54 protein-coding genes, 1 tRNA gene and 1 other RNA gene (1 of these 56 cut by a window edge) are annotated in these 55,948 nt (G+C 66.7%); 28 read left to right on the top strand and 28 right to left on the bottom strand.

Features of this window, described 5'->3' with window-relative positions; genetic code table 11:
* A protein-coding gene (gene aceB, locus J2X42_RS17420) for a malate synthase A (protein ID WP_310167092.1) crosses the window boundary here: on the top strand, positions 1-775 show its final stretch. The gene continues 878 nt to the left of window position 1, outside the view; 775 of the gene's 1,653 nt are visible here — the last part of the coding sequence; its start codon lies beyond the left edge, outside the window; it ends in the stop codon at positions 773-775.
* 275 nt (positions 776-1,050) lie between these two features.
* Here aceB and J2X42_RS17415 read toward each other — a convergent pair whose 3' ends face one another.
* On the bottom strand, positions 1,051-2,247 hold the full coding sequence (locus J2X42_RS17415) for an MFS transporter (RefSeq protein ID WP_310167091.1): 1,197 nt from the start codon (positions 2,245-2,247) through the stop codon (positions 1,051-1,053).
* A gap of 148 nt (positions 2,248-2,395) precedes the next feature.
* On the opposite strand from J2X42_RS17415, the gene J2X42_RS17410 reads away from it, so the two are divergent.
* Complete coding sequence (locus tag J2X42_RS17410; RefSeq protein WP_310167090.1) at positions 2,396-3,355, top strand: D-2-hydroxyacid dehydrogenase family protein; 960 nt, start codon at positions 2,396-2,398, stop codon at positions 3,353-3,355.
* Between the two features lie 78 nt (positions 3,356-3,433).
* On the opposite strand, the gene J2X42_RS17405 is transcribed toward J2X42_RS17410, so the two are convergent.
* Both J2X42_RS17405 and J2X42_RS17400 read right to left on the bottom strand, forming a co-directional pair.
* A complete protein-coding gene (locus J2X42_RS17405) occupies positions 3,434-5,932 on the bottom strand; it encodes a glycoside hydrolase family 3 C-terminal domain-containing protein (protein WP_310167089.1) in 2,499 nt (832 codons plus the stop codon).
* Entirely contained in the window at positions 5,933-7,240 is a 1,308-nt protein-coding gene (locus J2X42_RS17400; RefSeq protein WP_310167088.1) for an MFS transporter, read from the bottom strand. It abuts the gene before it with no gap.
* Between the two features lie 109 nt (positions 7,241-7,349).
* Here J2X42_RS17400 and J2X42_RS17395 point away from each other — a divergent pair, with 109 nt between their 5' ends.
* The gene (locus tag J2X42_RS17395; RefSeq protein WP_310167087.1) at positions 7,350-7,928 is read left to right on the top strand and encodes a TetR/AcrR family transcriptional regulator; all 579 of its coding nucleotides are present in this window, start codon (positions 7,350-7,352) and stop codon (positions 7,926-7,928) included.
* A gap of 7 nt (positions 7,929-7,935) precedes the next feature.
* Here J2X42_RS17395 and J2X42_RS17390 read toward each other — a convergent pair whose 3' ends face one another.
* Positions 7,936-9,156, bottom strand: a complete 1,221-nt coding sequence (locus J2X42_RS17390) for an ROK family transcriptional regulator (RefSeq protein WP_310167086.1) — start codon at positions 9,154-9,156, stop codon at positions 7,936-7,938.
* Positions 9,157-9,290: 134 nt separating this feature from the next.
* Here J2X42_RS17390 and J2X42_RS17385 point away from each other — a divergent pair, with 134 nt between their 5' ends.
* From J2X42_RS17385 to J2X42_RS17355, 7 genes are all read left to right on the top strand, one after another.
* Positions 9,291-10,052, top strand: coding sequence for a sugar phosphate isomerase/epimerase (locus J2X42_RS17385; RefSeq protein ID WP_310167085.1), 762 nt, complete (start codon positions 9,291-9,293; stop codon positions 10,050-10,052).
* A complete protein-coding gene (locus J2X42_RS17380; protein ID WP_310167084.1) occupies positions 10,049-11,170 on the top strand; it encodes a Gfo/Idh/MocA family oxidoreductase in 1,122 nt (373 codons plus the stop codon). Before J2X42_RS17385 ends, J2X42_RS17380 begins: the two co-directional genes overlap by 4 nt.
* Positions 11,171-11,180: 10 nt before the next feature.
* On the top strand, positions 11,181-12,380 hold the full coding sequence (locus J2X42_RS17375) for a Gfo/Idh/MocA family oxidoreductase (RefSeq protein ID WP_310167083.1): 1,200 nt from the start codon (positions 11,181-11,183) through the stop codon (positions 12,378-12,380).
* A gap of 1 nt (position 12,381) precedes the next feature.
* The gene (locus J2X42_RS17370) at positions 12,382-13,377 is read left to right on the top strand and encodes a sugar phosphate isomerase/epimerase family protein (protein WP_310167082.1); all 996 of its coding nucleotides are present in this window, start codon (positions 12,382-12,384) and stop codon (positions 13,375-13,377) included.
* A gap of 16 nt (positions 13,378-13,393) precedes the next feature.
* On the top strand, positions 13,394-13,924 hold the full coding sequence (locus tag J2X42_RS17365; protein WP_310167081.1) for a GNAT family N-acetyltransferase: 531 nt from the start codon (positions 13,394-13,396) through the stop codon (positions 13,922-13,924).
* Between the two features lie 46 nt (positions 13,925-13,970).
* On the top strand, positions 13,971-14,732 hold the full coding sequence (locus J2X42_RS17360) for a DsbA family oxidoreductase (protein WP_396134106.1): 762 nt from the start codon (positions 13,971-13,973) through the stop codon (positions 14,730-14,732).
* 62 nt (positions 14,733-14,794) lie between these two features.
* Positions 14,795-15,445, top strand: a complete 651-nt coding sequence (locus tag J2X42_RS17355) for a TetR/AcrR family transcriptional regulator (protein WP_310167079.1) — start codon at positions 14,795-14,797, stop codon at positions 15,443-15,445.
* A gap of 32 nt (positions 15,446-15,477) precedes the next feature.
* Here J2X42_RS17355 and J2X42_RS17350 read toward each other — a convergent pair whose 3' ends face one another.
* Positions 15,478-16,149, bottom strand: coding sequence for a LytR C-terminal domain-containing protein (locus J2X42_RS17350; RefSeq protein ID WP_310167078.1), 672 nt, complete (start codon positions 16,147-16,149; stop codon positions 15,478-15,480).
* Positions 16,142-16,441: a type II toxin-antitoxin system VapB family antitoxin gene (locus J2X42_RS17345; protein ID WP_207307761.1), complete on the bottom strand. Its 300-nt coding sequence runs from the start codon at positions 16,439-16,441 to the stop codon at positions 16,142-16,144. The genes J2X42_RS17350 and J2X42_RS17345 overlap by 8 nt, the downstream gene beginning before the upstream one ends.
* Positions 16,442-16,589: 148 nt before the next feature.
* Here J2X42_RS17345 and J2X42_RS17340 point away from each other — a divergent pair, with 148 nt between their 5' ends.
* Together J2X42_RS17340 and J2X42_RS17335 are read left to right on the top strand one after the other, a co-directional pair.
* Entirely contained in the window at positions 16,590-17,519 is a 930-nt protein-coding gene (locus J2X42_RS17340; RefSeq protein ID WP_310167077.1) for a hypothetical protein, read from the top strand.
* A gap of 289 nt (positions 17,520-17,808) precedes the next feature.
* Positions 17,809-19,224 carry a stealth family protein gene (locus J2X42_RS17335; protein ID WP_396134105.1) on the top strand — a complete coding sequence of 472 codons (1,416 nt, stop codon included), beginning with the start codon at positions 17,809-17,811 and terminating at the stop codon, positions 19,222-19,224.
* Positions 19,225-19,272: 48 nt separating this feature from the next.
* Here the strand turns inward: J2X42_RS17335 and J2X42_RS17330 are convergent, their stop codons facing one another.
* The 3 genes from J2X42_RS17330 to J2X42_RS17320 all read right to left on the bottom strand — a co-directional run bounded on the left by J2X42_RS17330 (position 19,273) and on the right by J2X42_RS17320 (position 22,228).
* Positions 19,273-20,202, bottom strand: coding sequence for a phosphodiesterase (locus J2X42_RS17330; RefSeq protein ID WP_310167076.1), 930 nt, complete (start codon positions 20,200-20,202; stop codon positions 19,273-19,275).
* 126 nt (positions 20,203-20,328) lie between these two features.
* The gene (locus tag J2X42_RS17325) at positions 20,329-20,856 is read right to left on the bottom strand and encodes a glutathione peroxidase (RefSeq protein WP_310167075.1); all 528 of its coding nucleotides are present in this window, start codon (positions 20,854-20,856) and stop codon (positions 20,329-20,331) included.
* Positions 20,857-20,878: 22 nt separating this feature from the next.
* A complete protein-coding gene (locus J2X42_RS17320) occupies positions 20,879-22,228 on the bottom strand; it encodes a M23 family metallopeptidase (RefSeq protein WP_310167074.1) in 1,350 nt (449 codons plus the stop codon).
* A gap of 169 nt (positions 22,229-22,397) precedes the next feature.
* Between J2X42_RS17320 and J2X42_RS17315 the strand changes: the two genes are divergently transcribed.
* Entirely contained in the window at positions 22,398-23,315 is a 918-nt protein-coding gene (locus tag J2X42_RS17315; RefSeq protein ID WP_310167073.1) for an oxygenase MpaB family protein, read from the top strand.
* Between the two features lie 53 nt (positions 23,316-23,368).
* On the opposite strand, the gene J2X42_RS17310 is transcribed toward J2X42_RS17315, so the two are convergent.
* A tRNA-Ser gene (locus tag J2X42_RS17310) sits at positions 23,369-23,456 on the bottom strand.
* Between the two features lie 290 nt (positions 23,457-23,746).
* Here J2X42_RS17310 and J2X42_RS17305 point away from each other — a divergent pair.
* The 5 genes from J2X42_RS17305 to J2X42_RS17285 all read left to right on the top strand — a co-directional run bounded on the left by J2X42_RS17305 (position 23,747) and on the right by J2X42_RS17285 (position 28,877).
* Positions 23,747-24,073 (top strand): hypothetical protein, encoded by a 327-nt coding sequence (locus J2X42_RS17305; RefSeq protein WP_310167072.1) that lies wholly within the window; start codon positions 23,747-23,749, stop codon positions 24,071-24,073.
* A gap of 67 nt (positions 24,074-24,140) precedes the next feature.
* Positions 24,141-24,237, top strand: an RNA gene (gene ffs, locus J2X42_RS17300) — signal recognition particle sRNA small type.
* Positions 24,238-24,288: 51 nt separating this feature from the next.
* Positions 24,289-27,585, top strand: a complete 3,297-nt coding sequence (locus J2X42_RS17295; protein WP_310167071.1) for a DNA polymerase III subunit gamma and tau — start codon at positions 24,289-24,291, stop codon at positions 27,583-27,585.
* A 78-nt stretch (positions 27,586-27,663) separates the two neighbouring features.
* A complete protein-coding gene (gene recR / locus J2X42_RS17290; protein WP_310167070.1) occupies positions 27,664-28,263 on the top strand; it encodes a recombination mediator RecR in 600 nt (199 codons plus the stop codon).
* Between the two features lie 14 nt (positions 28,264-28,277).
* Positions 28,278-28,877: a GNAT family N-acetyltransferase gene (locus J2X42_RS17285; protein ID WP_310167069.1), complete on the top strand. Its 600-nt coding sequence runs from the start codon at positions 28,278-28,280 to the stop codon at positions 28,875-28,877.
* Here J2X42_RS17285 and J2X42_RS17280 read toward each other — a convergent pair.
* The 3 genes from J2X42_RS17280 to J2X42_RS17270 all read right to left on the bottom strand — a co-directional run bounded on the left by J2X42_RS17280 (position 28,866) and on the right by J2X42_RS17270 (position 32,173).
* Entirely contained in the window at positions 28,866-29,969 is a 1,104-nt protein-coding gene (locus J2X42_RS17280; RefSeq protein ID WP_310167068.1) for a hypothetical protein, read from the bottom strand. The two genes, J2X42_RS17285 and J2X42_RS17280, sit on opposite strands and share 12 nt — an antisense overlap.
* Before the next feature lie 105 nt (positions 29,970-30,074).
* Positions 30,075-31,205, bottom strand: coding sequence for an ABC transporter permease subunit (locus tag J2X42_RS17275; RefSeq protein WP_310167067.1), 1,131 nt, complete (start codon positions 31,203-31,205; stop codon positions 30,075-30,077).
* A complete protein-coding gene (locus J2X42_RS17270; protein WP_310167066.1) occupies positions 31,202-32,173 on the bottom strand; it encodes an ABC transporter ATP-binding protein in 972 nt (323 codons plus the stop codon). Before J2X42_RS17270 ends, J2X42_RS17275 begins: the two co-directional genes overlap by 4 nt.
* A 215-nt stretch (positions 32,174-32,388) precedes the next feature.
* Between J2X42_RS17270 and J2X42_RS17265 the strand changes: the two genes are divergently transcribed.
* Positions 32,389-33,747: an aspartate kinase gene (locus J2X42_RS17265; RefSeq protein ID WP_310167065.1), complete on the top strand. Its 1,359-nt coding sequence runs from the start codon at positions 32,389-32,391 to the stop codon at positions 33,745-33,747.
* Positions 33,748-33,836: 89 nt separating this feature from the next.
* On the opposite strand, the gene J2X42_RS17260 is transcribed toward J2X42_RS17265, so the two are convergent.
* Both J2X42_RS17260 and J2X42_RS17255 read right to left on the bottom strand, forming a co-directional pair.
* Positions 33,837-34,046, bottom strand: coding sequence for a hypothetical protein (locus J2X42_RS17260; protein ID WP_310167064.1), 210 nt, complete (start codon positions 34,044-34,046; stop codon positions 33,837-33,839).
* A 119-nt stretch (positions 34,047-34,165) separates the two neighbouring features.
* Entirely contained in the window at positions 34,166-34,360 is a 195-nt protein-coding gene (locus J2X42_RS17255; protein ID WP_396134109.1) for a hypothetical protein, read from the bottom strand.
* Between the two features lie 111 nt (positions 34,361-34,471).
* Here J2X42_RS17255 and J2X42_RS17250 point away from each other — a divergent pair, with 111 nt between their 5' ends.
* From J2X42_RS17250 to J2X42_RS17235, 4 genes are read left to right on the top strand one after another with little or no spacing between them, the layout of a single operon-like run.
* Positions 34,472-34,969, top strand: a complete 498-nt coding sequence (locus tag J2X42_RS17250) for a MarR family transcriptional regulator (RefSeq protein ID WP_310167063.1) — start codon at positions 34,472-34,474, stop codon at positions 34,967-34,969.
* 59 nt (positions 34,970-35,028) lie between these two features.
* Complete coding sequence (locus J2X42_RS17245) at positions 35,029-35,559, top strand: SSI family serine proteinase inhibitor (protein WP_310167062.1); 531 nt, start codon at positions 35,029-35,031, stop codon at positions 35,557-35,559.
* Entirely contained in the window at positions 35,516-36,469 is a 954-nt protein-coding gene (locus J2X42_RS17240) for a 3-methyladenine DNA glycosylase (protein WP_310167061.1), read from the top strand. Before J2X42_RS17245 ends, J2X42_RS17240 begins: the two co-directional genes overlap by 44 nt.
* Positions 36,466-36,819 carry a serine protease inhibitor gene (locus tag J2X42_RS17235; protein WP_310167060.1) on the top strand — a complete coding sequence of 118 codons (354 nt, stop codon included), beginning with the start codon at positions 36,466-36,468 and terminating at the stop codon, positions 36,817-36,819. Before J2X42_RS17240 ends, J2X42_RS17235 begins: the two co-directional genes overlap by 4 nt.
* A 96-nt stretch (positions 36,820-36,915) precedes the next feature.
* Here J2X42_RS17235 and J2X42_RS17230 read toward each other — a convergent pair whose 3' ends face one another.
* The 3 genes from J2X42_RS17230 to J2X42_RS17220 form a co-directional block, all read right to left on the bottom strand.
* A complete protein-coding gene (locus J2X42_RS17230; protein WP_310167059.1) occupies positions 36,916-40,017 on the bottom strand; it encodes a S8 family serine peptidase in 3,102 nt (1,033 codons plus the stop codon).
* Between the two features lie 326 nt (positions 40,018-40,343).
* Entirely contained in the window at positions 40,344-43,217 is a 2,874-nt protein-coding gene (locus J2X42_RS17225) for an exo-alpha-sialidase (RefSeq protein WP_310167217.1), read from the bottom strand.
* Positions 43,218-43,524: 307 nt separating this feature from the next.
* On the bottom strand, positions 43,525-43,710 hold the full coding sequence (locus J2X42_RS17220) for a hypothetical protein (protein WP_131133476.1): 186 nt from the start codon (positions 43,708-43,710) through the stop codon (positions 43,525-43,527).
* Between the two features lie 213 nt (positions 43,711-43,923).
* Here J2X42_RS17220 and purS point away from each other — a divergent pair, with 213 nt between their 5' ends.
* From purS to purL, 3 genes are read left to right on the top strand one after another with little or no spacing between them, the layout of a single operon-like run.
* The gene (purS, locus tag J2X42_RS17215; RefSeq protein ID WP_056631212.1) at positions 43,924-44,175 is read left to right on the top strand and encodes a phosphoribosylformylglycinamidine synthase subunit PurS; all 252 of its coding nucleotides are present in this window, start codon (positions 43,924-43,926) and stop codon (positions 44,173-44,175) included.
* A gap of 1 nt (position 44,176) precedes the next feature.
* The gene (gene purQ / locus J2X42_RS17210) at positions 44,177-44,950 is read left to right on the top strand and encodes a phosphoribosylformylglycinamidine synthase subunit PurQ (protein ID WP_310167058.1); all 774 of its coding nucleotides are present in this window, start codon (positions 44,177-44,179) and stop codon (positions 44,948-44,950) included.
* On the top strand, positions 44,947-47,280 hold the full coding sequence (gene purL, locus J2X42_RS17205; RefSeq protein WP_131133474.1) for a phosphoribosylformylglycinamidine synthase subunit PurL: 2,334 nt from the start codon (positions 44,947-44,949) through the stop codon (positions 47,278-47,280). The genes purQ and purL overlap by 4 nt, the downstream gene beginning before the upstream one ends.
* Positions 47,281-47,360: 80 nt before the next feature.
* On the opposite strand, the gene J2X42_RS17200 is transcribed toward purL, so the two are convergent.
* From J2X42_RS17200 to J2X42_RS17180, 5 genes are read right to left on the bottom strand one after another with little or no spacing between them, the layout of a single operon-like run.
* Positions 47,361-47,654: a DUF503 domain-containing protein gene (locus J2X42_RS17200; RefSeq protein WP_310167057.1), complete on the bottom strand. Its 294-nt coding sequence runs from the start codon at positions 47,652-47,654 to the stop codon at positions 47,361-47,363.
* Complete coding sequence (locus tag J2X42_RS17195) at positions 47,654-47,971, bottom strand: putative quinol monooxygenase (protein ID WP_310167056.1); 318 nt, start codon at positions 47,969-47,971, stop codon at positions 47,654-47,656. Before J2X42_RS17195 ends, J2X42_RS17200 begins: the two co-directional genes overlap by 1 nt.
* 35 nt (positions 47,972-48,006) lie before the next feature.
* Positions 48,007-48,633 (bottom strand): hypothetical protein, encoded by a 627-nt coding sequence (locus J2X42_RS17190; RefSeq protein WP_310167055.1) that lies wholly within the window; start codon positions 48,631-48,633, stop codon positions 48,007-48,009.
* 14 nt (positions 48,634-48,647) lie between these two features.
* Positions 48,648-49,196 carry a DUF1990 domain-containing protein gene (locus tag J2X42_RS17185; RefSeq protein WP_310167054.1) on the bottom strand — a complete coding sequence of 183 codons (549 nt, stop codon included), beginning with the start codon at positions 49,194-49,196 and terminating at the stop codon, positions 48,648-48,650.
* A complete protein-coding gene (locus J2X42_RS17180; protein WP_310167053.1) occupies positions 49,189-49,608 on the bottom strand; it encodes an MmcQ/YjbR family DNA-binding protein in 420 nt (139 codons plus the stop codon). The genes J2X42_RS17185 and J2X42_RS17180 overlap by 8 nt, the downstream gene beginning before the upstream one ends.
* Before the next feature lie 45 nt (positions 49,609-49,653).
* Between J2X42_RS17180 and J2X42_RS17175 the strand changes: the two genes are divergently transcribed.
* Positions 49,654-50,682 (top strand): 2-oxoglutarate and iron-dependent oxygenase domain-containing protein, encoded by a 1,029-nt coding sequence (locus J2X42_RS17175; protein ID WP_310167052.1) that lies wholly within the window; start codon positions 49,654-49,656, stop codon positions 50,680-50,682.
* A 12-nt stretch (positions 50,683-50,694) separates the two neighbouring features.
* Here J2X42_RS17175 and J2X42_RS17170 read toward each other — a convergent pair whose 3' ends face one another.
* The 5 genes from J2X42_RS17170 to J2X42_RS17150 all read right to left on the bottom strand — a co-directional run bounded on the left by J2X42_RS17170 (position 50,695) and on the right by J2X42_RS17150 (position 54,742).
* Positions 50,695-51,120, bottom strand: coding sequence for a CoA-binding protein (locus J2X42_RS17170; RefSeq protein WP_310167051.1), 426 nt, complete (start codon positions 51,118-51,120; stop codon positions 50,695-50,697).
* 33 nt (positions 51,121-51,153) lie between these two features.
* On the bottom strand, positions 51,154-51,963 hold the full coding sequence (locus tag J2X42_RS17165) for a hypothetical protein (RefSeq protein ID WP_310167050.1): 810 nt from the start codon (positions 51,961-51,963) through the stop codon (positions 51,154-51,156).
* Entirely contained in the window at positions 51,960-52,511 is a 552-nt protein-coding gene (locus tag J2X42_RS17160; RefSeq protein ID WP_310167049.1) for a sigma-70 family RNA polymerase sigma factor, read from the bottom strand. The genes J2X42_RS17165 and J2X42_RS17160 overlap by 4 nt, the downstream gene beginning before the upstream one ends.
* 320 nt (positions 52,512-52,831) lie before the next feature.
* Complete coding sequence (locus J2X42_RS17155; protein ID WP_310167048.1) at positions 52,832-53,170, bottom strand: DUF1508 domain-containing protein; 339 nt, start codon at positions 53,168-53,170, stop codon at positions 52,832-52,834.
* Between the two features lie 282 nt (positions 53,171-53,452).
* Positions 53,453-54,742, bottom strand: a complete 1,290-nt coding sequence (locus J2X42_RS17150) for an adenylosuccinate synthase (RefSeq protein ID WP_131133463.1) — start codon at positions 54,740-54,742, stop codon at positions 53,453-53,455.
* A gap of 430 nt (positions 54,743-55,172) precedes the next feature.
* Here J2X42_RS17150 and J2X42_RS17145 point away from each other — a divergent pair, with 430 nt between their 5' ends.
* Positions 55,173-55,805, top strand: a complete 633-nt coding sequence (locus J2X42_RS17145) for a uracil-DNA glycosylase (RefSeq protein WP_310167047.1) — start codon at positions 55,173-55,175, stop codon at positions 55,803-55,805.
* The last annotated feature ends 143 nt before the right edge of the window (positions 55,806-55,948 follow it).

Below are 55,948 nucleotides of genomic sequence, written 5' to 3'. Positions count from 1 at the left end.
CACCCGCGGACCCCGGTTCGTCCTGCCCGACCGCGCCCAGGTGACCATGACCGCCCCGTTCATGCGCGCCTACACCGAACAGCTGGTCCGCGCCTGCCACAAGCGCGGCGCCATGGCCATCGGCGGCATGGCGGCAGCCGTCCCCAACCGCAAGGACGAAGCCGCCAACACCAACGCCTTCGAAAAGGTCCGTGCCGACAAGACCCGCGAAGCCAACGACGGCTTCGACGGCTCCTGGGTGGCCCACCCGGACCTGGTGCCGGTCTGCCGCGAAGTGTTCGACGCCGTCCTGGGCGACCGTCCCAACCAGCTCGAAAAGCTCCGCGAGGACGTCATCCCGGACGACCGGGCACTGATCAACGTTGCCGCCACGGAAGGGACCATCACCGAGCAGGGCATCCGGAACAACATCGAAGTCGGGATCCGCTACATCGAATCCTGGCTCCGCGGCAACGGTGCCGTCGCCATCCACAACCTCATGGAAGACGCCGCCACCGCCGAAATCTCCCGCTCCCAGATCTGGCAGTGGATGTTCGCATCCGCCATCACCGACCACGGCGAAATCATCACCCACCACTGGATCGAGGAACTCCTCGACGAAGAATTCGCACGCCTGGAACGCTTCGACGGCGACCGCTTCGAAGACGCCCGCGACATCTTCGAAGAAGTCACCCTGGCCCAGGACTTCCCGTCCTTCCTGACGCTCCCCGCGTACGCCAGGTACCTGACGGAGGCCCGCGAAAAGGCCACCGCGGAGGAACTCGCCGCGGCGTAACAGATTTCCGTCCGCCGGGCAGGCATGCCCTTCGCAACAGGAACCCCGAAATCCGGGGGCCGGCCCGGCGACGGAACACCCTTTGAGCGGGCGCTGCGCCGGACCGCCTCACCCGGCCACCCACCCCGGACGCTCTCTCACTTAATGCAATAAAACCAAGGACGCTCGCTCACTTTCCTCAAGAAAGTGAGCGAGCGTCCCTGTATTTGTCGCAGGATCTGAGAGAGCGTTTCGAAAGTAGGCCGGGAGAAGGGAACGGACGACGGCGGGACGCGTCAGCGGCCCTTCGGCACCAGCCGGACAGCGAGGGTTGTGCTGAGGAAGAACGTCAGGACTGATGCCAGGACCACCAGCAGCGCGGGAGTCCAGGAACCCGCCGTGTCGTGCACGAATCCCACCAGTGGCGGTGCCACCGCCGCGAAGCAGTAGCCGACGCCCTGGACGATGGCGGACATCCTGCCCGCGGACGCCTGGTCCCGGGCCAGCTTGATGATGGCGATGAAGATCAGCGTAATTCCGCCGCCCTGGGCGATGCCGCCGCATACGGACCACAGCCACCACAGGCCCGGCGCCAGCAGCAGCCCGGCCGGCACGGCCGTCCACAGCACGCCCAAGGTGACAGCCACCGTCGTCGTGCTGGAGTATTTGGCTGCGAACGGGACGCCCAGGCCGCCCACAATGGCGAGGATCTGGAAGATGGACGAACCGGCGCCGGCTGCCGAGGCGGACATGCCCAGTTCGTCGTTAAGGTAGCTCGGAAGCCAGGCGGTCACGGCGTAGTAGGAGAACGCCTGTCCCGCGAATCCGGCCGTGAGCCCCGCGGTGATCCAGCCGGAGCCCTTGACGGCGGGCCGCTCCTGGCCGCCCGCCACTTCCACGTTCGTCGGCACAAAAGCGCTTCGGACCCCGACGGCGGCGGTCCAGAAGGCGATCGCCGCCACTGCCAGAATTCCCACCGCCGCGAGCGCGGTCCGCCAGCCCGCCAGCTCGGCCAGCGGGGCGGTGACCACGGACGTCAGGAAGGAGCCGATATTCAGCGCAGCGGTGTACACGCCCATGGCGGTCCCCTGGCGCAGCGGTGAAAAGTCGCGCCGGATGATCAGCGGGACGGCAATGTTTCCCACGGTGATGGCGAGCCCGATCAGGACGGTGCCCGCAACGACAAGGGCAGGGCCGCCCGACGAGCGGACAACCACCCCGGCTAGAACACCAAGAATGGTGAGCGTGACGGCGAATTCCGCCCCGAGCCGGCGCGCAGCCAGCGATGCCAGCGGCGCGGACAGCGAGAAGCACAGCACAGGAATGCTGGTCAGGAGCCCCAGGACCACCGGGGAGAAACCCAGTTCGACCTGCATGATGTCCACAACCGGAGCGACCGCCACAAACGGACCCCGCAGGTTGAGCGCCAGCAGTCCGATGCAGGCGAGCAGGATCCAGGCGCCCGGGACCCTGGCCAAAAGCCGGCCGTTCATGGGGTGCCCGTTGGCATAAAAAGTGATTTCATCACTTCCATTGCTATCACGCCGCGCGCCCCCATCGTCCGCTGCCGGAAGCGCCAAAGCTACGATAGGCCCTAGCCCCCGAGGGGAACGCGCCAAGAATGGGACGAAGGTAACAGACATGCAGCACCGGCTTGCCATCCTGGACGACTACCAGGGTGTAGCCCACGGCTTCGCCGACTGGGCCGCGCTCGAGGACGACGGCGTCTCCGTCACGGTCTTCCGTGAACCTTTCACCGGCGAAGACGCCCTGGTGGCAGCCCTCGCCGGCGTCGGGATCGTCATCGCCATGCGGGAGCGGACTCCGTTTCCGCGTTCGGTGCTGGAAAGGCTGCCCGCGCTGAAACTGCTGGTCACCACCGGAATGGCCAACGCGTCCATCGACGTCGGTGCTACCGCCGAACTGGGCATCACCGTCTGCGGCACGGCCGGGTCCCCTGCCGCCGCACCGGAAATGACCTGGGCGCTGCTCCTGGCCGCCGCCCGCCACATCCCCGCCGAGGAAAACTCGCTGCGGGCAGGCACGTGGCAAACCACTGTGGGATTTGAACTCGCCGGCAAAACCCTCGGCATCGTGGGGCTGGGCAAGATCGGCCGCAGGATTGCCACGTACGGCCAGGCCTTTGGGATGGAGGTGCTCGCCTGGAGCCAGAACCTCACCGCTGAGGCCGCCGCCGAGGCTGGTGTCCGGCTCGTAAGCAAGGAGGACCTTTTCCGAAATTCCGACGTCGCCACCCTCCACCTGCGGTTGTCTCCCCGTTCCGAGGGAATAGTGGGCGAACCCGAGCTGCGGCTCCTTGGCCCGGAAGGCATCCTGGTGAACACCGCTCGCGGGCCGCTCGTTGACCAGGACGCGCTGGTCCGGGCACTGGCCGAGGGCTGGATCCGCGGGGCCGCCCTGGATGTGTTTGACGAGGAACCGCTGCCCGCCGGGCATCCGCTGCTGGCCTCCCCCAATACCGTCCTCTCGCCGCACCTTGGCTACGTAACGCAGGAGAGCTACCGGGAGTTTTACGGCGGGGCGTTCGAGGACGTGACGGCCTGGCTGGCCGGTTCCCCCATCCGCACCATCAGCGGCTGACGCTGAAGTACCCCGTACGACGGCGGCCGGGCGGCTCCCCGAAAAGGGAACCGCCCGGCCGCCGTCGTTTAAAGCGCCTTAGCGCAGCTCGATGTCCAGGACCTGGAAGTCGTCGGCCGCGTGCCGGCCCACCAGGATCCGGAACGTTCCGCGCTCAAACTGCCAGCCGCCGTCGTAATGGGCGAAGGAGCGGGCGGGGATCCGCACCTCGACGCTGTCGGTGCCGCCGGGGGCCAGGTGCGTTCCGGCGTATCCCGCCAGCCAGCGGACGGGCCGCTCGACGGCGGACTCCGCACGCTCCAGGTACACCTGGACTACTTCGCGGCCGGAGCGGCTGCCGGTGTTGCGGACGGGGACGTGGACCACCACGTCGTTGCCGGCGGGGACGGACTGCGGCGCGTGCGGGGCGGACAGCTCGAACGTGGTGTAGCCCAGGCCGTAGCCGAACGGCAGGGCCGGAGCCGCGCCGCCTTCAGCCTGCTGCTTCAGCCAGGCCCGGTAGCCCACGTGGATGCCCTCGGAGTAGACCACCTTGCCGTCCACGGGCGCGGTGTTGAGCACCGGAACGTCCCCGAGCGCGGCCGGCCAGGTGGTGGGCAGGCGTCCGCCCGGCTCCTCCGCACCCACCAGGATGTCCGCGATGGCCCGGCCGAACTCCTGGCCGCCGAACCAGCCGAGCAGGACGGCCCCCACCTTGTCGAGCCACGGCATCAGCACGGGCGAGCCGGAGTTCACCACCACAACGGTGCGGGGGTTGGCAGCGGCCACAGCCTCCACCAGTTGGTCCTGGTAGCCGGGCAGGTCCAGGTCCTTGCGGTCGAAGCCTTCGGACTCGATGGCGGCGCTGGTGCCCACCACCACCACGGCCACATCCGCGGCCTTCGCGGCTTCCACCGCTGCCTCGATCTCGGCCTGCGGGTCCTCCACCACGGTCTCCTCACCCAGCAGGATGGCGGTGAAGGGGATGGCCTGCTGCTTGGGCAGCTCGTAGACGGCCTCGATCCGGACCCGCTCGCCTGCTGCGGTTTGGACGGCGTGGACCGTCTTGGGCGGGTCGAAGAGGGCGGCGCCGAGGACGTCGGTGTCGTCCTCGATCTCGCCGTTGAATACTTCGTCGCCCTTGAGCGAGAGCCGGATCCGTCCCACGGTTCCGACGCCGAGGTGGTGGATGCCCGCCGTCGGGGCCGTCCAGTCAGCTTCCATCCGAATGGCCGCAGACCCTTCCGGGATCCCGACGCCGAACCAGATCAGGTGCGATGCCAGCCGGTCCTCACCCGAGATGTCCGCGCCGTCGGCGTCCAGGAAAGTCACCCGCATGCCGGGGACATTGGAGACCGGATTGTGCAGCGAGGTGCGCGGGAAGGCCTGCAGCCCCTCGGCCACCTTGGCGCCGCGGGTGTAGCTGACGCTGACACCGGACGGCAGCGCGTCCCGGAGTCCGTCCAGCGGCGAGACGGTGTACTTCGGCATGACTGTGGCGCTGCCGCCACCCTGGGTCCGGGCCTCCTCGGCGTTGTGACCGCTGACCGCAATGCTCGCCAGTGCCGACGGGTCAAGGGGCAGCAGGTCGTCCTTGTTGCGGACCAGCACGGCGCCGCGGACTGCCACTTCGCGTGCGACGGCGGAGGCATTGAGTTGTTCCGGAAGGTCGGTCACGGCCGGGGCGACGGAGTCCAGCGAACCGACGCGGGCGGCGAGCCGGAGGATGCGGATGACCTTTTCGAGGATGGCGGCCCTGCTGACCCGGCCGTCTTCAACAGCTGCCAGCAGCTTGGGGCCCCAGTGGCCCACAGGCCCGGGCATCTCCAGGTCCTGGTGGGCGTTGGCCGACTCCACGGAGCGGACACCGGTCCAGTCCGAAACAACCACGCCGTCAAAGCCCCACTCGGTGGACAGGGGGGTCTTGAGCAGCTCGTTTTCGCTGGCCGTGGTGCCGTTGATGGAGTTGTAGGAGCTCATCACCAGCCAGGCGCGCGCCTCGGTGATCGCGTCCTCGAAGGCGGCCAGGTACAGCTCGCGGAGGGGGCGCTCGTCCACCACGGAGTCTGACGTGAAGCGCTCGGTTTCGGACTCGTTGGCAAGATAGTGCTTGGGGGTCGCACCGACGCCCATCGACTGGACACCGGCCACGTAGCCCGCCGCCAGGGTGGCGGTAAGGCGGGGGTCCTCGCTCATGCATTCGAAGTGCCGGCCGCCCAGCGGCGAGCGGTGCAGGTTGATGGTGGGGCCGAGGACCGCGTGGACACCCTTGCGGCGGGCCTCCTGGCCGAGGACCTGGCCGTAGCGGCGTGCCGTTTCCACGCTCCAGGTCGCGGACAGGGCAGACGACGACGGCAGTGAGACCGAGTCATGGCGTTCATCGAAGTCTTCGCCACGGACGCCCGACGGACCATCCGAAAGGACCACCCGGGAGAGCCCGATCGAGGGCAGCGCGTGGGTGGCCCACACGTCCGCGCCCGTCAGGAGCTGGACCTGCTGTTCGAGGGAGAGGCCTTCGGCCAGCTCCCGGATACGGGCTTCTGCGTCCGGGGACCCGGCGGCGGGAGCCGTTACGGCCGGGGAAAGGGTGGGATTCATCTACTTGACTCCTTTGATGCGGGTTACGAGGACGGCGCCGATGATGCCGACGACGGCCCCGCCGATGAAGAGGGCGGGGTAGCCGCCAAGGGTGATAACCGGGAACGCCAGTGCAGGGACAAGCGATTGCGGCAGCGCCTGGGCAATGTTGAAGACACCGAACGTCTTGGCGTTGTCGGTCTGGCCTCCGGGCAGCAGGTCGGTGATGAGGGCGACGTCAACAGCGCCGAAGCAGCCCAGGCCAATGCCGGCGATGGCCTGCCCCACCAGGACCTGGTCCGTGGTGGTGCTGGTGGCGATGACCACCAGGCCGGCCATCATGATGATGGCGGAGGCGATGACCATGCCTTTGCGCTTGCCGATCTTGTCGCTGATCCAGCCGCCGGCGAGGCTGGTGACGACTGTTCCCAGGGAGCTGACTAGGGTGGCCTGGAAGACCAGCGCGGCCACTTCGGTTTCGGCGACGCGCAGGTGGTCGGCGAAGAAGTACGGCAGGTAGAGCAGCCCGGCGCAGTAGCCGATGTAGACCAGGAACTTGGTGAACCAGGCCCAGCCCAGGCCGGGATAGGTGCGCGGGTTGAAGTAGAAGGATCCCGCGATCTCCTTGAGATTCAGCGGTGTCGGCTTTTCGGTAAGGACACGGTCCTTGAAGGTGAAGGCGAAGGCAAGGGCAATGACAGTTCCCACAGCTCCGGGGACCACCGCCATCTGGAAGGCGTTGTCGAAGAGCTGGGCGAAGTAGGCAGCTGCTACCAAGCCGATGGGCAGGGTCATCCCGATGAGGCCGGACAGGCGCCCGCGCTCGGCCGGTGCCGCCTGGTCCGGAAGGGTGGCCACCAGCGCGGCCAGCGCTGCGTTGAAGCTCAGCTGGGCCAGGATCCAGGCCACCAGCACGCCGGCGACGTCGGTGGCGGAGCCGAGCAGGACCAGCGACCCCATGCCCACGATGGAGCCGCCGACGATCCAAGGCTTGCGCATGCCGAAGCGGGAGGTGGTGCGGTCGCTCAGCCGTCCGAAGAACGGGTTGGCCAGCAGCGCGATCAGGGCGCCGACGCCGGCAACAAGGCTGAGGGCCCCGGCACGGGTTTCCGGCGTGGTGATTTCCGAAACCTTGATGGCCAGCACCACCAGGGCCGGTGCCAGGACGGCCATCCACAGGCCTGCACTGGCGATGGGCATGCCGATGACATAGGCGCGGGGTGTTGTGACAGGGCTTCCCGGAGCGGGAACGGATGGAGCTGTAGTGCTGGACGGGGTTGCGGGCACTGTCAGCCCTGCGGAATCCCCGGTGTTGGTCGTGACGGCCACGGTGCCTCCTGACAGAAAGTGACCCTCCGTTGGGTCCTGCAGAAGATGGTACCCGCAAAAACCGAGTCTGACTAGGCTTTCGTGACGCAGCGTGAAATACACTGTCTTGGTGCCTTCATCAAAGCCGCGCGGACAGTACGCCAAGGGAGCCGAACGCCGCGAGCAGATCATCCAGACAGCAACCGACGTTTTTGCAACAGAAGGGTTCGAAGGCACAGCCCTGAAGCGCGTGGCTGAACTGGTGGGCGTGAAGGAAGCCACGCTGTTCCACTACTTCCGCGGCAAGCAGGAGCTCCTCACCGCCGTCCTGGCCGAGCGGGACCGGCGAAGCATGGCGCCCATGGATAAAGACGCCGGGCTGCCTCTGATGGTGCGGTCGGCAGAACGCAACCGGGCGGAACCGGGCCTGACTACGCTGTACGCGGTTGCCTCCGCCACCGCGAACGACCCCGGGCATGACTCCCATGGCTACTTCAAGGACCGCTTCGCGGAAGTGGTGGACGTCCTGACGGTGGACATTGAGCGGCGCCAGGCCGCCGGCCAGGCCCGCACGGACCTGCCGGCAAAGGACCTCGCCCGGCTGGTCGTCGCCATATCGGACGGCCTGCAGCTGCAGTGGCTCTACGACAAGGAAGTGGACGTGGCAGACGGCCTGTCACAGTTCATCGACGTGCTGATGGCGCCCTAGCCGCTGCTCACCCTGCCGCGGCTGTTCCCGCCAGTGTTGCCTCGATGACCGCCGGCGAGAGAACATACTGGGTGACCAGCTGGCTGGCGCCAAGGATGGCTGCCTGGTCTCCGGCCACCGTCAGCGCTATCCGCAGGTGGGACGTGGCCAGCGGCAGTGACCGCCGGTACACAACCTCACGGACACCTGCCATCAGGTGCTCGCCCGCCTGGCCCAGGCTGCCGCCGATGACGATGACTGACGGGTTGAGCAGGTTCACCACGGTGGCCAGTACATCGCCCACGTCCCGTCCGGCCTGGCGGAGGGCCTGGACAGCCTGCACGTTTCCGCCGGCTACCAGCCTCAGCACGTCGCTGCCCTTCGCGGCAGGCACGCCCTGGCGCGTAAGTTCCGCGGCCAGGGCCGGCCCGGATGCGAGCGCTTCGAGGCAGCCGTGGTTCCCGCAGCGGCACAGCACGTCGTCGCCGCGTGGAACCCGGACGTGACCCAGGTCGCCTGCCGTTCCGTTGGCCCCGCGCTGCAGCTCCCCGTTGCTGATGATGCCCGAGCCGATGCCGGTGGCAACCTTGATGAACAGGAAATTCTGGTGGTCCGGCCAGTGCGCCGTCCGCTCCCCCAGCGCCATGATGTTGACGTCGTTGTCCACCAGCACCGGCACCGGCAGCGAGCGCTGAACATAACGGACCACGTCGAAGCCGTCCCAGCCCGGCATGATGGGGGGCTTCACGGGCCTGCCGGTGGCATGTTCCACCGGACCGGGCAGGCCGATTCCCACACCGGCAAGATCCTGAGGGCCCCGGCCGGCCTGATCGAGCAGCGCGAGACCTTCGTGCACCACCCTGCCAAGCACCGGCTCCGGGCCGTCGGCCACATCCTGCGCCAGCCGCTGCTCCGCCAGGACCCGTCCGCTGAGATCAGTTACGGCAACAATCACGTGGGTGGCCCCGACGTCGACAGCCAGGACGGCGCGTGCGGCAGGGTTGAAGGCAAAGCGCGACGGCGGCCTGCCGCCACTTGAGTTCGCCTCCCCCGCCGCGCCCACCAGGCCGGACGCGATCAGGGCGTCGATGCGTGCGGCGACGGTGGAACGTGCCAGTCCTGTTGTCAGGGCCAGTTCCGCGCGGGTGCGCGCCTGCCCGTCCCGCAGGAGCTGGAACAGGTCCCCGGCGCGCGCCAGGCCGCCACCGCTGTCAGGGGTGGCGGGCGACGTTCCGGGGGTGAGGCTCATGGATCATGAATAACACACCACGCTTCTGCCTGTCACGCTGAAGAAAGATCGAGGATCAACATCCAACTTTTGCTTGACGCTCGTCAAAAGTAGTTCTAGCTTTAGTGGAAACCCTCTTCAGTTCAGGAGAACCCATGACCTACTCGATCCAGCTCTACACCCTGCGCAACGCCATCGCCGAAGATCTGCCCGGCACTATCGCAAAGGTCGCGGAGATCGGCTTCACACAGGTGGAGCCCTACAATTTCGTGGCAACGGCCAAGGAGCTCGGCGCCGCGCTGAAGGAAAACGGCCTCACCGCGCCGTCCGGACACGCCCCTCTGCTCAGCCAGGACCAGGACGAAATCTTCGCCGCCGCCAAGGAACTGGGCATCACCACGGTGATCGACCCGTTCATCGCGGCCGACCGCTGGCAGTCCGCTGAGGACATCCAGGCCACCGCCGCAGCGCTCAACGACGCAGCCAGGAAGGGCGCCGAATACGGCATCCGCGTGGGCTACCACAACCACGCCTGGGAGCTGGAGTCCACCATCGAGGGCCGCACCGCCCTCGAGTACTTCGCGGACCTTCTCGACCCCGAACTCGTCCTCGAGGTGGACACCTATTGGGTGGCTGTCGGCGGCCAGGACCCCGTGGACATCCTCACCAAACTCGGCGACCGGGTGAAGCTCATCCACATCAAGGACGGCCCGCTGAACACTGACACCAGGGCCCAGTTGCCTGCAGGCAAGGGCAAGGTGGCGGTCCTGGACGTCGTCGCCGCCGCGAAGTCCCTCGAAGTCGGCGTCGTCGAGTTCGACGACTACTCCGGGGACATCTTCGAAGGCATCGCCGAGAGCCTCGCCTACCTGAACGCAGCCGACGCCGCAGCAGCAACCGAAGGCGCCAAGGCATGAGCGGCGCAGCAGCCACGGGCCGCGGCCCGGTAGGTGTCGCCGTCATCGGTGCAGGCAACATCTCCAAGGCCTACCTGGACAACCTCACGGTTTTCCCGGACCTCAAGGTCCACGTCATCGCCGACCTCTTCGAGGAGGCAGCAGAAGCCCGCGCCAAGGAATACGGCATTGCGGAGTGGGGCGGCGTGGACGCGGCACTGAACCATCCCGACGTCGACATCATCGTCAACCTGACCATCCCGGCCGCCCACGTGGAGGTGGCCACGGCGGCGGTCAACGCCGGCAAGCACGTCTGGACCGAGAAGCCGTTCTCCCTGGACCGTGAATCAGGGCTCGGCCTGCTCAAGACCGCCGACGCCGCCGGGATCCGGCTCGGCACAGCACCGGACACGTTCCTGGGCGCCGGCCTGCAGACCGCCCGCCGGATCATCGAACGCGGGGACATCGGCACGCCCCTGACCGCCATGACCACCTTCCAGACCCCCGGCCCGGAATCCTGGCACCCCAACCCGGCCTTCCTTTTCCAGCACGGCGCCGGCCCGCTCTTCGACATGGGCCCGTACTACCTCACCGCCCTCATCCAGACCTTCGGCTCCATCCGCAAGGTCGCCGCCGTCGGGTCCAAGGCCAAGGACATCCGCGTCATCGGCTCCGGACCCAAGGCCGGCGATGAGTTCACCGTCGAGGTCCCCACGCACGTGTCCGCCATGGCCCAGTTCGAGAACGGTGCCTCATCCCACAGCGTCTTCTCCTTCGAATCCCCGCGCGCCCGGATGGGCTTTGTGGAGATCACCGGAACCGAAGCCACCCTCTCGCTCCCTGACCCCAACAATTTCGACGGCGACCTGAAGCTCTGGCGGGCAGGTGACGAGGACTGGACCACGATTCCCGCCACCGGACCGTCCAACGGCCGCGGCATGGGCGTCCTGGACATGGCCCGGTCCATCCGCGCCGGTGTCCCGCACCGCGCCACCGGCAACCTTGCGTACCACGTCCTGGACAGCATGGTCTCGATTTCCGAATCCATGGAATCCGGCAACTTCGTGGACGTCGCAAGTTCCGCCCCCGCCTCGCCGGCCCTCCCCGAGGACTGGGCGCCCGAAACCGCCACGCTCTAGGAACGCGACCATGACCTCACCAACAAACAGCCAGCGCCCCCTGGGCGTGGCGATGATCGGGTATGCCTTCATGGGCAAGGCCCATTCCAACGCGTGGCGGAACGTGGCGTCCTTCTTCGACGTCCCGGCTTTTGAGCAGAAGGTCCTGGTGGGCCGCAACGCCGCCGGCGTGAAGGAGGCCGCCGCGAAGTACGGCTGGGCGGAGACCGCCACGGACTGGCGCACCGTCCTGGACCGGGACGACATCCACATCGTGGATATCTGCGCTCCCGGCTGGATGCACGCCGAAATCGCCACCGCCGCCCTCGAAGCCGGCAAGCACGTGCTGCTGGAAAAGCCGCTGGCCAACACCCTGGCCGAAGCCGAAGCCATGACCGACGCCGCGCAAGCGGCCCGGGCGTTGGGTGTGCAGTCGATGGTGGGCTTCAACTACCGCCGCGTCCCGGCCCTGGCACTGGCAAAAGAGCTCATCGCCGAAGGCCGGGTGGGAACTGTCCGGCACGTCCGCGCCGCCTATCTGCAGGACTGGCTCGCCGACGAAACAGCCCCCATGACCTGGCGCCTGACCAAGGAAACCGCCGGATCAGGGGCGCTCGGGGACATCGCCTCGCACGCCATCGACCAGGTCCTGTTCCTGCTCGGGGACCAGGTCACCGAGGTTTCCGGCCGGACGCACACCTTCACCACCCGCCGCCCCGGCGCCGCCGGGCTGGAGGAGGTTACGGTCGACGACGCCGCCTGGGCCACGCTGTCCCTCGCCTCCGGGGCGATCGCCTCAGTGGAAGCCTCCCGGGTGGCCACCGGCCGGAAGAACTCCCTGCAGCTGGAAATCTACGGCGACAAGGGATCCATCTTCTTCGACCTGGAAAACCTGAACGAACTCCGCTTCCTCGACGCCACCGCACCCGCCCGCGAACAGGGCTACCGCCGGATCCTGGTCAGCGAGCCCGACCACCCCTACCTGGACGCGTGGTGGCCGCAGGGCCACATCATCGGCTGGGAGCACACGTTCACGCACGAAATCCGCGACTTCCTGCTCGCGGTGGACGCCGGAACCCCGCCATCGCCGTCGTTCGAAGACGGCCTTGAGGTCCAGCGGATCCTGAACGCCATCGAGGAATCCGCCGCCGCGCACAGCACCACCATCCACCTCCCCGCCGCCCCGGCCAGCGCCGCCGCCGGCACTCCCGCCGTCCCTGAAGGAGCCTGACATGCCCCGCCCCTACACCCTGTTCACCGGCCAGTGGGCCGACCTCCCGTTCGAGGAAGTCGCGCGCCTGGCCTCCGGCTGGGGCTACGACGGCCTGGAAATCGCCGTGTCCGGGGACCACCTGGACGCCTGGCGCTGGGACGAACCCGGCTACGTCGAGTCCAAACTCGCCGTCCTGGAGAAGTACAACCTCAAGGTCTGGGCCATCTCCAACCACCTCAAGGGCCAGGCCGTCTGCGATGACCCCATCGACTTCCGCCACGAAGCGATCGTCGGGTCCAAGGTGTGGGGCGACGGCGACCCCGAAGGCGTCCGCACCCGCGCCGCCGAGGAAATGAAGCACACCGCAAGGCTCGCCAAGGCACTGGGCGTGGACACCGTCGTCGGGTTCACCGGTTCCTCCATCTGGCAGTACGTAGCCATGTTCCCGCCTGTCCCCGAAAAAGTCATCGACGCCGGCTACCAGGACTTCGCCGACCGCTGGAACCCCATCCTGGACGTCTTCGACGAATGCGGCGTCCGCTTCGCCCACGAAGTCCACCCCTCCGAAATCGCCTACGACTACTGGACCACCGTCCGCACCCTCGAAGCGATCGGCCACCGGCCCGCGTTCGGCTTGAACTGGGACCCCTCGCATTTCATGTGGCAGGGCATCGACCCCGTCTCCTTCATCTGGGACTTCAAGGACCGGATCTACCACGTGGACTGCAAGGACACCAAGCTCCGCCCCACCGGCCGGAACACCGTCATGGGCTCCCACCTGCCCTGGGGCGACCCCCGGCGCGGCTGGGACTTCGTCTCCGCCGGACGCGGCGACGTGCCCTGGGAATCCTCCTTCCGCGCCCTCACCGCCATCGGCTACAACGGCCCCATCTCCGTTGAATGGGAGGACGCCGGCATGGACCGCCTCCACGGCGCCCCCGAAGCCCTCGCCGCCCTGAAGAAGTTCGACTTCCCGGCGTCGAACACGTCCTTCGACGCCGCCTTCAAGCAGTAGGGCCTAGAATCCCTGCATGACCTCCACCATCCGGAAAGCAACAGCGGACGACGCCGGCCGGCTCGCCGCGCTGGCGGCCGTCACCTTCCCGCTGGCGTGCCCGCCGTCCTCGTCACCGGAGGACATCGCCGCGCACCTTGCCAACACGCTCAGCGAAAAGCATTTTCAGGACTATCTGGCTGACCCGGATATCACCGTCCTGGTCATCGACGCGGACGGCGATCTTCGCGGCTACAGCCTGCTGGTCAACCGGCCGGCCCAGGACGCTGATGTGGCCTCCGCCTTGACGCTGCTGCCCTCCGTGGAACTGAGCAAGTGCTACGTCCACCCGGAGCATCACGGGCTGGGCGCCGCGACTGAGCTGATGCACACGAGCCTCGAGGCTGCCGCGGCGGCCGGCGGGGCCGGGATCTGGCTGGGCGTGAACAGCCAGAACGCCCGGGCCATCCGTTTCTACGAGAAATCAGGGTTCAGGAAGGTCGGCTCAAAGTCGTTCCGGCTGGGAACCACGGTGGAACACGACTTTGTCCTGGAGCGCCCGGTCTGACCCACCCGCCCGAACTCAAGGGGCCTCAACTGTACGTTCGCGCTTAATGGTGACGAACCTGACACCCTCCAGCGGGAATGGCCCCGGGACCGGCCGGGTTGTGGCAAGCATGAAGATTGAGATCTGGTCAGACGTTGCGTGCCCGTGGTGCTACATCGGCAAGCGCCGGTTCGAGGCCGCGCTGGCAGAATTCCCGCACCGCGATTCCGTCGAGGTGCAATGGCGCAGCTACCAGTTGGATCCCAGCCTTCCCGAACACTACGACGGCACCGAACTGGACTACCTGAGCACACGCAAGGGACTGGCACCGCAGCAGGTCACCCAGATGTTCGAGCACGTTGCCGAGCAGGCCAAGGGCGAGGGCCTGCACTACCGCTTCGACAACATTGTGGTGGCCAACAGCTTCACCGCCCACCGCCTGATCCACCTTGCGGCCGCGAACGGACAGCAGGATGCAGCCAAGGAGCGGCTGCTCAGCGACCACTTCGAGCACGGCAAGGACATCGGCAGCCAGGAATACCTCACGGGCCTCGGCAAGGACCTCGGCCTCGACGCAGCCGAAGTGGCCGAACTGTTTTCCACTGACAAGTACGCCGATGACGTCCGCTCCGACTTCGAGGAAGCCCGCGCCCTCGGGATCAGCGGCGTCCCGTTCTTCGTGATCGACCGGAAGTTCGGGCTCTCGGGCGCGCAGCCGTCCGAAACCTTCACCGCCGCCCTGAACCAGGCCTGGCAGGAGACGCACCCGCTGGTCCTTGTCAACGCCGCCGACGGCGAAGCCTGCGGCCCGGACGGCTGCGCCGTCTGATTCAGTGGCATGTCAGCCCAGCGCACACGCGTTTTACTGACACATCGCGGTAAAGTGTCTGCATGCCCAGGATTTCGGCGGCCAGCAATGCCGCGCAACGCGCAGAGACCCAGCGCCGTGTCCTCACGGCTTTCGGCGAGCTGCTGTTTACCCATGGCCTGCCCGGCCTGACCATGACCGACGTTGCCCGGCATGCCGGCGTCGGGCGCACGGCGGTCTATAACTATTACGCCGACATCGAAGAGCTCCTCATCTCCTACGCCCTGGACGAGACCGAGCGGTTCCTTGCTGAACTGCGCGAGTCCCTGGGCAGGCTGGACAACCCGGTGGAGCGGCTCGCGCTGTACGTGCGCGCCCAGGTGGAAGACCTCAGCCGGCGCCACCTGCCCCCGGGACCGGCGATGGCTGCGGTGCTGTCGCCGTCGTCCTTCGCCAAACTGGCAGACCATGTGGGTGAGCTCAGCGTCCTGCTGCAGGGAATCCTGCGTGACGGCATGGAGCAGGGATACCTGCCGGCCGCCGATATCGCACAGCAGGCGCAGCTGGTCCACGGCACGCTTTCCTCCAGTGCGGCCCGCGGAAGCGATGAGCCGGCGGAGCTTGAGGCGCGGATTTCCCGCACGGTACGCTTCATCCAGCTCGGTGCCGGGGCACGGTTCGACGACGCCGGCCAGCCGGTGCGCGTCAGCCCGCTCCCCGCCGTGGCCGGCTGAGCCCACGGCACCCAAGGCGCCGCGGCTGACCGTCAGGGCGTGGCGCCCGCCGTCGGGATGACCGGCCATTTGTCGTCGTCGGCGATCCGGCGGCTTTCGCGCGGGCAGCTGAGCTGGCCGGGCGTCTGGTCAACGAGTTCCGGCGCGGCGAGGGCCGCGTAGTCCCCGGCCAGGATCACGTCCACGCTGGCATCCGTCCGGCCATCCTGGAAGTAGTCCGAGCCCGGCAGGTTGCGCTGGACACTGAACGCCGCAGACTGTCCGGCGGCCCCGGAAACCACCGCGGCAACACCCCGGTACGCCGCGTCCGTGTTGGCCACGGCGCCCACCACGAACTTCCGTGCGAGGAATTCGTCCGCAACCGACCGGGCCAGGCCCGGCCGGCTGGTGGAGTTGTAGACGTTGAGGTTGATCTGGTCGTTGGGGGTGTAGTCGAAGGTGGCCGCGGGACAGACAGCCGCGGGTTTGTCGCTGGCATCCGTCGTCGGAATCTTCAGCTGGCCGCTCATGATGGCCAGGGCGGTGATGATCGCGGCCACGATCAGTCCCAGCAGCACGACAAGCACCACGCCGTGCACCACGCGGCGGCGAAGCCGGACAGGATTGTCCGGATCGCCCGCAGCTTCAAAGGTGGCCCGCAGTTCGGGGCCGGTAACAACATGGTGGCCGTGAAGGACGCTGGCGTCCTTGGGTTTCCTAGCCATCTATGACCAGCACGCGGGCGTGGATGGCGGTGCGCTGGTGCAGTGCGGTGCGGACGGCGCGGTGCAGGCCGTCCTCCAGGTACAGAATCCCCTTGTACTGCACCACATGCGGGAACAGGTCGCCGAAGAACGTGGAGTCCTCGGCGAGGAGGGCTTCCAGGTCCAGGGTCCGCTTGGTGGTCACCAGCTCGTCGAGGCGGACGGGCCGGGGCGGGAGCGACGCCCACTCCTTGGGCGTGTTGAAACCATGGTCGGGGTAAGGGCGTCCCTCGCCCACAGCTTTGAATATCACCATGCCACCCTAGGCACCTTGGCAGCCCATGAGAAGTGCCTGGACCGTGCCATCCCAAGGTTGTAGCCAAACGGTGACCATGTGTCACATGCGGTGATCTTCAGCCGCCGTCGCGGGCCACAGTCCGCCCTGCTGACACAATGGAGCCATGACTGCAACCGAATTCCCTGCCGGCACCGCGCCAGGCGTCCGCCTGCCGTCCGCCCCGCCCCTGGCCCTCCTGCTCGACGTCGACGGCCCGGTGGCGAGCCCCGTCACCCGGGACGTGCAGCCCGGGATCATTGCCGACCTGGTTGCGCTGGCCACCGCAGGAATTCCGGTCATCTTTAACACCGGCCGCTCCGACGCCTTCATCCGGGAACAGGTCATGGAGCCGATGATCGCCGCCGGGATCCCCGCCGGGACCGTCATTCACGCCATCTGCGAGAAAGGGGCCGTCTGGTTCAGCTACACCGCGGCCGGCCCCGGCCCGATCCATGTGGACCATGAACTGGCTGTTCCGGCCGCCTATGGCGACGACGTCCGCCGGCTCGTTGCCGAGGACTACTCGGCACACATGTTCTTCGACGAAACCAAGCGGGCCATGGTGTCCGTGGAACAGCACATCGAGGTGGCCAGCACCGACTACCTGGCCGAGCAGAAGCTCTTCGACGCCGACGCCATGGGGCTGATGGCCCGCCACGGCCTGGGCGTGGTCCGGCTGGACCACCACGCGCCGAATTCCGACGACGAGGTGGACTACCGCGTGGACCCCACCATCATCTCCACGGACATCGAATCGGTCCGGCTGGGCAAAGACCTCGGGGCAAGCCGTGCGGTTGAACTCCTCGCCGCCCAGGGCATCACGCCGCAGGCCTGGCGGACAGTGGGGGATTCCCGCACCGACTACGCCATGGCAGACTGGCTGCACCACAACGATCATGAAGTGAAGCACGTGGATGTCCGCCCTGCGGACGGAGTTCCACAGAAGCCCTACCCCGTCCTGACGGCGGCGGACCTCGGCCTGGGGGACGATGTGATCCACGACGACGCCGGCGGGGCCTTCCTGCGCAGCTGGCGCGAGGCACTGGGCAGCTGAGCCCCTGCCGGGCGGATGCGTCCCGATACGGCCGGATCGAAACCTGCTGTTTCAGTGGCAGGGCTATTATGCAAGTAAGAACGCTTACCATTCAGCTGCGGAGAAAACCATTACAGAAACACCGGTTCAGGACGAAATTTATTATGGCGGCCAGGCGTCCGTAGAGGCAGGTGCCCATGCGGAGGTCACTTCGCCTGCGGCTGAGGCGCGCCTTAAACACCGTCCGGATGTTGTCAGGCACAAGGGCAGGTTTGCCCTGATCAACCACAACCGGACCCCGTACCAGGCGATGGTGGAGGACCTGCTGTTCCTGCGCAATGTGCTGGCCGGTGCCGGCCTGGACTACCTCCTGGTCCGCGGCAACAGCGACCGCCCGGTCATCGCGCTGGACTGGAAGGACCGGAAAAAGCTGCGGGCTGCGCTCGTTGAAGCCTGCCGCAACGAGCCCGTCTATTCCATGACAGTGGACGCGAAGAAAAAGTCCTCGGTGCTGGTAGCCGACGGCGAGCTGTCCCCCAACCGCCAGGCGCGCATCTTCCGCCTGTACCGTCCGCGCGTTGAGCCGGACGGCGGCTTCGAGTTCGGGTCCTCGGCGGGCGTCCAGCTGGAGCTGTGGAGCTTCGAGGGCGACCAGCTGATCCTGCCCATCGAAAATTCCCTCACCCGCCGCACCATGCTGACCCAGGACGCCGTCAGGGGAACCGTGGAACGGTACGGGCACAGCTGGCCCACCATCGAAAACATGTTTGCTGACCACGCCAGCGACATCAGCTTCGACATCGACCTGGTGTTCTCGTGGGTTGACGGCAGCTCGCCGGAGTACATCGCCGCCCGCCGCGCCCAGCAGCAGGGCGTTGTCCTGGGCGAAGGCGACGACCACGAAGCCCGGTTCCGGCAGATCAACGAACTGAAGTACGCCCTGCGCTCGGTCTACATGTTCGCGCCCTGGATCCGCCGCATCTTCATCGCAACCGACTCCCCCGCGCCCGAGTGGCTCGCCGAGCACCCGTCCGTGACCATTGTCCGGAGCGAGGAATTCTTCTCCGATCCGTCGGTCCTGCCCACGCACAACTCGCAGGCCGTGGAATGCCAGCTCCACAACATCGAGGGGCTCTCGGAGCACTTCCTCTACTCCAACGACGACATGTTCTTCGGACGCCCCGTCGGACCGGACATGTTCTTCACGCCCGGCGGCATCACCAAGTTCATTGAAGCCGAGACCCGGATCGGGCTGGGCGACAACGCTGCCGAACGCAGCGGCTTCGAGAACGCCGCCCGCGTGAACCGGAAGCTGCTGTGGAACCGCTTCGGCCGGATCACCACCCGCCACCTGGAACACACGGCGGCGCCGCTGCGGCGCAGCGTGGTATCCCGGATGGAGCGCGAGTTCCCCGAGGAGTTCCGCAAGACGGCGGCCAGCAGGTTCCGCGCCGCGGACAACATCTCCGTGACCAATTCCTTCTACCACTATTACGCGCTGCTGACCGGCCGGGCGGTGACCCAGACGGCCGCCAAGGTGCGTTATGTGGACACCACCGCCCGGGCAGGGGTGAACTACCTTCCCAAGCTGCTGGCCAAGCGGAACATGGACTTCTTCTGCCTCAACGACGGCAGCTTCCCGGAAGTCCCTGCCGACGAGCGGGCGCAGCTGGTGACCGGGTTCCTGGAGAAGTATTTCCCCATCAAGGCGCCCTGGGAGATCTGAGGCCCTGCAGGATCTGAGGCCTGCAGGATCTGAGCGACGCGGGTCCGGCTAGATCCTGGACCCCTGGCCGAGTTTGGCGGCTGCCACGGTCTTGGCCTTCTCGGGGATCCGGATGCCTGCAGCGGCGAGCCGCTCTGCGGTCTCCTCAGGTGCCACGTACTCCCCGACTGTGGGTGCGCTGCCCAGCGGGACAACGGAGTGGACAATGGTGTGCTCGTAGACGTGGACCAGGTTGAATGCCTGGCCGCCGTCGCGGCCACGGGTACCGCCGACGGCCACGTTGAGGTCCTGGGTGTAGCAGGTCGCGGACGCCACGGAGACCGGAATTCCGCCGAAACTTGCGGTGGTTGAGTAGTGCAGGTGCCCGGCGAGGATCGTCCGGACATCCGAGTTGCGGACAACGGCCTCCAGTTTGGCCTGGTCGCGGAGTTCCACAAGCACTGCCAGGTCCAGGACGGACGGGACCGGCGGGTGGTGTAGCGCAAGGATGGTGCCGTCGGGAGCAGGAGTTTCCAGCTCCCTGGCCAGCCATTCAAGCTGCGCCTGGCTCAGTTCGCCGTGGTGGTACCCCGGAACGGAGGTGTCCATGGTGATCACGCGCAGGCCATTGATGAAGTAGCTGCGGTCCACGGGGGCGTCATTGGCGGGCTCGTCGAGGAGTCCGGCCCGAAAGTTGGCACGGTTGTCGTGATTGCCCATGGCCCAGATGACTTTGGCGCCCATGTCTTCGCAGGCAGGTTCCACGATGGCCCGCAATTTTGCGTAGGCGTCGGGATCTCCCTGGTCGGCGAGGTCACCCGTGAAGATCACGGCCTCGGGCCTGGCCCCGGACGCCCTGACTTCGTCGAAAAGCTGGATGAGCCTGGCTTCGCTGTCTACAGCGCCATAAAGGGGATCTGGACCCCCCATCATGTGGGGATCGCTCAGGTGGAGAAGGAAGTGGCGTGGCCGGGGGTGTTCGGCCTCGATGTGCTCCATTGCTGCCTCTGTTGGTCGGTGGGAAACGGCGTTTCCCTTCTACCCTTCAGTAACCTTTATCAAACCAGATGATTGGCAAATTTTGGGTAAATTGCCGCGGCCAAGTTGGAAAAAGGTAAAAGTTTTTTACTCGCCGGAAAACCCAATTTGACCGGCTGGCCCGGCAGCCGCCGCCAACGCCGATTCGATGGCATCGATGACTTCTGCGGAGTCGGGTTCGACGGTGGGGGCGAAGCGTGCCACCACCTCACCCGCGCGGTTCACGAGGAACTTCTCGAAGTTCCATTTCACGAGCCCCGGCAGCACCCCGGTCTTGAACTTGGTCAGCTCCGCATACAGCGGATGCTGGTCCTTGCCCCGCACATTGGCCTTGACCGTGAGCGGGAAGGTCACGCCGAAATTGCGCTCGCAAAATTCGGCGATCTCGCTGTCGCTGCCGGGTTCCTGGCCGGCGAACTGGTTGCACGGCACTCCAAGGACTTCAAAGCCCCGCTCCCGGAACTTCTCGTACAACGTCTCCAGTCCGGTGTACTGGGGCGTGAACCCGCAGTTCGACGCCACGTTCACCACCAACACCACGTCTCCGCTGAACCGGCCGAAGTCGGTTTCGGTGCCGTCGTTGAGCGTGAGCGGGATGGTGTACAGGTTGGTCACAGCGCCGTCCTTGAAAGGTTGGTCATGCAGGTGATTCGTTGCCAACCATCAAGGGTACGGGTGCAGTCTGGGAGTTGTCTGTCAGTCCTTCGGGCGTGGGCTCAGTCGCCGTCGGCGCTGGCTCCGTCGCCGTGGCTGTTGCCGTGGGTGTTGCCGTCGTGGATTCGGTGACAGGTGGCGGCGACTCGGGCACCGCGGTGGTTGTCAGGGACGGCGACGGGGTGGGCGATGGGGACGGCGGTGCTGTCGCCGTCGGCGTGGGTGAGGTCCCGGTGGGCGTCGGTGACGTGGTCGTTTGCGTCGGCGTGGGGGTCGGTGACGCCGTCGTGGGTTCAGCCGTTGGGGTGCCCGTCGGCGAGGGTGTTGCGGTGGGCGACGCGGACGTCGGTGAGGGCGACGCCGTCGAACTCGCTGTCGGGGATGCCGTCGGTGTCGCGGTCGGGGATGCTGTGGGGTCCGACGACGGCCCGCCGGTCTGGTCTGCCCGTTGACTGGGAGATGGGACAACAGGCTCCGGCGCTTGGGACAGTTCGGCTTCGCCGTTCAGTACGGTGTGGCTGTTGTCTGCGGCCACCGGGATGGCCCAGCGCTGCGCCGCTGACGCATCCGGGGCCCTGCCGTCGTAGCTGACCATCACCAGGTCCTTCAGCTCGTCCACCTGGCGGATGGCGAGGAGCGTCCAGTTCAGGGGGCTGGTGTGCTTGCCGTGGAGGATGGTTTCGAAATGCAGGTGGCAGCCGGTGGACCAGCCGGTGGTGCCCACCCGGGCGATGACCTGGCCCACCTGCACGGCGTCCCCCGCCCGGACGGCGATGGCCTCCAAGTGGTTGTACGTTGTGATCAGGCCGTTGCCGTGGTCGATTTCCACCCGGTTCCCGCCGCCCCACGGGTGCCAGCCGGCGGCCCGCACCACGCCGGCGTCGGCCGAATACACCCTGGTGCCACAGGCCGCGGCATAGTCCTGGCCGAGGTGGAAGTCCCCTGCAGCGCCGGAGAGGGGGCTGACCCGGTATCCGAACGGCGAGCTTGGCCTCAGCACTTCCAGGGGCGCCATCAATGACCCTTCCGGGGGGCGCTTAAGCTCGGCGGAGGCGACGTTGAGCTGGGCGTGCCCGTCCTTGGCGACGCTGGTGACGATGGTCCGGCTGAACGGGACCAGCGCCCGGCTGTCCGTCAGGAAGCCACCGGCGAGGCCGGGAAGGCTGACGCTCCCGGCAGGTGCCGCGGGTGCGGCCGGCTGCACGGACGTTCCGGGTAATCCGAAGGCAAAAAAGGCCGTGGCGGCAACGCCGGTCACGGCCAGTGCGCGAACGGCTGCCGCGCAGGCGCCGGCGGGCTCCTTGTCGCGGCCGGCTCCCCAATGATTGCCCACTAGTTGACTCCCGGGTTGGCCCGTCAGACCCCAGGTCTTCGGACGGACTTACCCTCCCATGGGACCACAAAGCCGGGGGCCTGTGAACCCCGGATCAGCACCACTGCGGACATTATGTGGATCTGCGTGGGGTGTCCGCTGCACGCCGGACGTGGGCAACAATGGTCTTATGCGCAATCTCCTCCGGGAATGGCAGGGCGAACTCAAACGCGTGTTCACCGGGAGCCCCGATGTGCTGCCCGCCTGGGTGCCGCGGTTGGCGGAGGGAAACGACGCCGGCTATCACCTGCCAGGCTCGGCCGTCTGGGCGGTGCACGGTTCCATGACACCCATCGTGGCCGGGATCCGTGCGCTGCTGATGCAGGCGCTGCACCCCGCTGCGCTGGCGGGAATCCTTGAACACTCCGACTTCCGCGAGGATCCGCTCCGCCGCCTGGCGCGCACCATCCGGTGGATCTTCACTGTCACCTACGGGTCAAAGGCCGACGCCGACGAAGCCTCCGCCCGGGTTCGCCGGCTGCACGAGCCCGTCCGCGGAAGCTACAGTGACGGCCACGGCACCGAACGGAGGTACTCGGCCAATGATCCGGAGGCTGTCCGCTGGGTCCATCTGGCCTTCGTGGACGCCTTCCTCACAGCCCATAAAATCTGGGGCGGCCCCATCCCCGGCGGCCCCGACGCCTACGTCCGCGAGTGGGCCCAGGCCGGGCTGCTGATGGGCGTACAGGATCCGCCGCTCACCGAAGCCGACATGCGCCGGCAGCTGGACCTCTGGTACGGCAGCGGGGAACTCCGGGCGGACAGCAGGGTCGCGGAGACAGTCGGATTTATCCGCAACCCACCGCTGCACCCGCTGTTGCGCCCGGGCTACCGGATCGTGTTCGCTGCCGCCGTCTACAGCCTCGAGCCGAAGTACCGCCGGATGCTGGGCCTCCAGGTGCCGCGTTTTGGCCCGTTTCCCCTCCCGGTGAGGCTGGCAACGAGGGTGACTCTCGGCGTCGTGCATCTCGCTCTTGGCCGCGGCCCGGGACCCAGTGAGCAGGCTGCCCGGCAGCGGCTCCGCAGGCTTGGGCATACCCCGTTGTGACCGGATGGAATGCAAAAACCCGGCCCTGACAAGGTCAGGACCGGGTTTCTGGCTGGCGGAGAATGGGGGATTTGAACCCCCGAGGGCGTTAACCCAACACGCGTTCCAGGCGTGCGCCATAGGCCGCTAGGCGAATTCTCCAGCTGCTTCTGAATCAAAAGCAGATACTAGACTACCTGAACTTTTCAGCAACGCCCAATTGGGCCCAGGAGGGCGCCGTTAACGTCAAAATGGACGCCCCCAATGCGTCCATTCCTACGGAACACCGTTGAGCTGCCGGGTCCGGCCCTCCAGCCAGGCCCTGCAGCTCACAACCTTGAGATTGCCCCAATCGGTGTACATACCCATGATCAGGCCTGCCCGCCGGATTAGCAATGAAAAGCGCCCCCGTTACCTCCCGCTTAATCCGGCGGCTTTGGGACGATGAAGCCATGACACAGCTGCACACACTGGTGGCCTACGTTCCCCGGACCCACACGCAGGCAGTCCTCGCCGCCATCGGCGACGCCGGGGCCGGCCGGATCGGCAACTATTCGCACTGCTCCTTCGTCACAGCCGGAACCGGGCGCTTCACTCCGCTGGACGGGGCGGCTCCCTTCATCGGGGACGTGAACCGGGCCACCGAGGTGGCCGAGGACAGGATCGAATGCTTGGTCGGGGAGGATCTGCTGGACGCCGTAGTGCTGGCCTTGCGCGCCGCCCACCCCTATGAGGAGCCCGCGTTCATGAGCTGGCCGGTGGACGGCTGGCGCGGGTAAACCAGCGGGGGCGCCGGGGCGGCCACCCCCGCGTGCCAACCACCTCAAATCTTCGGGTAAACTTATCTGCGGCCCCTCATGTGGCGTCATCCTGTTGAACTCCCCCAGGACCGGAAGGTAGCAAGGGTAGACGGGCTCTGGCGGGTGCATGGGGGGTCTTTACTATTCCCCCACAGGGCGGCAGACTGTCAGCCCGGATTGGTAGGGTTTTCTCTGTGACTGTTACAACCGCCCTTTACCGCAGATACCGTCCGGATTCCTTCGCAGACGTTATCGGGCAGGAACATGTCACCGAGCCGCTGATGACGGCCCTGCGGAAAAACCGGGTCAACCACGCCTATCTCTTCTCCGGCCCCCGCGGCTGCGGCAAGACCACATCAGCCCGCATCCTCGCCCGCTGCCTCAACTGTGCGCAGGGCCCCACCGACACACCCTGCGGCGCCTGCCCCAGCTGCATTGAACTGGCCCGCGGCGGCTCCGGCTCCCTGGACGTCATTGAGATCGACGCCGCCAGCCACGGCGGCGTGGACGACGCCCGCGACCTCCGCGAGCGCGCAACGTACGCTCCGGTCCGCGACCGCTACAAGATCTTCATCATCGACGAGGCCCACATGGTCACCTCGGCGGGCTTCAACGCCCTGCTCAAGATCGTGGAAGAGCCGCCGGAACACATCAAGTTCATCTTCGCCACCACGGAACCGGACAAAGTCATTGGCACCATCCGTTCCCGCACGCACCACTACCCGTTCCGGCTGGTCCCGCCGGAGCCGCTCATGGCGTACCTGGGACTGCTGTGCCGGCAGGAGAACGTGCCGGTTGCCCCGGGTGTCCTGTCCCTGGTGATCCGCGCGGGTGCGGGCTCGGTCCGCGACTCCCTGTCCGTGCTGGACCAGCTGATGGCCGGAGCCGGGCAGAACGGCCTGGACTACGAGCTCGCCGTCGCCCTGCTGGGCTACACGCATGCGTCCTTGCTGGACGACGTCGTCGAGGCCGTGGCCGCCTCCGACGCCGCCACCGTCTTCCGTGCCGTGGACCGCGTCATCCAGACCGGCCACGATCCCCGCCGCTTTGTCGAGGACCTGCTGGAGCGCTTCCGCGACCTCATCATTGTCCAGGCCATGCCCGAAAGCGCCCAGACCATCCTGCGCGGCATGCCCGCGGACCAGATTGCACGCCTCCAGAACCAGGCGCACAACCTGGGCGCCGCTGAACTCTCCCGCGCCGCGGATGTCACCAACACAGCCCTGACCGAAATGACCGGCGCCACGTCCCCGCGGCTCCACCTCGAACTGCTGTGCGCGCGCATCCTGCTCCCCAGTTCCGAACAGACCGAGCGCGGCATCGCCGCCCGGATCGACCGCGTGGAGCGGCGCCTGAACTACGCCGGGAACGACGTCGGCGCTCCCGCCCCCGCGGGTTCCAGCGTGCCGGTTGCAGGAACTGCTCCAGAGCGAAGCGCCCCAGAACCAACGGCACCTGCCGTGGTGCAGCCGCCGGCGGCCGCTGCACCTCAGACGCCCGCACCCGCTGCACCTCAGACGCCCGCACCAGCGGCCGCCCGGGCAGCGGAAGCCACGCCGGCCGCCCCCGCTTCGCAGGAAGCACCGCCGCGGGAGCAGATTCAGCAGCCGCAGCCAGCCGAAGCCCGCCAACCCCTGACCGCACCCCGGGTCAGCACCAGCGACTGGCCGGTGGACGAGCCCGCCGGCGGCCGGACCACCGCCGGAGCTGGGGTCGGCCCTGCCGCCGACCTGCGCCGGGCCCCGGCGCAGGAATCCCCCGCACACGAATCACCGTCACAGGCTTCGCCGGCACAGGCGGCTCCCGTGCAGGAGTCGCCGGCCGCCGCGCCTGTTCCGGAAGACCGCAGGGTGGCTGTGCCCGCAGCCCCCGCAGTCCCCGCGGCCGCTGCAGGACCCGGCGGCGACGTCGAAGTTCTTCGCCGCGCGTGGCCGGAAATCCTGCAGACGCTGTCCAAGATCAAGCGCAGCACGTGGGCGCTGGTGGAGCCCAACGCCCAGGTTGCAGCTTTCGACGGCCAGGGACTCACCCTCGCCTTCAGCACGTCCGGACTGGCTGGAGCCTTCGGCCGTGCCGACCACTCGGAAAACCTGCGGCAGGCGATCCACAAAACAGTGGGCATCGACTGCCAGATCACGGCCGTCGCCGGGGGCAGCAACAGTGGGAACAACAGCCCAGCGAGCTCTGAGCCAAACCCAAAAGCACCCGCTAGCCGGGTAGCCCCGCCGACGTCCGCCGACGTCGCCTGGGGGCTCGCCCCCGCAGGCACCAGCCCCACACACCACAGCACCGACACCACACAGGACACCGCCGCCCCGCTCGCGGCCGCGGCACCCGCTGTCCAGGCGCCCACAGCGCATGCTCCGGCGGTACCGGCACCAGCGGCTCCTGCGCCGACGGCCCCTGCTTCGACGCCCCAGTCTGCTGGGCCCGCCGAAGCTCACAAAGCACCCGCCCCGGCATCTGCCCAGGCCGCGTCCCCAGCGCCCGCTCAGTCGTCGGTTCAGGCGCCCGGCCCGGTTCCCGCCGCGTCGCCAGTGCAGGAGGCCGACACAGCCGGCACCTACGCTTACTCCGACGACGATTGGGGCCCGCCCCGCGACGAGGATGCCCCGCCGCTGGAGGAGGAACCTCCCATGGACTGGGACCCCTCCGCCCCGGCGGAACCGCGGCGCACGCCGGCAGCCGCGGCAGCTGCCCCAGGCTCCGGGGGCAGTGACCTGCCGGCCGGAAAGCGTGCCCCCAAAACCAAAAAGGCGGGCGCGGCGGCCGGCGGCATCACTGCGACCGCGCAAGCGGCCCCGCATGATCCGTGGACCCGCGCCGTGGAGCAGGCACCGGGCGTGTGGGTCGTCGGCACTGAGACCAACATCGGGAAAGGCCAGGCTCCGTCCGAGCCGGACAGTACGTCTGCCACTGCAGCCTCCGCTCCGCACTACGAACCCGCGACGGCGCAGGTTCCCCAGGCTCCTGAAGTTCCCCAGGTTCCTGCAGTTTCCCAGCCTGCGGCCACGCAGCCCGCGGCTGCCCCGGAGTCGCCGGAATCTGTGGACCCTTGGGGACTTCCAGTGGCTGGCCCCGTAACTACCCCTCCCTCGCCTGGGCCAGGTGATTTTGGGAGGCCGTCCGCCCCGGAAAGCCCCTCGCCTGAACCTGTGGCGGCACCGGTGAGGGAATATGCCATGGCCGCGTCGGCCCCGCAGGCCGCGCCTCCGCAGCCGTCTCCCGCAACCTCCCCCGAGGCCGCGGCAGCCCGGCAAAGCCTCTACCAGCGGCTGTCCAACAGTCCGGAGGCAGAGGCCGGGCGGGCCAAGGCACCGTCCCGGGCTGTCGCTGCAGCCGTGCCGGACGTGCAGGACATCCCCAGCGCGGATGACGAGACCATCGAGGAATCGGGCGTCTTCGGGCGCGCCGCCATCGAGCGTATTCTGGGCGGAAAGCTCATCGAGGAGCGCTCCCTGGATGGCAGCCCGCTGCCGCCCCGCTACTAATCGCCGCACCGCGTGCCGCCACGCGGCGGCGGGAACCACTGATTCGCCCATCATCCAAGCCAAGCTAAAGAGGGAAACGTGTACGAAGGTGCGGTCCAGGAGCTGATTGATGAGCTCGGACGCCTTCCCGGTGTGGGTCCGAAGTCCGCGCAGCGGCTGGCGTTCCACATCCTTGAAGCCGACCCGCAGGACATGAAACGCCTGGTGGACGCCATCACCTCGGTGAAGGAGCGCGTGAAGTTCTGCACCGTCTGCGGCAACGTGACCGAGCAGGAGCTCTGCAACATCTGCCGGGACACCCGGCGGGATCCTTCCGTGATCTGCGTGGTGGAAGAGTCCAAGGACGTCCTGGCGGTGGAACGTACCCGGTCCTTCCGCGGCCGCTACCACGTGCTGGGCGGGGCCATCAATCCGATTGCAGGGGTTGGCCCTGAGCAACTGCGGATCAGGGAGCTGCTCACCCGGCTGAACGACGGCGCCATCCAGGAAGTCATCATCGCCACCGACCCCAACCTGGAAGGCGAGGCAACGGCAACGTACCTGGCGCGGATGCTGAAGTCGATTGGCATTGTGGTCACCCGCCTCGCCTCCGGACTGCCCGTCGGCGGAGACCTGGAATACGCGGACGAGGTCACATTGGGGCGCGCCTTCGAGGGCCGCCGCAACGCACTTACCTAGGGATCAGGCAGGCCATGAACCCGGCAGAGATCCTCCCGCTGGTCACCGAGCGGCTCACGCTGCGTCCGGTCGACATCCGTGATGCGGCTGCCATCCACCGCTTCCGGGGCGACCCTGCATCCACGCGCTACCTGTCCCACGGTCCCCTCACAGTGGACGCAAACCGCGAACGGCTGGAGGAGGTGGTGGCCCTGCGCGCGGCATCCACGAGCCAATGGTTCAATTACGGCTGGGCTATTACCCTGCGGTCGTCAGGAGAAATCGTCGGAGACGCCAGAACATGGAACAGCACGGTTCTGGACGCCTCAGGTGTCCTTTCGCCCGGAAAGCATCCGTTCCAGCACGCCGCGTTGGGCTATATCCTGCATCCCGATCACCATCACCGCGGATACGGCCGCGAGGCCGCCGCGGCCCTGGTCAACTGGCTGTTCGCGGAGCGCGGGATCAGTACCGTTGTGGCGCGGGCCTACGAACCGAACACTGCCTCCATCAAGCTCCTCCGGAGCCTGGGTTTCACGCAGGACCCGGCGGTCCCGACGGACCAGGACACAGCCGGCAAGGGCTACCCCATGCTGATGTTCCACCTGGACAGTCCGCGCCACTCACCCGCCTGAACCGGACCTCCGCCGGGCGGCCAGCTGTCCGCCGGCAAGGAACCCGCCCGCCAGGACACCCTGTGTTGCCAACCCGATCACTTCCAACGGCATCCGGACGGCGTCCCTCGTGCGTGGCTCGGCGTTGACACAGGGAACCTGGGTGCCGTCCGCAGCTTCCTGGAGGGCACCGGGCATCCAGCCGAGGGCCTCCTCGCCGGCATCCCCGCCGGAGGCCAGCATCCCGAACATCACCACAGGGTTCGCTGCCACCAGCCACACAATCCGTTCCGTGTGAAAAACCTCGGCGCGGCCCACGAGTTCGGTCGAGCACTCGTAGGCAACCCGGGTATGGCCGGGCCCCCAGACGACGTTCATGGCAACAGCCACGGGCTCGTCCGCCCGCACCGCAGGCATCAAGGCCCAGACTGCCACGGCATTCCCCAGCACAAGGACTCCGGCCACGGTCCAGCCGACTATGGACGCCCACAATCGGCGGCGGAGCAGCGCGGACACGCCCGCGCCGACAGCCCCAAAGATGGCGAACTCCAGGACGACGACGCCCGCGGAAGCACCTGCAGTGCTGCCAGCCGACACCCCCGCAAGGCCGGCCTGGAGCACCAGCAGGATCAGTGTTGTCACAGCCACCACAAGCCCACGTGCGGCCACGGCAAGGAAAGGGGCCAGCGGGCCTGGGTCCAGGCCCGCCGGCGGATTGCGCGCGGCCAGCTGCCGGCGTCCCAGAAGCCCCCAATGTATGGCAAGGAGTGCCGAGGATGCGGGCATCATGGCAGCAGCGAGCATATAGCCCAACCACCGGGCCTCTTCCGGTTGCATTTCGTAAGGCGCGGCCACCCCAACCAGGGCCACCGCGAAAAGGCAAGTTGCCAGCGGCACGGCCGCTGCCACAAGCCAGAACCGCAGGGTCCGGACGGATGCCAGCAAATCCCCCGCCGCCGCGGCGAGTGCAACCCGCGATGGGCCGCCCGGCCGGGGCGCCCAGCCGGCGTCATCCTGCATTTCCTGCGTTCCGCTGTTCCAGCCGGGACCGATGGCCTCGTAAACGGGGTCGTCGCCGCGCCGGCCCTCGTCCTGGCGTTCGCCTTCGGCCACAGTTCAAACCCCCGCTCAATGGACAGCCCCAGCCCCGAGGTCACCAGCGGATTCGCCGGTTCATCCCATCCTGATCCCCCGGGCAGGGCCTGTCCAGAGGAGCAACTAGGCTATGCGGGTTCCCGACGCCAGCCTGTGCGCCGGTGTGCGCAGCGAACGCCAGCCCAGCCACATGAGCAGCCCGGCAAGCACCAGCTGCAGGCCAAGTCCCAGCGGCCACAGCGGCGCTTCCTGGGCCAGGTACCGGGGCTTTGCCTCACCGTTGGCGCACGGGAACGTGCCTTCCGGACCTGCCATGGCGTACCGCGCACCCTGGCTGATGTTCTCGATCGCCCCCACCGACGTAAAGCCCTGCGGATCCGTCCGTTCGGGATAGGGAATGGCGTCGGCCACCACAACGTACGGGTTCATGGCCAGGAACCAGGCCACCCGCTCGGTACGGGCGGCCGGCTGCTCCCGCAGCGGCCCGGAGCAGGTGTATTCCGGTTCCACCGGCCCGTTGCTGAGCGGCTGGTATTCGCGGTAGTTCGGCTGGTTGGCCATGATGGTTCCCTGGGTGAGGCCCGTGCCCAGCCCGAATGCGATGAGGGTGCCGATCACCAGTCCCGCGACCGCAAGGTACGTGACCACGATGGAGAACAACGGCCGTCCGGCCAGCGCTGAAATCCCGACGCCCACGGCGCAGACGACCCCAACCTCCACGGCAAGCATGAGCAGCGCAACGATGACGTGCCCGGGTGTCATGCCACCGAGCGCCACGCCGATGACCAGGAACGGTGTGCTGGCAACGAGGAAGGCCAGGGCCGCGAACCACGCGGCAAAGAACTTGCCCCAAAGAATCTGGCCGGGCTGCAGCAGCGTCACCTGCAGGATGGCCAGGGTTCCTCCTGCGCGGTCACCGTTCACAGCGTTGGCGGACAGTGCCGGAGCCACCAGCAGCGCGAACAGCAGGACGAAGGCCAGGACCACTTCAAAGATCATGGACCCCGGGCCCGTTTGCGCCGGCGTGAAGTCTGAGTAGGCACGCTGCGCCGCCTGCGAGGCGTTCCAGCTGGCCCATGTCAGCCACGTCACCAAACCGGTGAGGAGGAACCAGATGGCCAGCATGATGTACCAGCCGCGTGACCGGAGGCGCTGCTTCAGTTCAAGGACCACCACGTCCTTGATTCCGGCGGCATAGCCGACCGGACCGCCGGAGCCGGCGGTGTGCTGCTGTGTGTCCGTCGCCTGGCTCATCGCCGCTCCCCCTCGAGGTTCATGTAAGTCTCTTCCAGGGCACCCGAGGCGGGCGCGAAGGAGCTGACCGGGACGCCGGCGAGGACGAGGTCCCGCAGGAGCCGCGCGGCGTCGTCGTCGTTGAACAGCATCAGGCTCACCGCCGGACGGCGCCCGTCCTCGTGCCGGAAGGCCAGACCCAATTCTGTGAGTTTCGCGGCGAGCGCGGCTCCGTCCGTGGCTGAGATGGCGTACCGCCGGCCGGCGGCGTGGGCTTCTTCCGTGGTCTGCTGCCTGACGGTGCGGCCCTTGTTAACGAAGACGGCACCGTCGGCGATTTCATCCAGTTCGCTCAGGACGTGCGAGGAGACCACCACGGCCTTCCCCTCCTTCGCCAGCTCGCGCAGCATGGTCCGCAGCTCCACCCGGGACCCCGGATCGAGGCCGGACGCAGGTTCATCGAGGAGCAGCACGGACGGATCGTGGATGAGGGCGCGGGCCAGGCTGAGCCGCTGCTGCTGGCCGCGGGACAGCACGCGGGCGGGCTGGTCGGCGAGGTCGGACAGCCGGACCCGGCCCAGCATCTCCGCAACCCGCGGGCCAATCCCGGCAGCGGGAAGGCGGTAGAAGCGTGCCATCTGCGTCAGGATCTCGCGCGCCGTCAGGGACTCCCACACGCCCAGCGTGTCAGGCATCCAGCCGATCCTGCCGCGCACCGCTGCACGGTTGTGCTGCGGGTCAAGGCCACCCACGCTGACGGTGCCGGAGTCCGGCGCCAGCAGGGATGCCAACATCAGCAGCAACGTGGTTTTTCCGGCCCCGTTGGGTCCGATCAGTGCGGTCACCTTGCCTGCCGGCGCGTGGAAGTCCATGTGCTCGACGGCGTGGACCTGCCCGAACTTCCGGCTCACGCCGGTGGCCGTGATGCCACCCTCCGGCAGCTGTTCCGGCAGTGCCGGACCTCCGGCTGGATCCTCTTCTATTGCCATTTCCTGCGCACCTGTCCCCCAAGTCTTTGCATGCATACTGACTATCTGAGCGTACGCCCGCAGTGTTGCGTCCGGGGTCCACCCCAAGGCTGAGATTCGGTCACAATTCAACGCCGGGCTGCAGCGGCGATAAACTGGGCTGAACAAGTCACGCCGTCGCGCCGCAAGGCCGCCTGGCCGCCAGAAATCCGATTGATTCAGTGAAGGTACGCGCAATGAGTACGCCCACTACCGAAGTGCACACCGCAGCCCAGCCGCAGGAGCGGCCCGACGGCGGTGCCGTCACCAAGCAGCTGATCGTCCAGAAGTTCGGCGGTTCCTCCGTGGCCGACGCCGAGGGAATCAAGCGCGTCGCCAGGCGTGTGGTGGACGCACAGCGCGCCGGCAACGAGGTGGTTGTGGTGGTTTCCGCCATGGGCGACACCACCGACGAACTGCTGGACCTCGCCGGCCAGGTCACGGATTCCGCCCCTGCCCGCGAAATGGACATGCTCCTCTCCGCCGGCGAACGCATCTCCATGGCGCTGCTGGCGATGGCCATCAACAAGTACGGCGCCTCGGCCCAGTCCTTCACCGGATCGCAGGCCGGCATGATCACCGACGGGATCCACGGCAAAGCCCGGATCATCGACGTCGACCCCCACCGCATCCGCACATCGCTGGACAAGGGACACATCGCCATTGTGGCCGGCTTCCAGGGCATGAGCCGGACCACCAACGAGATCACCACCCTGGGCCGCGGCGGCTCGGACACCACGGCTGTGGCCCTTGCCGCGGCGCTCGAAGCCGACGTGTGCGAGATCTACACGGACGTGGACGGCATCTACACCGCCGACCCCCGCGTGGTGCCTTCAGCACAGAAAATCGACACGATCTCCAGCGAGGAAATGCTGGAACTGGCGGCCTCCGGCGCCAAGATCCTGCACCTGCGCTGCGTCGAATACGCCCGCAGGTTCGGCGTGCCCCTGCACGTCAGGTCCTCATTCAGCCAGAACGAAGGCACCTGGGTCATCCCCAGCGCCGAAGACAAGATCACCACTCAAGAGGGAGTTGCCTTGGAGCAGCCAATCATCTCCGGCGTTGCGCACGACCGTTCCGAAGCCAAAGTCACCGTTGTGGGCGTTCCGGACATCCCCGGCAAGGCCGCCGCGATCTTCCAGGTCATCGCCGATGCCCACTCCAACATCGACATGATCGTCCAGAACGTCTCAACACACGGCACCGGCCGCACGGACATCTCCTTCACACTGCCCATCGTCGAAGGCGCAGACGCCCTCGCCGCACTCAAGGCAGCCCAGCCCGAAATCGGCTTCGAAAACATCGAATACAACGAACAGATCGGCAAGCTGTCCCTGATAGGCGCCGGCATGCGTTCACACCCCGGCGTTTCCGCGACCTTCTTCAAGGCGCTCTCTGCCGCCGGAATCAACATCAACATGATCTCCACCTCGGAGATCCGCATCTCCGTGGTCACGCACGCAGACCTGCTGGACGACGCCGTTCGCGCCATCCACAAGGCCTTCGACCTGGACAGCGACAACGAAGCCACCGTGTACGGCGGCACCGGGCGCTAAGCACCGGCCAGAAGCGCCACGCGCTTAAACAGGGGAGCCGCCCCGCACAGAACGTGCGGGGCGGCTTCCCTGTTTAAGACCCGTACTGCTCATTTATTCATGTCTTCACGCCGGACAGCGTAGTGGTGTCCTTCTGAATCCGTTTCCACTTCGAAGTGCGAAAGATCCTCATCGGAGGCTTGCTCAAACGCATCGTGCTTGTGAACTACCGGCGCGTCTGCGTCCAGGCGGGTCGCCGGCCCAAAGACGAAACGGAGCCGGTCAGTCACGTTCATAAAGCGGGTGAGTGCATGTGCCATATTCTCCACCCCCTTCCCACATCCCGGGCGAAAGTTCGCTGTCCCTCACCAGGAGGGCAGTGCCCTTATTTTACGCCCGGAGGGACAAAAAGGCCCCGGTACAGGGGCGCGGCCAGTGTTCAGCGCAGGGACTTGTCGTCCGGGTTTTTGGGGACAACGTAGGTGCTGCCGTCCGGGCGTTGCAACGTCTCCCACTGCTGGCTCTCCGCCTCACGCTGGGCAAGGAGCTTGCGGTTCTCCTCGGTCATGTCATGCACCAGGGAGCTGCGGTTGGCGGGGCCGAAGATGGCCCGGAGCTTGCCGGTTGCCCGCATGAAGCGCTGTGACGCATTGTCTTTGACCACTGAGGTGACTCCTTCAACAGAACCCTGATTATCAGTCCAGTGTACGCTAATAATTAGTGCACTAACTATTGGAGGGCAGTGATGACCACCAGCGTGACCCCGGCATCGCCGGAACAGGACGACCTGCTCCTGGAACACCAGCTCTGCTTCGCCCTGACAGTGGCGTCCAGGAGCGTGGTGGGCGCCTATAAACCGGTTCTGGAAAAGCTGGGGCTGACCCACCCTCAGTACCTGGTGATGCTGTGCCTGTGGGAAGAAAGTCCCCGCACCGTACGGAATATCAGCGAGGCACTCGCCCAGGAGCCCGCCACCATCTCCCCGCTCCTGCGGCGCCTTGAAGCAGCAGGACTTCTGACGCGGCGCCGGGTGGACGGAAATGAACGGGCCCTCGCCGTGGAACTGACTCCGGCGGGCGTGGACCTTCGGCAACAGGCGCTGGCGGTCCCCGGCACCATGATGGAGCGCCTGGGCCTGACCCGGGACCAGGTGGCCGGGCTGCACGGCGCCATGATGGCGCTGATCGCCGCGACCGGCGGGGCCCCAGGCTCCGGGGCAGGGCACCAGCAGGCCCGGCAGTAGAATGGGAGCAATCCGAGGAGGCCGGGCGCGTGCGTAAATTGCTGATCCAGGTGTTGGCCGTGGCAGTGTCAGCAGGCCTGATGTCGGCCTGTTCCGCAGGAGGACCCAGCCAGCCCACATCGTCCGGACCTTCCGCCACTACATCGGGCACGTCCACGCCGTCGGCCACACCCGCCCCCGACACCGAAACGTCCGTCCCGGCGCCCGCACCGTCAGCGCCGTCCGGACTTCCGGCCGGCCCCGGCGCAGGGAACGCGGAACTGTCCATCATGGTCAAGCCTTCCGACACCGAACCGGCGATGAACTACACGCTCGTATGCCAGGGCGGCGTGCCGTCGGCGGAAAGCAAGCACCCGGCCGCGGACGCTGCCTGCACGGCCCTTAAGGACAACCCGTCGGTCCTGAGCCCGTCCACGAAGAACACCGCCCAGGCGTGCACCGAACAATACGGCGGGCCGCAGAAGGCAACCGTCACCGGGATCGTGGATGGGACGCCCGTGGATGTCACCTTCGCCCGGACCAACGGCTGCGAAATCAGTGCCTGGAATGCCGCCCAGACCATCCTGGGACCCAGCGGTGGAGCAGCTTAGCCTGCCGGCTGCCGGGGACTGCAGGGCGCGCGAAGCCGCGCACGTCCAGCGCGTCCGCCGTTATGCAGACCCCTACCTGGCCCGACGGTCCGCCGGCCGCAAGCACCCCGTTGAGGATTTCCTCTTCACCTACTACACCCAAAAGCCAGGCCAGCTGCTGCGCTGGCACCCGGGAGCCGGCGTCGTACTGACCGGCGAACAGGCCACCGCCCGCAGCGGCTGGAAACACTACACAACGCTCGACGACGGCGAGCTCGCCTCCGTTGGGCTGCCGGCGGGAACCGGGGCGGTCACCTTTGACCGCGGCGCTTTCCTGGCAGACCGCCGTGAAGCCGTCACCTTCGCCGAAATCATCCTGCGCGGAACAGCGGCCCGTCCCGCCCAGTTCGGCTGCTTCGGGCTGCACGAATGGGCCATGGTCTACCGCCAGGACAAGTTCGACCTGCGCCACGAGTACCTGCAGCTGAGGCTGGGCCCGGCCGGGACGGACAAAGTGGTGGAGGAGAACCGGATCCGGTGCTCGCACTTTGACGCGTTCCGTTTCTATACCCCGGACGCCATCCCGCGCAACGAACTGACACCCAGCCGGGAGAACCAGCGGCACATGGAGCAGCCCGGCTGCCTCCACGCCAACATGGACCTCTACAAGTGGGCCTACAAACTGCTGCCCGCACTGCCCAGCGAACTGGTGATGGACTGCTTCGAGCTTTCCTGGCGGATCAGGGCCATGGACATGCAGGCTTCCCCGTATGACCTCGCGGAGTGGGGCTACCCCGCCATCCGGATCGAAACCCCGGACGGCAAGGCCACCTACGTTGAGCACCAGCGTGCTTTCGCGGCCGAGGCCGCTGAGCTCCGTGAACGACTTGCACGGGAGCTCGCCCCGCTGCACTCGGAGAGTCCGGCATGAACGAACTCGACCTGACCATCAGGCTCCGGGAGGACACCGATGCGCCCGAGCACGAGTTCCGGCTGGTCGCCCGGGACGGACAGGCCGCGGACGGATGCACCCTGCCTGACCCGGCGGCCGCGCTGGCGGCCGTCGAACGCTTCGGTGAGGACACCTTCTTCCCCAAGCCGGGACCCCCCAAGCTTTGCACGCAGCAATACGGCGGGCCGCAGGTTGCCGTGGTGACGGGTTCCGTCGATGGCCGCCCGGTCAGCGTGACCTTCCGGCGCACGGACGGCTGCGAGATTGCCCGCTGGCGCGCCATGGCGCCGCTGCTCGGCGGGACGCCGGGTTCGCTCGGCGAAACGTAGTCTGCCCGGAACGTAGTCCCACGCCGGCAGCCCTGCCCACACACAGCAGGACGCCGCCGGCTCCAACGGAACCGGCGGCGTCCTGCTTCTGGTGGACTAGAGATCCATGTTGCGGTTGCCCGAGAATTCCGGGACTTCCTGCTTCTTCTTTGCCTTCTTGGCCTTGTCCGCCTTGTCCGCGGCGGCCGGGTCGTCGGCTGTTTCGTCATCCGGGACCACCACGGCGCCACCGGGGGTGACCGCCACCGAAACGAACGTGGGCACGCTTGAACCGGCGAACGTCACCCGGCCGATGTAGGAGCCTGCAGCGAGATCCTTCCACTGGAGCTTCACAACTCCCGCCTGGCCGTTACCGAGCCGCAGCGGATTCGGGGTCACGGTGGCGTTTCCTACATTGGCCCCCAGCACAGCCGCGTCCACGGAAGCCTTGGTGGGCTGCCCGTTCGGACTCGCATAGAGGTTCACGAAGATCGTGTACACCCCGGCAGCCGGGTTGGGAACAGAAATCGATTCGCTGGCCGAGGCAGTCTGGGCGAGGAGTACCTGTCCTGCCGGGTTGAAGACCACCATGTCGAAGTCGGCGGCTTCATCCGAGGAGTACACAGAGAACTTGGCCAACGGCGATCCTGCCGGAACGGTGACTTCCTTGGCGAAGTTGGACCCGTCGGTCTCCAGTGCCAGCGGCCCGGGAACCAGTTCGATGGCCGAGGAGTCAGCCTTGGACAGTCCGTCCAGGGTGATCTTCACGGGGGCGTTGGTACCGGAGACCACGGGGATGTCACCCTGGCCCGTGCCACCTGCCGAGCTGAACGCCAGGTTCGCCGGGGCCACCACCGACTGCGGGCGTACCGCCACGGGGGACGCCACGTTCTTGCCGGCACCCTGCCAGACCAGGCTGCCCATGGCGAACTGCCCCAGTGCTGCGCTGGTGTTTTCGAACCTGACCTTGAAGGTGCGCTTCTCGCCGGCGGCGCTGAAGCTCAGGATCGACGGCGTCACGGTCACCTTGATGCCCGGAACGTCCGCCTTGGCCCGGTAGACACCCGGCGTCAAAGCAGTGACCGTCCGGGTGACCTCGGTCTTGCCCGTGAGCGCACCCAGCGCGAACGAGGCGACGTTCATGTCCCGCGGCGCGGTGCTCCCCAGCCCGGGGATGCCCAGGTCAAGGCCCGTGCCCTGGATGAACTTCAAATAGTCATCCTCGGTGCTGTCGTAGACCAGTCCCGGATCGAGGACCCTGGCAACGTCCACCTGGCCGGCACCGGTGGCGAAGACGTCGCCGTTGCGGGTGCCGTCGGCGTTCTTGACCTCACCGGCCGTGGTCATCATGGCTGATTTGATGGTGGCCGGAGACCAGCCGGGGTTCTTGGCAAGGATCAGCGCACCGAAGCCGGCGACGTGGGGCGCGGCCATCGATGTTCCGGACATCATGCCGAACTGGTCGCCGCCCGAGCCGATGGGTGACACACCCGCAAGCACGGCAACACCGGGTGCAGCCACATCAGGCTTGAGCAGGTCCGAGCCGGTGGCAATCAGCGGGCCGCGGGAGGAGAACCCGGCAATCTGCGGCTGCGGTGCCACCGGAAGGCCGGTGGTGTCCTTGTTCACCAGCGCAACCTTGATGGCGGGGTTGGCGGTGATCTTGTCCTTGATCTGCTGCGTTGCCGGCGGGTTCACGTGGACTGTCGGGACGGAGTGGCGGTCCAGGTCTTCGGAGGACGTGGCCAGGTTCACCAGGATCATCCCGATCCCGCCGGCCCGCTTCACTTCGGCGCTCTTGGCCACCCGGTCAACCACCCCGCGGTCGCAGACAACGATCTTGCCTGCCACCTTGGCGGGATCCAGTGCGTTGGGGGCGCACAGTTCGGGATTTGCAGCGCCGGCTGCCGCGGCGGCTGCGGCGAGAACCACGTTGCTCGCGGGAACGGGAGTGGCCATCAGGCTGGCCCCGCGGAACTTGCTGCCGTCTTCGAATTCGACGGTTCCCTGCAGTTCCGTGGAGAAGGAACTGGCGGCAACAGTGGTCAGCCAGGGCGCACCATGGTTGACAGTGCTCGCGGTGGGTCCTGAGTTTCCGGCGGATGCCGCAACGAAGATGCCGGCCGAGGCCGCGGACAGGAAGGCCAAGGACACCGGATCCGTGGTGGTGGAGGTGCTGCCGGAGATGGAGTAGTTCAGGACGTCCACGCCGTCGAGGATGGCCTGGTTGATTGCGGCGACGGAGGAAGAGCTGTAGCAGCCGCCAGTGTCCGGGTTGTCATCCTCCCAGCAGATTTTATAGATGGAGAGTTTTGCCGCCGGCGCCACGCCGCTGGTGATGCCCATGTCGGTGGCGCCAAGGTTGGCCCTGACGTTGGCGTTGCCTGCGGCCGTGCTGGCCGTGTGCGTGCCGTGGCTCCCGACGTCAACAGGCGAAATCAGTTCCTCGGGCGCCCGGTTCTTGGGCGCCACGTATTTCAGGAAGTCGTCTGCAAAGTAGCGTGCGCTCAGGACCTTGGAGTTGCAGTCATCTCCATTGAAAGTCGCTCCGGATCCCTGGCCCTTCTGGCACTCGCCGATAAACGTGTCGCCGTCGGACTTGAGCATGGCGATTTTGCCGTCGGCCGTGCGGTACGGGACACCAACCTGGGCCTCGCCGCTGAGCGGCTGGACGTCGCTGCCGGCAAAGAAGGGGCTGGACGGCGTGTAGCCGGAGTCGATGACACCCACCACAACGCCCTTGCCGGCATTCTCCTGGCCGCCGAAGGCGGTGTTCCAGAGTCCGTTGGCTCCGCTGAGTTTGAGGAAGTCCGTGGTGGAGTAGTCCGGAGCGTTCTCGGTATCCTTGGCCACCATCAGCACGGCAGGATCCTTGGCGAGCTTCACGGCCTGCTCGGCGGTGAGATCGGCCGAGAAGCCGTTGATGGCGGCCGTGTACTTCCGCTTGATCTGGATGCTTTCCGCCGCGGCAACGGAGTTCTGTTTTTCCTCGAGGTGTGCCTGGTACTGCTGGACTTCGGGGCGTTCCGCATCGAGCTTACGGCCGCTTTGCGGCTTCGTCGCTGCCAGCCCGGGCGTCGCGCCGTCGTACGTGGCTGCTGGCTTCTCGGCCAGGACCACGATGTAGCGGCCTGCCGGGTAGTCGGCGGGGTTGACGGTCCGCGGAGTTACTACCGTGTTTGGTTCGACGGGCGCCGCGGTAGCGGGGCTCAACGCCATTGAAGTGAGGAGAAGCGGCAAACCCACGGCCAACGCCGTCGCTTTCCGGAGCCCCCCGCCCCGGATGGGGCTCTTTCCAGTTGATTTCACGAGCGACTACACCTTTCACGAGGCACGGGCCCGGCGCGTGTCCGGCCCGTGGCAGCTGGAAGACGACAACCGTAATTACAGATCTTGTAATCCGGGGAGACCAGCCGATTCAAACAGTACAGACTGATAGACGAATATGACATAAGCCACAGATGATTTTTGAATCTGTCAATTTGGTTGTCATGACAACGGCCCGGCACTGTCGCCGGGCCGCTGCCAGGATGCGTCAGATGCTGTTAGCCCCGGTCGCCCTTAGGTGTGACCTGGAGCCTGTCGAAGGACACCTGCCGGCCGTCTTTGTCCAGGACCACCACGTCGTCGCGGCCGTTCTGCACGTCGGACGGGAGGATGAACTCCACCGTGTTCGCGGTGGTGGGGAAGATCCAGCCGATCCGGTAGGCCATCTTGTTGAGGTAGACGTAGTACCACTGGCCGTAGGCGAGACCCTCCAGGGTGATCTTCTGGCCGTTGCGGTATTTGTCCGCAGTGCCCAGGTCAAAGGGGGCCGCTTGGCCTTCGAGGTCCTGGACCGCCAGTACAGGCTCACCCTCCGGCTGCGCGGGCTGGACCGTCAGCACCAGCGGGTCCCCTTCAACCTGCACACTGACCGCTTTGGAGCCGTTGCGTGCCGTCGCCCCGAAGGTGACGCCACCCAGGCGTCCCGCAGCGACGTCAGCGGCAGTCAGCACATGGACCCGCGTGGCCGCCGCGGTGCCGCCAACGGCCAGCGCGGATTCAGTGATTCCCGTGTCCAGCGCGTTAAGCCCGGTCAGCGCCACATTGCCCGCGTTGCCCAGGGTGTACGTATACGTGACGGGGTCACCTACGCTTGCGAACCGGTCGCCGTCGGCGTCTTCCCACTGAGCGGAAACGGTACCCTCAAGCTTCGGCTCGCGGACTGTGAGGTCCACTTCGCCGCCGTCCACCTGGTAGCTTCTGGTGCTTTGGCCTGCTGCGCTGATTTCCCAGTTTGTGGCCGGAACGAAAAAGCCCTGCTCAACTTCTTCGGCAGTCACCGTGTGACGCGGCGTGGTGCATTGGTAACCCTGGCCCGCCGCCAGCGTGCTGTAGCGGCAGTTGCCGGGGCCTTCCGGGACAAAGGGGGTGAAGTTGCCGGCGGTGGGGACCACTTTTTCAACCAGCGGGCTCGTGTTCTTCACCGTGAACGTGTACGGGACGGGCTCGCCTGCCGCGTACGGCTGGGCTGACAGGTCACGCCCGGCGTCGGCACGCGCTCCGCCGATGTCGGCGGCAACAAGTCCGTCGCGCAAGGCGACCGCGGCGCCGGTGAACGGAACCGTTTTGGTGAGCGACGGCGTCGCGCTGGCAGTGATGCTAAACCCCGCCTCGGGCACGAAGTAGCCGCGCTCGACGTCCGCCGCCGTGATGACGTGCCTGGCGGTGGTGCAGTTGTAGCTGGCTCCGGCGGCCAGGTTGTTGAACCGGCAGTTCGGGGCCGACGGCGGGAGGAAGCCGGAGTCGAAAGTCCCGGAAACCGGCACGGCGTTGGCCGTGACGTTCGCGGTGCTCTTGACCGTGAACGAGTAGCCGAGGACTTCGCCCACCTGGTACGGGCTGGCGACGACATCGCGTGTCGGCGCACTCCCGCTGACGGTCAGCCCGACCTGTGGGGCCACCGGCACGGTGGCGGTGAAGGTGAACTGCGAAACCCGGCCATCCGCCGTCGTGAATGCCGCGTTGAGGTTCTGCGGGCCACTGGCGTTCGCGGGGGCGGTCAGGGCCACGTCGACGGTCACCGAGGCGCCGGGTGCGACGTCGGGAACCGGCACCGTGGTGGCGGACCATCCGCCCGGGGTGTAGACAGTCGCGTTTGCGCCTGAGAGTGTGGCGGTTTCCTGGTTGGTGACCGTCACGGCGACCTGCCGGGTGGCACCGGGAGCCGTGGTGACTGCGGGGACGGACAGCGGGGCGCAGGCGTAGTTCAGCCAGGCGTCGTCGAACTTCGCGAACGGCATGTTGTCCGTGTAGTTACCCTCATAGAGGACGCCAAACTTGCCGTCTTCCAGGCGGGTCACGGTGGAGTAGGCGGAAAAGCCGGAGCGGATGGTGCGCACGCCTGGCCAGGTGGCGCCGTCGTCGCAGGAGATCCGGGCGGAGACGTTTTCGCGGCCGGTCCTGGAGTTTGCGTTGGTGAAGATCAGCTTCCTGGCTTCCGCTGTACCCTGTGCCGCGTTGGGGAACATCCGTGCAATGGCCCCGTTGTTGGCGGGATCGGGCAGTTCGGTGTCCTGCGCGACTGGGCCGTAGGTGGCGCCGCCGTCGGTGGAGATGGCCACCTTGCGGTAGCCCTGGTTGGCGTTGTCGCGGGAGTTCAGCAGGACGCGGCCGTCGGAGAGTTCAACGGTTTTGTTCTCGTCCATCCGGTCGCCGGCGTTGGCGCCCTTCTGCCACGTGGCGCCGTGGTCATCGGAGTAGACGCTGTACGCCTGGATCCTGTTGGTGCCATCGGCCTGGCGCACATCGCCGGCGTACTGCTGGATCAGGCGCCCTGCGTGGGGGCCGTACCTGAGCTGGATGCCTTCGCCGGAGGACGCGAAGTTGGAGCGCACATCGCCGGCCTCCGGGCTGGTTTTGCTGGTGCCGGGCTTGGTCACATTGGTGATAAGCCGCGGCTGGCTCCAGGTGAGGCCGCCGTCGGAGGACTCGATGACAGCTGAGGAGATCACGGTGCGGTCGGCATCGTCGTTGCCGAACTGGCTGCCGCCAAAGCCCTGGTCCTTGGAGTACACAAAGAACGCGAAGACCTTGCCGGCTTCGGCGTCGTGGATGTAGGACGGGTCGCTGTAGCCGTATTTCGGGCTGGTCGCGTCGCCCGGGTGGCCTGCGGCGATGACCTGCACGGGACCCCAGGTCTGGCCGCCGTCGGTACTGCGGCGCTGCACGATCGAATTTGGGTTCGGTGCGTCGGCGGAACTGCCCGGGCGGCCGTCCCAGGCGGCCAGCACTACTCCGTTCCCGAGGTAGGTGAGGGCCGGAATCCGGTAGAAGAAGTTGCTGGCCGTCCGGTCGGCCGCGAGGTTTCCCTCCGCGAAGGAGCCGGGACCCGCCGTCGGACTGTTGGAGGGAATGGGGGCCGCCTGGGCGGCCATCCCCGGACCGGCCAGCAAGGCGAGGGCCACGATGCCCGCACCTGCTGTTCGTCCCAGGGACCGATGCCTGCTGCGTTGGGTGATGAGTGGCAAATTGATTGTCCTTTCACTGCGCCGGCTGGCGGCGATGCGGGAATGTTCGGCTGCGGCAGGCGGACCTTCACATAGGTTCTACATGCCACATACGACGTCCTACCACCGTAGGGTGTGAAAGGTCACAGGGGAAGGTTCTTTGCAGGACATGTTTCCGGGGAACAAAAAAGCGGCCCCTGATGGGGCCGCTTGATCAAACGTCACGCGATGGCGCCTACTGGCGTGGCGTCCGGACTACGTCACTGATCCACTGCCGGGTCTTTTCATCGACGGGACCTGCCACGCGGGTTTCCCGGGCAGCCCGGTCAGCTTTGATCTTCTGCAGGACCATGCGGCCCAGCCCGGCGAAAACGGCAACGGCTACCACGGGCAACAGCACGGATTTCGATTTCTCAGCCATTCCGCAATCCTAGTGACGGTGTGCGCGCAGGGCCAGAGCAGCCGCTGTTCCGCCGAATACAGAGTGCGGCCCCATGCCCGGTAGAATGGGCTAGCAAGCTCGCGGAGCGCCCGTCCACACTGTTCAAGAAGCACCCCTCAACACAGCGGAACGGCGTGAGACGGCACCACTCCGCTGCGCCCTTACCCAATGCTCACGCACAGGAGTTGCCGGATGCCCCGGATCGTTGTTGACGTCATGCCCAAGCCCGAGATTCTGGACCCGCAGGGGAAGGCCATCGTGGGTGCACTCCCCCGTTTGGGCTTCACCAGCTTTAGCTCTGTCCGCCAGGGCAAGCGCTTTGAACTGACCGTCGACGGCGAGGTGACCGACGCAATCCTGGCCCAGGCCCGTGAGGCAGCCGAGACCCTGCTGTCCAACCCCGTGATTGAAGACGTCGTCAACGTCGAGGTCGTCGAGGCCTGAGATGACTGAACTTCCCTTGATCGGCGAGGCAATCGCCGTCGCCGCTGAGCCGCGCCTCGCGGGCGCGAAGATCGGCGTGGTCACCTTCCCCGGCACGCTTGATGACCGCGACGCCGCCCGTGCGGTCCGGCTGGCCGGCGGTACCGCAGTGCCGCTCTGGCACGCCGACACCAACCTCGGTGACGTGGACGCCGTCGTGATTCCCGGCGGATTCTCCTACGGCGACTACCTGCGCGCCGGCGCCATCGCCCGTTTCGCCCCGCTGATGTCCAAGATCATCGACGCCGCGAACTCGGACGCCAAGCTGCCCGTGCTGGGTATCTGCAACGGTTTCCAGATCCTGACCGAGTCGCACCTGCTGCCCGGGTCCATGATCAAGAACGACCACCTGAAGTTTATGTGCCGCGACCAGGTCCTCCGGGTTGAAAACAGCAACACCGCCTGGACCCTGGACTACGAGGCCGGCCAGGAAATCACCGTGCCGCTGAAAAACCAGGACGGCCAGTACATCGCTGACGAGAAGGTCCTGGACGCACTCGAAGCCGAAGGCCGCGTGGTGTTCCGCTACGTGGGCTTCAACCCGAACGGCTCGCGCCGCGACATCGCCGGCATCTCCAACGCCGCCGGCAACGTGGTGGGACTTATGCCGCACCCGGAGCACGCCGTTGAGGCCGGCTTCGGACCCCAGTCGCTGGACGGCATCGGCAGCTCAGACACCGACGGCCTGGGTTTCTTCACCTCCGTATTGAACAAGATTGTGGGAGGCAGCAAATGACCGAGATCAATTCGGTGGTCGAGCCTGTCGAGACCGCCAAGAAGTTCAACATCGACACCGTCGAGAACGCCGCCAAGACGCCGGACACCGAACTCCCCTGGGCCGAACTGGGCCTGAAGCAGAACGAGTTCGACGAGGTCGTCAAGGTCCTGGGCCGCCGCCCCACCGGCGCGGAACTGGCAATGTACTCCGTCATGTGGAGCGAGCACTGCTCCTACAAGTCCTCGAAGAACCACCTGCGCCAGTTCGGCGACAAGGTGACCGACGAGATGAAGAAGGACATGCTGGTGGGCATCGGCGAGAACGCCGGCGTCACCAACCTGGGCGACGGCTGGGCCGTGACGTTCAAGATCGAGTCCCACAACTCGCCGTCGTTCGTGGAGCCCTACCAGGGTGCCGCCACCGGCATCGGCGGCATTGTCCGCGACATCATCTCCATGGGCGCCCGTCCGGTGGCCGTGATGGACCCGCTGCGCTTCGGCGCCATCGACCACCCGGACACCGCCCGCGTCATGCACGGTGCCGTTGCCGGCATCGGCGGCTACGGAAACTCCCTGGGCCTGCCCAACATCGGCGGCGAGATGGTGTTCGACTCCGTCTACCAGGGCAACCCGCTGGTCAACGCACTGGCTGTCGGCGTCATGCGCCACGAGGACATCCGCCTCGCCAACGCCTCCGGCAAGGGCAACAAGGTGGTCCTGTTCGGTGCACGCACCGGCGGCGACGGCATCGGCGGCGCCTCAGTGCTGGCTTCCGAGTCCTTCGACGACACCAAGCCGTCCAAGCGCCCCGCCGTCCAGGTGGGCGACCCGTTCGCCGAGAAAGTCCTGATCGAGTGCTGCCTGGAGCTGTTCAAGGGCTCCCTGGTTGAGGGTATCCAGGACCTCGGCGCCGCTGGCATTTCCTGCGCCACGTCCGAGCTCGCCTCCAACGGCGACGGCGGCATGGAGGTTGAGCTGACCTCCGTCCTGCTGCGCGACCCCACCCTGACTCCGGGCGAAATCCTGATGTCGGAGTCGCAGGAACGCATGATGGCCGTGGTCACCCCCGAGAACATCGCCGCGTTCGAAGCTGTGATGGACAAATGGGCCGTGGAGTACTCCTGGCTGGGCGAAGTGACCGACACCGGCCGCCTGATCATCACCTGGGACGGCGAAGTCATCGTCGACGTCGACCCGCGCACTGTGGCCCACGACGGTCCGGTCTACGACCGCCCGTACGCACGCCCCGAATGGCAGGACTCCGTCCAGGCCGATTCCTTCACCGGATCAGTCCAGGACGCCGGCCGCCCCTCCGCCCCCGCGGAACTGGCAGCTGCCGTCACCGAGCTGGTGGCTTCGCCGAACATGTGCAGCAAGGACTGGATCACCAACCAGTACGACCGGTACGTCGGCGGCAACACCGCCCTGGCGTTCCCGGACGACGCCGGCGTGGTCCGCGTGGACGAGGAAACCGGCCTGGGCGTTGCCCTGGCCACCGACGCCAACGGCCGCTACACCTACCTTGACCCGTACCACGGCGCACAGCTGGCGCTGGCCGAGGCCTACCGCAACGTGGCCACCTCCGGCGCCGTGCCGATGGCCGTCAGCGACTGCCTGAACTTCGGCTCCCCCGAGGACCCGGACGTGATGTGGCAGCTCGCCGAGGCCATCCGCGGCCTGTCCGACGCCTGCATGGTGCTGGGCATCCCGGTCACCGGCGGCAACGTCTCGCTGTACAACCAGACCGGCACCACGCCCATCCACCCCTCCCCCGTGGTGGCAGTCCTGGGCAAGCTCGACGACGTCGCCCGCCGCACGCCGTCGGGCTGGAAGGAAGATGGCCAGGCCATCTACCTGCTGGGCACGACGGCGGCCGAGCTGGACGGTTCCGAATGGGCCAACATGCGCGGCCACCTCGGTGGGCTCCCGCCCAAGGTTGACCTCGCCGCCGAGCGCGCGCTGGGTGAAATCCTGATCAACGCATCCCGCGACGGTATGGTGGACTCCGCGCACGACCTCTCCGAAGGCGGCCTCGCGGCAGCCCTCGTTGAGTCCGCACTGCGCTACGGCGTCGGCGCCCGGATCGCCCTGCAGGACGTCCTGGACCGCGACGGCGTGGACCTCTTCACGGCACTGTTCTCCGAGACCCAGGGCCGTGCAATTGTTGGCGTACCACGCTCCGAGGAAGTCCGCTTCACGGACATGTGCACCGCCCGCGGGTTCGCCCACGTCCGGATCGGCGTGGTGGATGCTGACAGCAACCAGCTGGAGATCAACGGCGTGGACACCCTCTCCCTCGATGCCCTCCGCGAAGCGCACGAGGCAACCCTGCCGAAGTACTTCGGCTAGTCCCCACCGCTAAAGCAACGCGGGGTCACTTTCCGCCCAATAATCCCCTGGGGATGGGCGCGAAGTGACCCCGCGTTGCTTTAATCCTCGCTGTGGAGCTCCCGCTGCCGTGCACTGAGCAGCTCAAGCTCGGGCCGGGCGGCCACAAAGCGTTCGACGGCGGCCAGCACCTCCACGAGGTGCGCCCGGTCTGCTGCCACCAGACCGGCTCCCACCTGCGAACGCCGGTACTGGTCGTGGTCCCCCACCTCTGCTACGGACACATCGAAGCGTCGCTTGAGCTCGGCCAGCAGCGGCCTGATGAGTGAGCGTTTTTCCTTCAGGCTTTGGACGTCGCCCAGGAGGATGTCGAATTCAATCCAGCCGATCCACATCAGATGGTGAGTTCTCCCATCCGGTCCCAGCCGTCGCCATCGAGCTGGCGGCTGATGATCCGGGGTGTTTCGGCCAGCGCCTGGGGCATGTCCGCCATGGCCTGCTTGAAGTGCGTGCTGTTGACGTGGTCGCCGGCGGCGTCGTCCTTGAAGGCCTCCACCAGCACAAACTCGTTGGGGTCATCCACACTGCGGGACCAGTCGAACCAGAGGTTGCCTGGCTCCTCCCGCGTGTCCGTTGTGAAGTCCTCAACAAGGCCGAGCCAGCGCTCGGACCAGTCGGGCTTGACCTTGAATTTGACCACGATGAAGATCATGGGGTTTCCTTCCGTTGAGGGGTGTTGAATCTGTCTCAGCCGGCAGCCAGGGCGAGCTCACAGGCTTCGATGGCTTCCCGGGCGTGTTGCTGCTGGGCGGGTGTTCCGGTCCGCTCGGCCCACTGCTCGGCCAGCTGGAACTCCACGAGCGCCTCGGTGAAGCGGCCGGCGCCGTGCAGGGCCCAGCCCAGGTTGTGGTGCAGCGCCACCATCCACCGCCGCGTGTGCGGATCGTGGGCGGTGGACGCGTATTCGATGGCACTCTTGGTCCAAAGCTCGGCATGGGCGGAGTCGGCGATCGCGAGCATATGCAGCGCATCCACGGCGAGGTACTCCTCGCCCAGGTGGTCGCCGAGCTCCGCGGCCTGCTCAAACAGCGGCACGGCCATGGCCGCGTGCCCGCTGGAGTTCAGGACGCGGCCGCGTTCCAGCAGGATCCGCACGCCGACGGTGGGTTCCTCCTCCCCGTCCACCGAGTCCAGCAGCTCATCTGCCTCCTCGTAGCGTCCCTGCAGGCCGATGGCCCGTCCCAGCTGGGTGGCCAGTTCGGCCTTTTCGTCGGCGTCGTAGGCCGGATCGGCCAGGGCTTCCCTGAAGCGCTGTTCGGACAGCCCGGGATCCTTCTGCTTCCATAGTCGGTCAAGGGTCTCTTGGTCCAGCATGTACCTTCTTCTGATCAGCTTTCACCTGCGGCGAGTTGGCGTGCCCCTTCAACGTATCGCGAAGTGACGTGCCTTTGCGCCGCCCTGGTCACCAGGCCGCCTGCCCGGTAGAACCAGTTGGCAGGCATGCTGAAGGCGGTAATTTTCAAAAATACGCGGCCCGTGTCGTCAATCTCCACTTCAAACGCCTCTTCACCGCGGGCCGGATGTCCGGGCAATGTCCCGTAACCGAAACCGGCCGACTGCGCGCCCTCACCCGGCACCGGCCGTCGGACCCATACCACTTCGCAGGGTGCGTTGATGCGGAAAGGCCCGACGCCGAAGCCGCTCACCACACGCGTTCCCGGACGGACGACGTCGGATTCGGCGCGGACCCGGAGCCTCGACCGCCGCTGCAGCTCCCACGTCAGGATTCCGTGCGCCACCCGGCGGTACAGTGCCACCCCGTCACCAAGGTAGACCTGTGACACCAGGCAGGAGTATCCCGCCGGCGGCCGGCCATTCTCCGTAGCGCCGACTCCGGGATAATCGAGCCGCCCGCCCACCAGTCGCCTGTCAGCCATCGGACCCGTCCCGTGATCCCGTTAACCGGGCCCAGCCCAGCTGCTCCTGCTGCTTGCGGCTCAGGGTCGACACCACCAGGTCGTAGGAGTCCTCCACCATGTCCCGGACCATCGAATCGGGGAGGGCGCCGTCGAGCCGCACGCCGTTCCAGTGGGTTTTGTTCATGTGCCACGCGCCGGTGATTTCGGGATGGGCGGCGCGGAGCTGCTCGGCCAGGGCGGGCTCGCATTTCAGGCTCACCGACCAGTCGTCGGCGTCCATGGCGGACGCCGCAAACATCTTGGCTTCGTGCCGGGCGCCGCCGGCAACATGCGCCCGGACCTTAAACACCGAGGTTTCGGGTCCGAAGGGAAAATCCTCGAAGGAACCGGGAAACGACAGGCAGATTTCGCGGAGTTCAGCTTGGTCCATCCAGTGAGCCTACAAAGCGGCCGCCGCCGGTGCTAGTCTGCGAGCATGTCACATGACCAGGCGACCATACCTGTTCTGGACCTGAGCACCGCACGCCAACCCTACGGTCCCTTTAGTCCGGAATTCATTGAAGAGCTGCGCAACGCCACCCACAACGTCGGCTTCTTCCAGCTCACCGGCTACGGCGCCTCACCGGGCCAGGCCGAGGACCTCCTGGCTGTCATCAAACGCTTTTTCGATCTGCCGCTTGAGGAACGGATGAAGCTCGATAACCGGCTTTCACCGCATTTCCGCGGCTACACCCGGATGGGCACAGAGGTCACCCAGGGCCGGGCGGATGCCCGGGAACAGATCGACTATTCCCCGGAGCGCGACCCCGTCCCGGATTACCCGGCCGACCAGCCGTACTGGCTGCTCCAGGGGCACAACCAGTGGCCGGACGAAGCGCTGCCGGAGCTGAAGCAGGCCGCCATGGCCTGGGCGGAACTGATGTCTGCGGTAGGCATGGAGCTGATGCGCGCCATCGCCGTCTCGCTCCAGCTGCCCGAGGAATATTTCGACGATCCGTTCCGGGACACACCCGCCTGGATGGGCAAACTGGTGCACTATGTCGGCGGTGTCGTGGAAGCGGCCGGTGACCAGGGCGTGGGCTCGCACGCCGACTACGGGTTCGTCACCCTCCTGCTGCAGGACGGTGTCGGCGGCCTGGAGGTCCTCCCGCCCGGTGCCACCGAATGGGCCCCTGTCGAACCCATCCCCGGCGCCCTGGTGGTGAACCTGGGCGAAATGCTCGAAGTCGCCACCGAAGGCTACCTCGCCGCGACGATCCACCGCGTGCAGGCGCCGCCGCCCGGCGTCGACCGTTATTCCGTGCCGTTCTTCTGGTCGCCGCGGCTGGACGCCGTGATTGATCCCGTGCCCCTGCCGCCGGAGCTGGAAGCACAGGCCCGCGGAATCTCGGATGATCCGTCCAACCCGATGCTCGCGTCCTTCGGCATGAATATGCTCAAGGGGCGGATGCGGGCCCACCCGGATGTGACCGAGCGGCACTACCCGGACCTGATCAAGTCCTGAACGCGCGGAGGGTCAGAGGTTGTACTTCCACGCCTGCTGGGCGGGGCAGACGTTCATCACCACATCCAGGCCGGCTGCCTTGGCGCGTTCCGCCGCAGCTTCGTCGATGACGCCCAGTTGCAGCCACACGGCTTTGGCACCCGCCGCTATGGCCTGGTCCACCACCGCGCCTACCTTGTGCGAATTCACAAAGCAGTCAACGACGTCGATGGGCTGCTTTTCGGGCGGAATGTCACCCAGGGTGCTGTAGCCGGGTTCGCCGTGCACCGTATCGCCCGGCAGGTTGACGGGGATGATTTCCATGCCCAGCCGGTCCCGGATAAACAGCGACGTGTCGAAAGCCGCACGCCACTCATTGGTGGTCAGGCCCACGATGGCCCACCGCCCTTTGTTTCGCATCAGGCGCTCAATGACTGCAGGATCGTTGGTGTGCCCCATGAGGCAAGCCTACGGGCTACCGGCGGTGGGTGGTTAGCGGCTAAACTTCTTGAGCCACTTGGCACCGGGATCTGTTTTCTTGCCGGACCCGGATTTGCCGGACCCGTTGCCGGCCTCCTTGGAGACGGATTTCCCCGGCACGACGTCGGCCAGCAACTTCTCCGTTTTCTCCAGCGACTGCCGCACAGGCTCCGTGGATTGACCCGCTTCCTGGGAGTGCGAAACCTCCGGGAGCTGTCCCTGTTCCTTGGGATTCTTTGCCCCGCCGGAAGCCCCGGCCGAACCGGACCCGGCCTGGGCGTCAGCGCCGCCGTCGTTCGGTTCTGCTTCAGCAGTACGGTCCGGGGTGGTGTCCGGCGCAGCGGGCTGGTCCGGCACGTACTGTTTCTGACTGTCCGCCGTCGAGAGGTCCTGCGCTGGGCCTGGCTCCACCGGCGCGGGTTCCGGGACCGTTCCGATGGCAGGGGCGGCAGCTGGCAGCCCGGACACGTTCCACGGGGGCGCCCAGTCTTCCAGCAGGTGCTGCACAGAGAGGCTGGCCTTCCCGGCGGGCCCGGACGCGCTGGCGGCGACCCCGGTGACGCCGAGGCCCATGCCCGCTACGACAGCAAGGCCCACGATGGCGGACCGGTTCCGGTGCCGCCGCTGCCTGCGCCGGCGTGTCAGCTCGTCCGGCCGGGAGGCCAGCAGGGCGGCAAGCTGTGCATTGGGAACCGGCGCCGGCAAGGAAGCCAGTGTGCCCAGCGACAGGAGCGCTGCACGCAGTTCGGTGTCCTGCTCCTGCCCGGCATCGAGCAGCATCGACTCCACGGTGTCCGTCAAACGGCTGGCTTGAGGAGTCATGGCGCCACATATTCCTTCACTGAGGTTTCCTCGCGGAGTCTGTTCAAAGCCCGCCGCTGGAGTTGCTTCACGGCGCCCGGGCTTTTCCCCATGACGGCGGCAACCTGGTCCACGGTCAGGCCGCCGATTATGCGCAGGGTCAGCACTTCCTTCTGCTCGTCCAGCAGCCCCTGGAGCAGGTCAAGGACCTCCGACGGCGAGACCCTCGCAAGGGCTTCGGCTTCGGCGGATGATTCCTCGCGCAGGTCCAGCTCGGCGTCGAACGGGAGCTTCGCGGGGGTGCGGCTTTGCCGGCGGTGGTCGTCCACCATCCGGGCGTGGGCCACCGAGAAGATAAAGGTGCGCAGGCCCTGCATTCCGCCCGTGACGGTCTCCAGGCGCGGGAGGACCGCGAGGAAGACATCCTGCATAACAGCCTCCGGATCTTCAACACCGCGGGCTGTGAGATAGCCCAGGACCTGTGACGCGTAACTTCGGTACACGAGGCTGAAGAGTTCCGGATCGCCGGCGCCAGCCCGCAATACATCGTCAGTCAGCGCATCGGTCACGGACGTAGGGCTTTCGGTGGAGGGGACTTTGCTTGCTCAGTCTAGGGCCAGTGACGCTTCCGCGGAATGCCCTTGCCCAACTAACTTTACCCTGCGGTAACCGTGCCACCGTGCCCACCGGCGCCCGATTCGGGTGCCGGATCCCTGTCACTTCCGTGTCCTGCCGAAGCAAAAAAGAGCCGGGCTGGAACATGATGGGGGACAGGTTCCAGTCCGGCGCTTTCATAGGGGTAATCGACCGGGGCGGTCCAAGGGTTACGCCCCGTTCCAAAAAACTTTTGGAGGCCGGTGACGGGGGCTGGCTCCTGCGGCGCTGGACCTTAGGCTGCCCCGGTCCAGCGCGGCGAAGCGACCTGCCTGCGCGGCGCCTTGGCATTGGCGAACGAGTGCACCCTCGTGGCTGGTACGCGCTGGTCATCACAGTTCGTCTGGACCTTGGCGGGCGCCACAACGGGCGCAGGCTGACTGACGTTGGCGGCGGTGCAGAGATCGGTGACCAGCCCTGTTCCGGCGCACTCACGGACCGCGGCGATCCCGGCGGCGACAGCGGACTTATCTTCATAGGCTTCGGACACGGCCATCACCGTGCCGTCAGGCGCCGTGAGACGGAACCTGAATCGTGAATCGGAGTCCAAGAAAACTTCAAACTTCCCGGCCATGGCAAATCCTTCCGGTCTGTAGGGTCCTGTCCGGGCAACGTCTTCGCCACCGGACGGTCCGGAACACATCTCTGCGCCGGTCTCCCACGGGTCTGGTCGAACGATCTGTTGATCAGTTCAGCTTGTACATCAAGTCTCCCGGCAGCGCCTGCAGCCTCACAAGACCGGCCGGGTTAACCCTGTGTAAATTGCGTTCAACCCCCGGCAGAACAAAGCGGCGGGCCACCCGCAAGGTTCCTTAGGAACCCGGGGTGACCCGCCGCCGTCGTACGTACTAAAACGTCAGTCGTTGATGAGGTCGTTGACCACGATCGTCTGGTCCCGGTCCGGGCCCACGCCAATGGCCGAGAACCGCGTCCCGGAGAGCTTTTCCAGGGCCAGCACATAGTTGCGGGCGTTCTCCGGCAGATCCGCCAGGGTGCGCGCGCCGGTGATGTCCTCGGTCCAGCCTTCGAAGTACTCGAAGATGGGCACGGCGTGGTGGAACTCGGTCTGCGTCATGGGCATTTCGTCGTGGCGCACACCGTCGACGTCGTAGGCCACGCAGACGGGGATCTGCTCGATGCCGGTCAGGACGTCCAGTTTGGTCACGAAGTAGTCCGTGAAGCCGTTGACGCGCGACGCATGGCGGGCCAGGACGGCGTCGTACCAGCCGCAGCGGCGGGGACGGCCGGTGTTGACGCCGAACTCACCGCCGGTCTTCTGCAGGTACATGCCCATCTCGTCGAAGAGCTCCGTGGGGAACGGGCCGGCACCAACGCGGGTGGTGTACGCCTTGATGATGCCGATGGACCGTGAGATGCGGGTGGGGCCGATGCCGGAACCCACGGAGGCGCCGCCCGCGGTGGGGTTGGATGACGTGACGAACGGGTACGTGCCGTGGTCAACGTCCAGGAAGGTGGCCTGGCCGCCCTCCATCAGGACCACCTTGCCCTCGTCCAGTGCGGTGTTCAGGACCAGCGTGCTGTCGATGACCAGCGGGCGCAGGCGGTCGGCGAAGGACAGGAAGTACTCCACGATCTCCTCCACCACAACGCTGCGGCGGTTGTAGATCTTCACCAGGAGATCGTTCTTCTGGCGCAGCGACCCTTCCACCTTCTGGCGGAGGATTGATTCGTCAAAAACATCCTGGACACGGATGCCTAGGCGGGCCACCTTGTCCATGTAGGCCGGGCCGATACCGCGGCCGGTAGTGCCGATGGCACGGCTGCCGAGGAAACGCTCGGTAACCTTGTCCAGCACCTGGTGATAGGGGGCAACGAGGTGGGCGTTGGCCGAAACGCGGAGCTTCGATGTGTCGGCGCCGCGTGCTTCCAGCCCGTCGATTTCCTGGAACAGGGCCTCAAGGTTCACCACGCAGCCGTTGCCGATGATCGGGACCGCGTTGGGGCTGAGGATGCCGGCAGGAAGGAGCTTGAGCTCATACTTCTCACCGCCTACGACGACGGTGTGCCCGGCATTGTTGCCGCCGTTCGGCTTGACGACGTAGTCGACGCGGCCGCCCAAAAGGTCAGTGGCCTTGCCTTTTCCTTCGTCGCCCCACTGGGCTCCTACGATCACGATTGCTGGCATGGGATCCTCCCCCATTCGTTCGGGCCGGCCAGGCTGTCCACCGAAATGGCAGGCCTGGTGCAGCGCCGTTCATGAGAATGCCCCGAATGGACCAGCCTTGCCAGGTCCGAAGTGCGGCCTGCCAACGCAAGAGTTCCGGGGCTCTTACCACCCAAGTTTAGCCGATGCCGCCCGATTATCCCGTGTCAGCGCGCGGTCGCGGGCCACGCAGGGACACAGGACCGGACCGCCTCGCGCCCTGCGGTCCGTCCTCCGCCACTATTTGCTTAAGGCGGCCCGGCGTTTCGTTTCGCGGGGCTTGCTAGACTGGTAGAGACCGACCAGGAATCGGTCCACCACATTTCAAACCATCCCGGACTGCGGCGTGCCCCACCGCGCCCATTTTCCGGATTGGCAGCAGCACCTAGCCCCGCAGGAGACATAGCACTACATGACAGCCCTGGCACCCGAATCTTTCCGTGAGCAGCTTTTGAGCCGCCGTTACGAACCCAACGTTGCCGCCGTCAACGAGCTGTGCGATTCCCTGCAGAGCGTCAAGCCCCACACCGAAGTCCCGTACGTCGACCCGATGCACGATGTGGACGAGTGCCGCATCATCAGCCTCTACTCGAACATTGGGGAAGCGGACAAGTCCGGTTTCATCACTGCCGGCGACGACGACGCAGCCACCCGCATGCTGGGCATCCAGTGGAAGCTGGGCCTGCGTCCGGAGTTCGTGATGCCGTGGAACGTCCACCCGTGGCACACTCCGGGCGAGGTCAACGGCAAGTTCACGCCGGACCAGATTTCGTCCGGCCTGAAGCCGCTGCTGAAGTTCCTTGCCCTGGTCCCCCGCGCCTCGGTCATCGTGGCGCACGGCACCGAAGCCAACCGCCTGGCCAACCTGCTGCTCAAGACCGAGGTTCCCATGATCTGGCGCCGCGGCCTCAAGACCTACAAGGTCCGGTCCCTGAGCGGCCGCGCCTTCGCCGGCACGCCCGCACGGCAGGAACAGTACCTCGAGGAAATGCGCGTGGCCTACACGGACGCCATGGCACGCACGGGCCTCACGGTTCCCAGCTAACAGCCCGGGTCTCACCCAGCTCGGCATACGACGGCGGGGGGGGGCCCGTTTGGGAAAAGGTGTACGCCCCCCCCCGGTGGCGTAGGAAAAACCCAACCCCGGGGACCTAAAACCCCCAAAACAAACTATTTTTGGGGGGGGGT

It is taken from the genome of Arthrobacter sp. BE255, from assembly GCF_031457335.1.
In the GTDB taxonomy this organism is placed as follows: Bacteria; Actinomycetota; Actinomycetes; order Actinomycetales; family Micrococcaceae; genus Arthrobacter.
This window is presented reverse-complemented; position numbering and strand designations above follow the sequence as displayed.

Bases quoted from the DNA above. Each gene is read 5' to 3' on its own strand.
- J2X42_RS17230 (WP_310167059.1), bottom strand. From the start codon at position 40,017: ATGGCGTTGAGCCCCGCTACCGCGGCGCCCGTCGAACCAAACACGGTA.
- J2X42_RS17275 (WP_310167067.1), bottom strand. From the start codon at position 31,205: ATGAGCCAGGCGACGGACACACAGCAGCACACCGCCGGCTCCGGCGGT.
- J2X42_RS17390 (WP_310167086.1), bottom strand. From the start codon at position 9,156: ATGAGCCTCACCCCCGGAACGTCGCCCGCCACCCCTGACAGCGGTGGC.
- J2X42_RS17265 (WP_310167065.1), top strand. From the start codon at position 32,389: ATGAGTACGCCCACTACCGAAGTGCACACCGCAGCCCAGCCGCAGGAG.
- J2X42_RS17360 (WP_396134106.1), top strand. From the start codon at position 13,971: ATGGTGACGAACCTGACACCCTCCAGCGGGAATGGCCCCGGGACCGGC.
- J2X42_RS17375 (WP_310167083.1), top strand. From the start codon at position 11,181: ATGACCTCACCAACAAACAGCCAGCGCCCCCTGGGCGTGGCGATGATC.
- J2X42_RS17270 (WP_310167066.1), bottom strand. From the start codon at position 32,173: ATGGCAATAGAAGAGGATCCAGCCGGAGGTCCGGCACTGCCGGAACAG.
- J2X42_RS17195 (WP_310167056.1), bottom strand. From the start codon at position 47,971: ATGATCTTCATCGTGGTCAAATTCAAGGTCAAGCCCGACTGGTCCGAG.
- J2X42_RS17370 (WP_310167082.1), top strand. From the start codon at position 12,382: ATGCCCCGCCCCTACACCCTGTTCACCGGCCAGTGGGCCGACCTCCCG.
- purS (WP_056631212.1), top strand. From the start codon at position 43,924: ATGCCCCGGATCGTTGTTGACGTCATGCCCAAGCCCGAGATTCTGGAC.
- J2X42_RS17250 (WP_310167063.1), top strand. From the start codon at position 34,472: ATGACCACCAGCGTGACCCCGGCATCGCCGGAACAGGACGACCTGCTC.
- J2X42_RS17305 (WP_310167072.1), top strand. From the start codon at position 23,747: ATGACACAGCTGCACACACTGGTGGCCTACGTTCCCCGGACCCACACG.
- J2X42_RS17165 (WP_310167050.1), bottom strand. From the start codon at position 51,963: ATGACTCCTCAAGCCAGCCGTTTGACGGACACCGTGGAGTCGATGCTG.
- J2X42_RS17380 (WP_310167084.1), top strand. From the start codon at position 10,049: ATGAGCGGCGCAGCAGCCACGGGCCGCGGCCCGGTAGGTGTCGCCGTC.
- J2X42_RS17185 (WP_310167054.1), bottom strand. From the start codon at position 49,196: ATGGCTGACAGGCGACTGGTGGGCGGGCGGCTCGATTATCCCGGAGTC.
- J2X42_RS17225 (WP_310167217.1), bottom strand. From the start codon at position 43,217: ATGGCCGCCCAGGCGGCCCCCATTCCCTCCAACAGTCCGACGGCGGGT.
- J2X42_RS17335 (WP_396134105.1), top strand. From the start codon at position 17,809: ATGGTGGAGGACCTGCTGTTCCTGCGCAATGTGCTGGCCGGTGCCGGC.
- purQ (WP_310167058.1), top strand. From the start codon at position 44,177: ATGACTGAACTTCCCTTGATCGGCGAGGCAATCGCCGTCGCCGCTGAG.
- J2X42_RS17255 (WP_396134109.1), bottom strand. From the start codon at position 34,360: ATGCGGGCAACCGGCAAGCTCCGGGCCATCTTCGGCCCCGCCAACCGC.
- J2X42_RS17155 (WP_310167048.1), bottom strand. From the start codon at position 53,170: ATGGCCGGGAAGTTTGAAGTTTTCTTGGACTCCGATTCACGATTCAGG.
- J2X42_RS17220 (WP_131133476.1), bottom strand. From the start codon at position 43,710: ATGGCTGAGAAATCGAAATCCGTGCTGTTGCCCGTGGTAGCCGTTGCC.
- J2X42_RS17180 (WP_310167053.1), bottom strand. From the start codon at position 49,608: ATGGACCAAGCTGAACTCCGCGAAATCTGCCTGTCGTTTCCCGGTTCC.
- J2X42_RS17340 (WP_310167077.1), top strand. From the start codon at position 16,590: ATGACTGCAACCGAATTCCCTGCCGGCACCGCGCCAGGCGTCCGCCTG.
- J2X42_RS17410 (WP_310167090.1), top strand. From the start codon at position 2,396: ATGCAGCACCGGCTTGCCATCCTGGACGACTACCAGGGTGTAGCCCAC.
- J2X42_RS17150 (WP_131133463.1), bottom strand. From the start codon at position 54,742: ATGCCAGCAATCGTGATCGTAGGAGCCCAGTGGGGCGACGAAGGAAAA.
- purL (WP_131133474.1), top strand. From the start codon at position 44,947: ATGACCGAGATCAATTCGGTGGTCGAGCCTGTCGAGACCGCCAAGAAG.
- J2X42_RS17385 (WP_310167085.1), top strand. From the start codon at position 9,291: ATGACCTACTCGATCCAGCTCTACACCCTGCGCAACGCCATCGCCGAA.
- J2X42_RS17190 (WP_310167055.1), bottom strand. From the start codon at position 48,633: ATGCTGGACCAAGAGACCCTTGACCGACTATGGAAGCAGAAGGATCCC.
- J2X42_RS17350 (WP_310167078.1), bottom strand. From the start codon at position 16,149: ATGGCTAGGAAACCCAAGGACGCCAGCGTCCTTCACGGCCACCATGTT.
- J2X42_RS17240 (WP_310167061.1), top strand. From the start codon at position 35,516: ATGCCGCCCAGACCATCCTGGGACCCAGCGGTGGAGCAGCTTAGCCTG.
- J2X42_RS17175 (WP_310167052.1), top strand. From the start codon at position 49,654: ATGTCACATGACCAGGCGACCATACCTGTTCTGGACCTGAGCACCGCA.
- J2X42_RS17145 (WP_310167047.1), top strand. From the start codon at position 55,173: ATGACAGCCCTGGCACCCGAATCTTTCCGTGAGCAGCTTTTGAGCCGC.
- J2X42_RS17235 (WP_310167060.1), top strand. From the start codon at position 36,466: ATGAACGAACTCGACCTGACCATCAGGCTCCGGGAGGACACCGATGCG.
- J2X42_RS17315 (WP_310167073.1), top strand. From the start codon at position 22,398: ATGCGCAATCTCCTCCGGGAATGGCAGGGCGAACTCAAACGCGTGTTC.
- J2X42_RS17365 (WP_310167081.1), top strand. From the start codon at position 13,394: ATGACCTCCACCATCCGGAAAGCAACAGCGGACGACGCCGGCCGGCTC.
- J2X42_RS17330 (WP_310167076.1), bottom strand. From the start codon at position 20,202: ATGGAGCACATCGAGGCCGAACACCCCCGGCCACGCCACTTCCTTCTC.
- J2X42_RS17355 (WP_310167079.1), top strand. From the start codon at position 14,795: ATGCCCAGGATTTCGGCGGCCAGCAATGCCGCGCAACGCGCAGAGACC.
- J2X42_RS17415 (WP_310167091.1), bottom strand. From the start codon at position 2,247: ATGAACGGCCGGCTTTTGGCCAGGGTCCCGGGCGCCTGGATCCTGCTC.
- J2X42_RS17170 (WP_310167051.1), bottom strand. From the start codon at position 51,120: ATGGGGCACACCAACGATCCTGCAGTCATTGAGCGCCTGATGCGAAAC.
- J2X42_RS17200 (WP_310167057.1), bottom strand. From the start codon at position 47,654: ATGTGGATCGGCTGGATTGAATTCGACATCCTCCTGGGCGACGTCCAA.
- J2X42_RS17405 (WP_310167089.1), bottom strand. From the start codon at position 5,932: ATGAATCCCACCCTTTCCCCGGCCGTAACGGCTCCCGCCGCCGGGTCC.
- J2X42_RS17285 (WP_310167069.1), top strand. From the start codon at position 28,278: ATGAACCCGGCAGAGATCCTCCCGCTGGTCACCGAGCGGCTCACGCTG.
- J2X42_RS17260 (WP_310167064.1), bottom strand. From the start codon at position 34,046: ATGGCACATGCACTCACCCGCTTTATGAACGTGACTGACCGGCTCCGT.